This is a genomic window from Tenuifilum sp. 4138str, from assembly GCF_041102575.1.
GTDB lineage: Bacteria > Bacteroidota > Bacteroidia > Bacteroidales > Tenuifilaceae > Tenuifilum > Tenuifilum osseticum.
Genome location: NZ_JBGCUE010000009.1, coordinates 1 through 57,671 on the forward strand (window position 1 = coordinate 1; position 57,671 = coordinate 57,671).

The window sequence follows — 57,671 nt, forward strand, 5'->3', positions numbered from 1 at the left end:
CATGCACTCCTTTCCCCTTCCCATGTTTTTTTTATCCTCAAGAAAAAATTTAAACCCGACTTTTTAAGGGACGACTAACTAAGCGAAATTAAAACACCTTATTTTTATACTCTAAACCTTTTGTACAAGAACTCCCTGTTTACGGGTAATGAGCAATAGGAGAAAAACAATTGCCCCATTCACAATTAAAAGTTCAAACCCAAATTTGTAGCCATTAAACAGAAGGATAGAGTATTTATTCAGGAGATAGCAAGCCAATGGGGAGAAAACCGCAATATATGGTACAAGTTTATCGTTCACCTGAAAACGAGTAAACAGACCAAAGGCATACAGCCCAAGTAGAGGGCCGTAGGTATATCCGGCTATAGTAAAAATGGCATCAATCACTGAGCGGTCGTTGAATGCATTAAAAACAACGATAACAAGTACCATCAGTATTGATATAAAAACATGCACCCACTGCCTAACCCTTCGTAATCTATCCTCGTCCATACCTTTGGTATTCAGGACATCAATGGTAAACGATGTGGTTAAAGCGGTTAAGGCTGAGTCGGCGCTGGAGTATGCGGCAGCAATTAACCCCAGGAAGAACAAAACACCAACTATTTGTGGCAGGTATCCCTGAGTGGCCAGGGTAGGGAACAAATCGTCGGACAGTGCAGGAAGAGGTATGCCCTTCTGTACAGCGAAAGTGTGCAAAAGCACACCAAGCGATAAAAAAATTAGGTTTACTGGTAGAAATGCAAAACCATACCAGTACATGTTTTTGCGGGCATCCTTGAAGTTCCGACAGCTAAGGTTTTTCTGCATCATGTCCTGGTCAAGCCCTGTCATTACTATGGTTATAAATGCGCCACCAAGAAACTGTTTCCAGAAGTAGAATCGCTGGTTTGTATCGTCGAAAAACCAGACTCTGGAAAGCGGACTGCTGCTTACCGCCTTTACAATGCCTGAAAGGCTGAGATTTAAATCGCTTGAAATATAGTAAACACTAAGCGAAACGGCTGTTAACATTGCAATGGCTTGAAATGAATCGGTCCATAGCACCGTGCGCACACCGCCTTTGCGCGTGTAGAGCCAAATCAGTAAAACAGTAATAGACACTGTAACCCAAAAAGGAACGCCCAAAGCATTAAAGATTGAGAGCTGCAATACATTCGAAACAATGAATAACCTGAATGCAGAACCAATTACCCTTGAAACCAAGAAAAGGAATGCCCCGGTTTTATAGGAGTAAAAACCAAAGCGTGCATCCAAGTAGGTGTATATCGATTTAAGATTTAACCGGTAGTAGAGGGGTAAGAGCACGTTTGCCACAACAAAATACCCCAGCAGGTAGCCCAATACCATTTGCATGTATGAAAATTGGCTGGTTAAAACCCATCCCGGAACCGAAATGAAGGTAACACCCGATATGGAGGTTCCTATCATGGCAATGGATACCAAATACCAGGGCGATTTGCGGTTACCAATGAAAAAAGTATCGTTATTGGAATTGCGCGAAGTGAAATAGGAAATCACAAAGAGAGTTAAGAAATATCCAATGATTACAGCAATAATCAGGCTTGTTGACATACGGCAATAAATTTGAGCCAACAAGTGTATGAAAAAATCTACACATTACAAAAACTACTCAAGGCTGCAAACCTATTTGAGCGAAAATCGTTTAATGTATCATTGCAATAATCTACTCTTATTAACTAGATTTGCCAAACAAACGACATTAACATGCAAACCCATACATACCCATCAAAACTGCTGGAGAGAGCCGTTGAGGAATTGGCTAAGCTCCCCGGGATAGGGAATAGAACTGCGCTAAGGTTAGCCCTTCATTTACTTAGGCAGCCTCAAGCCGATGTTGAGCAATTCCTTACTGCTATTGGCGAAATGAAAACAAACATCCATTTCTGCTCAGTTTGTCACAATATTTCCGATACCGATATCTGTTCAATATGTTCATCGCCATCGCGCGATAAAACAACCATTTGTGTGGTTGAAACCATAAAGGATGTGATGAGCATTGAAAATACCATGCAGTACAAAGGTGTTTACCACGTGCTGGGGGGAGTAATAAACCCCATGGAGGGAATTGGCCCAAACGATTTAACCATTAACAGCTTGGTTGAAAGGCTGTCGACCAGCGAGGTAAATGAGGTGATAATGGCTTTAAGCGCCACAACCGAAGGCGATACCACCAACTTCTTCATCTACAAAAAGATTAAAAATTTCCCGGTAATGGTTACCACTCTTGCCCGAGGTGTGGCTTTTGGCAATGAGCTGGAGTATACCGACGAGGTCACCCTTGGCCGCGCCCTGCTTAACCGGGTAAGGTTTGACAATTCTTTCTCCGTGGAATAATTTTTGAACTTTAACAAAAAGATTGTATTTTTAAAACATCATTATTCTATACAAACATGTTCAAGTATTGCTTAACCCTTATAATAGCTGCAACAATTTCGCTTTTTGCTGTTGCCCAATCCAACATTAGCGATTATATTGCCAACGGCAATCAAAAAATTAAGGAAAAGGATTTCAAGGGCGCCCTTGCTGAATTTAAGAATGCGCTCAACGTATCACCTAACGACTCCCTAGCTTTAAATGGAATTATAAGAGCAAATACCCTGCTCGAGGATTACAAGGAGGCTCAACGATGGATTGCCATTGCGCTTGAGGCATACCCCAACAATCCCGACTTCCTGTTTCGTAGGGGAATAATTCAGAACTTAAATGGTTACCACGATAAGGCTATTGAGGACTTTGAAAGCGCCCTCGGCCAAAACCCTAACACTTCGCTCAAGGTTCAAATCTTACTGAATAAGGCTTCGGCCCATTTTAAGATTGAACAGCTTTCAGAATCGCTAGCCGATTACAACAAAGTAGTGGAACTGGATCCGCGCAATTTTAATGCCTACAACTTCCGAGGGCTTGTTAACTTCAGGCTTGGCTACTATATCGATGCCGTTACCGATTACACAACCGCTATCGACCTCGACCCAACATCTCCTCTACCCTACTACAACAGGGGCATGAGCCTGCTTAAGCTGAATGAAAACCAAAAAGCCTGCGCCGATTTTCGTAAGGCATGCCAAATGGGGTACATGAACTCGTGCAAGATGGTGGTGGCGGAATGCGGAGCCCGGTAGAAAAGTTAATAAATATATTGCTCAATAAAAATTAGTCCCTATTGGGGACTTTTTTATTTAACTCAAACATCATGAACTAAACAGAGCTGATTTTAGAGGAATGAGTCGGAATGAGTCGGAATAAACGGAATATGATGGAGTTAGAATTAGAAGAAGTTAGAGGAAGTTAAAGGAAGTTAGTGGAAGTTAGTGGAATAGTGAATAGTGAAAAGCAAAAGCAAAGTATCATGAATTAATAAATTCAACTAAGTTAATATAATGGACGCAGTAACATTTTTAGGGTCGGTATTACATCGATAAGCCAATAGAAACAAGTTATTTAATTTTTTTGTATGTAAACTGAACAATCTCGGTCTAAAAATTTTGAAATATCTAATTACATTTTTTAACTTAGCAGCAATATTTAGTAATAGATATTTTGCAATAACCTTGGTTTAATAACATATTATAAGAAAAATGCCATGATTAACGACCTAGATCAAATTCTATCGGCAAGCGCTAAAAGGATGAAGCGTTCGGTAATAAGGGAATTGCTAAAAATGACTCAACGCCCAGAACTTATCTCTTTTGCTGGAGGTCTTCCTTCGCCTGAGAGCTTTCCGGTTGAGCAGCTAAAACAGGTAGTAGTAGAGGTATTAGATACCGATAGCGCTCGCGCCCTTCAGTATAGCGAAACCGAAGGCGATAAAAGGCTTCGGGAGATTCTGGTTGAAAAGTATAGGAAAGAAGGGCTGAACATCAATATAAACAACCTGATAATCTCCACCGCATCGCAACAGGCGCTTGACCTTATTCCAAAAATATTTGTTAACCCTGGCGACAAGGTTATTTGTGGGTTACCCAGCTATTTAGGGGGGATTTCGGCATTTGCCACATACGGAGCCGATCTTGTAGGCATTGAGCTCGACGACCATGGAATGCGCCCCGATTTGCTTGAACAGAAAATGCAGGAATTGCAACGGAAAGGTCAAAAGCCCAAATTTATTTACGTTATACCCGACTTCCAGAACCCAACCGGAATCTGCATGCCTGAAAGGCGAAGACTAGAAATAATAGAGATTGCTAGAAAGTACAACGTTTTAATAGTTGAGGACAGCCCATACCGTGAGGTGCGTTTCAGCGGAACTCCACAGCGCACAATGTATGAGCTGGATAGTACTGGCCAAGTTATATTACTTGGCACAATGTCGAAAATATTTGTACCCGGATTCCGCCTGGGCTGGATTGTTGCTCATGAGGATGTTATTGACAAGCTCGTTATGGCCAAACAGAATACCGACCTTTGCACCTCGTCTTTTGTTCAAAAAATAGCCGCTAAATACTTTGACAAGGGATACTTTGAACCCAATTTGGCTAAAACCAATGCCATGTACAAGGAAAAGCGCGATGCCATGGTGGAGGCCTTTCATAGGTTTATGCCCAAAGGTGTGAAATGGACTGAACCCGAGGGAGGACTCTTCCTATTTGTTACCCTGCCTGAATATATTGATGCCGAAGACCTATTCAAAATTGCAATTGAGGAAAATGTAGCCTTTGTTCCAGGCACGGTATTTTACTGCAATGGTGAGGGCAAGAATACTCTTCGTATCAACTTCTCATTCATGTCGAAAGAGTTAAACATTGAAGGAAGCCGAAGGCTTGCCAATGCAATAAAAAGAATGATAAAAGAGTAATACCTATCATCTACACATCTTGTAGTATAGCCACTGAGTTTAAATTTGTTAAATATTGCTCAGTGGCACTTTTTTTTGAACTTTATACTGGAATTAAACCTCATTTACCTTGCTCTGTTGGTGCGCATTTTTTATCCGAAATCCTTCTCATCAGCAAGCTTTAAGTATTACTGCTAGGAATACCTGCATTTTTTCAACATTTTTGTATATTTCCACAAAATTAATCGGCGTTTTACTAATTCATGGAACTCTCGGTTGTAGTTGTAAACTATAATGTTCGGTATTTTTTAGAGCAATGCCTTGTAAGCGTATTTGCAGCAATTAAAGGGATTGAAGGCGAAGTATGGGTAGTTGATAATGCTTCAACCGATGGTTCGGTTGAAATGGTAAAACTTAAATTTCCCCAGGTAAAACTTATATCAAACCAAACAAACCTAGGCTTTTCCAAAGCCAACAACCAGGCCATAAAACTTGCAAAAGGGAGATATACCCTTCTACTAAACCCCGATACGGTTGTTCAGGAGGATACCTTCAGGGAGTGCATAAATTTTATGGATACCCATCCTGACGCCGGCGGGCTAACAGTTAAGATGATTGATGGAAAGGGGCGCTACCTACCCGAATCCAAGCGAGGGTTCCCATCGCCTTGGGCATCGTTCTGCAAAATTTTTGGGCTAACCTCACTTTTCCCTAAATCAAAACTTTTTGCACACTACTACCTTGGCCATTTGGATAAAAACGCAACCCATGAAATAGAAATAATGCCTGGCGCCTTCATGTTCCTCCGTTCGGAGGTTCTGAAACAGGTTGGACTGCTCGATGAGCAGTTCTTTATGTATGGTGAAGACATCGACCTTTCATACCGTATCCTACAACACGGATATAAAAACTATTACTACCCAAAATGTCAAATAATACATTACAAGGGCGAAAGCACAAAAAAGGGTAGTTTGAATTACGTTATAGTATTCTACAAAGCCATGATACTGTTTGCGCAGAAGCATTTCAGCAAACAGAAGCAAAATCACTTTGTGACTATGATAAAGCTAGCCGTCGCAATACGGGCAACGGCCTCAATAATAAAAAGGTTAATAATTAAAGTTTGGTTACCAGTTACCGATTTTGCCTTAATGTTTTTAGGAGCCTACCTACTTATACCTTGGTGGGAGCAATTTAGGCATGGTGTAACCAATATATACCCCCGTGATATTCTTTATGCGCTAATCGGTTTCTACCTTTTAACCTGGATAATGTCCCTATGGCTATATGGCGCATACGACAAACCTCAAAACTTAAAATCCGGAGCGAAAGGTATACTATATGGCACAATTGCCATACTGGTTGTTTACTCCATTCTTCCTCAAAACTTCCGTTTTTCACGTGCCATCATTCTAATCCTATCGGCATGGTCATCACTATCAATCACCCTAAACAGAATATTAGCATCGACATTCATTGAGGGTTTACTTAAATGGAATGCCCGGAAAAAAAGTGTTTGCTTTATTGGTACAGCTAGTGAGCTCAAGGGTTCAGAAGAACTTTTAATACAGGCTGGTTTTCACCGTAATAATATCACCCACCTGCTCCCTGAGGAGGTTTTAGATGAGCATCAAAGAGCAAAAAAAGAGATTATTGCCGATGCAATTAAATATAAAAATATCTCCGAGATAATTTTTGGAACAGAGGGCATCCCTATGACAAGTATTATTCACGCCATGATGTACCTTTCAGAATTTGATATCGATTTTAAGATTGCGCTACATGGTGGCGATTCAATTGTTGGCAGCAGTTCAGTGGAAGCCCAAGGTGAACTTTACACTCTTGAAGTAATACCACTGGCAAAACCAGTGGCAAGGCGCCAGAAAAGGATTTTCGACATTTTATCGTCGGCTCTGATAATCGTGCTTTTCCCTATTCTATGGATATTTCTTGTAAAACCCTTAATGGTTTTTAAGAGCGCACTGCAGGTTTTTAAGGGGGAAAAAACCTGGATTGGCTACAACCATCCTAACATTTCCAAACAAAATTCGGTTTTAAAACCATCGGTTTATTTGTATAGTAAATGGGGCAAAGGTTTAACTAGCACTGTAGGCCTCGATTTCTACTACGCTCAACATTTCAGTATCACTCTGGAAGTATCGGAGCTAATCAGGAATATTTTTAAAACCCAAGATTAGCATTAAAAACCATTTTGTCTGGATTTTCCTCAATTTTGGTCTGATGACTTTCAACCTTTTACACAATTAGGTGTTAATAGAGGTGAATAAGAAAATTCAAATAACATGGCAGAAGTAAAGATAGTACTCCCAGCAATGGGCGAAGGTGTTACCGAAGCAAAAATTACAAAATGGCTTGTTAAACCCGGCGATTTGGTTGAGGTTGACCAACCTCTAGTAGAAATAGCAACTGACAAGGTTGATTCCGAAGTTCCATCGACCAGCAAAGGTAAGGTAAAACAACTACTTTTTAACGAAGGTGACTCGCCTCAGGTTGGGCAAACTATTTGCATACTTGAAGTGGAAGGGGCTAATGCAGAAGAAAGCAGAACAAATATTGCTTCGGCTGAGCCTAAATCGGCACAAAAGGAAAAACCTATTGCTAAGCCTATTGAGATTACAGAAAAAGCAGAAGTTAAACAAGAAATAAAAACGTTGCGTTACCTTTCACCGTTGGTGCGTAGCATGGCTAAACAGGAAAATATTGCCCTTGAGGAATTGGAAAAAATAGAAGGCACCGGGTTAGATGGCCGAATAACCAAGGACGATCTCCTGAAGTACATAGAAAACCGTAGTAATCGAATTTCACAAATTGAGGCCGAGGCCAAGGAGCGGATTCAGACCGAAACACCCATTCAGTACACTTCGTCCACCGATACCAACAGTAGCGTTCTTGCGCATGAGGTAGTACCAATGGATCGTATGCGCAAGCTGATTGCTGAGCACATGGTTCGATCCAAACAAACCTCGGCACATGTGGCCTCGTTTATTGAGGTTGATGTTACCAATTTAGTTAACTGGCGCGAAACCAATAAGGATAAGTTCCAAAAAACATACGGTGATAAGCTTACACTAACCCACTTGTTTGCACAGGCAACCATTGCTGAAGTAAAACGTTACCCACTGCTTAACTCATCGGTTGAGGGAGATAATATCATTCTAAAGCGCGACGTTAACCTTGGCATTGCTACTGCTCTACCCAATGGCAATTTGATAGTTCCAGTAGTAAAGCGAGCAGAAACCCTCAACCTGATTGGTATTGCAAAAAGCATAAACGATCTTGCCCAGCGGGCACGCGACAACAAACTCAAACCCGATGAGATTGTAGGAGGGACTTTTACCATCACCAACCTTGGCTCGTTCGACACCCTAACAGGAACCCCAATTATTAACCAACCCCAGGTTGCCATCCTGGCAATTGGTGCTGTAAAGAAACGTCCCGTTGTTATTGAAACCCCATCGGGCGATATGATTGCCATACGTCAGATTTGCATCCTTTCACTATCATACGATCATCGGGTGATTGATGGAGCCCTCGCAGGGCAATTCCTTAAATCGTTACGCGATAGGCTTGAAAACTTTACCCCATCCGAAATATAGACTTTTATAAACGATTAAAATAAAAAAGGATGAGTTCCAGCTAAACTCATCCTTTTTATTGAGGCGCCGTAGACTTTTTTTATCAATCTATAACAACATTTTATCAAAATTAAAGAGAACCAACCATATAGCCATGGAAACAAAAAACATTATTAAACGTAACAAAACTAAGACGTTTAATCATTGCAGGAGCAAAAAATACTGTAATATTGTTACATATTTAACTTAATGGTTATATATTTGAAGAATAAAGTTTTATATTGCATTGATTAAAGCAGTAAAAACATTTTAGCTTACGAGTGTTTGACAGAATGAGGCAGGGAGTATTCTTGATTCTTTTGCTGCTAATTTCGTTTAGTAGTTCGAGTGCTCAAAGGAGCACATACTACCGTCGTATATTTGTTGATGCGGAGTACTACATGCTTTACGAGGAGTACCGCGACGCTCTCCCACTATACCAGGAACTTTACAAGGCTTACCCCAATAACTACAACCTAGCGTATCGCATTGGCCTGTGTTACCTGAATATTCCGAACGAAAAAGCCAAATCGTTACCCTACTTTGAAAAGGCAATAACTTCAATTTCAAACAACTACAAAGAGGGGTACTTTACTGAAACCAATGCGCCAAAAGATGCTTACCTCCACTATGGCCGGGCTCTGAGAATATTGGGTCAGTTCGACAAGGCGCAAAAAGCCTTTGAAATCTATAAGAACCTACTTAAAACAAATGAAATAACCGAACTTAGAATTGTAAGAAAAGAGCTCGAAGCACTTGATAATGCCCGTTACTTTACCTCAAATCCACTAAAGCATAGAATGAACCCCGTGGGTAGAAATATTACCACCCGTTTCCCTGAGGTCAACCCGGTTTCCGATAGTAGCGGTAACACGCTTGTATACACCTCGGTACAGCGGTTTTACAATGCTATTCTTATCAGCAACAGGGGCAACGAGTTTTGGAACAATCCGCTAAACCTCAACCCTCAACTCTACGCCGACGGTGATATTAGAACCGTGGGTATAACATCGAACGGTAATGTTCTTTTGCTCTCCCGAAACGATAACGACATATACAATCTGTACTACAGTACATACAACAAGGAAACCAACTCCTGGGCCCCAATCACAAAGTTCCCCAAGGAGATTAATACTTCCAAAAGCTGGCAGACCTTTGGGTCACTTTCCAGAAATGGCGATACTCTTTACTTCAGCAGTAACCGCGAAGGTGGCTTTGGCGGATTTGATATCTGGATGTCCATCAAAACATCGAATGGTTGGTCTTCGCCCATAAATCTTGGCAAAAATGTTAACACCCCATTCGATGAGATTGCTCCATTCCTAACCGAGGATGGGAAACGTCTATTTTTCAGCTCCAATGGGCATAGAACAATGGGTGGTTTTGACATCTTCTACTCCGATTACGAAAACAAAGCCTGGGGCATCCCAATAAACGTTGGCTATCCGCTCAACAGCACCGACGACGACACCTTTTTCTTCCCTATTAAAAATGGTAAAGAAGGCTATTACTCAAAGAATTCGGAAAGCAAGGGAGATGAAGACATTTACCATGTTGCCCTGGATATTAAATCGCCCCGCTAGCCAATGAAAGCATTTAGAATTTCGGTATCCCTTCTGCTGATAGCTTGGCTGCCTTTCTACTCCTCAGGCCAAACTAAAACCGAAATTGACGAAACCTATCGGGATGCAAACTCATACTTCTACTTTGAGGATTACGAGGAAGCGCTGGCACTCTACCAAAAAATTTACAAGTTCCAGCCCGACAACTACAACCTCAACTATAGAATAGGCTTTTGTTACCTTAACATCCCTGGCAGTAAACATAAATCTATTCAGTTCCTTGAAAAGGCTGTTCAAAACACTACTACAAGGTACAACGAGGAATCCATCACCGAGCAACGTGCTCCAATTGATGCAATATTTTACCTGGGTAACGCCTACCTAACAGTCAATAGAATTGACGACGCATTAAAAGCATACGAAAAATTTTATAGCTTAACAAAGGGCAAATCCGACTGGGACTTTGATTACTTAAACCATCAGATCTATGTTGCCAAAAACTCACTCAAAATTCAACGTAATCCGGTGGATTTTATAATGGCAAACCTGGGTGAGAAAATCAACGACAGATTTCCAAACTTCAACGCTGTTGTATCGGGCAATGGGAAAGTTCTTGCATTCACAACCAAGCTAAAGTTTTACAATGCCATTAATATTTCCCGTAAAAACGAAAAGAACCAGTGGGAAAAGCCGGTTAATATCACTTTAGATTTACAAACGGACATAAGCTGCTCAACCCTATGCCTCTCGTACGATGGAAACGAGCTATACTTGTTCAGAGACGATAATCATGATGGAAACATTTACGTCACCCGGTTTAATGGGAAGAAATGGTTACCAATTAAAAAGTTAAACCCCAATATCAACACCGAGGCATATGAAACCCACGCCTCGTTAAGTCCCGATGGTAAACAGCTATTTTTTACCAGCAATAGGAAAGGGGGATTTGGGGAACTTGACCTATGGGTTAGCACAAGAACATCAGGCGATGACTGGGGGCCAGCTCGCAATCTGGGCGCAACAATTAACTCTCCTTTTAACGAAAACACACCGTTTATCAGCACCGATGGCACTACGCTCTATTTTAGCTCCGAGGGTCATGAAAACATGGGAGGATACGACATTTTTGTTTCGCAGCTTTCAGGGAAAGGCGATTGGACAACCCCTATAAATCTGGGATACCCCTTAAATACTACTGACGATGACCTGTTCTATCACCCCATCGAAGATGGAGCAACAGCCCTTATAGCTCGCTTTGATGATAATTCATTTGGTGAAACCGATATTTTTGAGATAGAACTTTTTATTCCACGATTCAGAAAAAGCATTGTACCAAAAACAGTTGCACAAGAACGCACCACCGATAAAACTTTTGCTCGGCTAATAGTTGACACCCTTTCAACAAAAGGCATGGCATCCATTGATGCCAATGAAGCCATTACAAAGATTGATATTAGCGGCAACAACACATTAAAACTATTCCTCAACGGGAAAGCATACGGGGTAATCCCTTCAAGAATTGAGGAGTTGGCTGAAGCTAAAAGAGTATCAGAAACTGAGAATGCAGCTAAGGCTTACACCGAAGAAACAGACAATCAGACACCTAGTTCCATATTAAGTAATTCAGCTACGGATGCTAGCTTTAAGAATAATTTTGGCGATACTACTCCACGTTCCCAGTGGCCAACCGACACCCCTACCGTAAAACAAAAGGCATTTGAACTAAACAATGCAAGCATTAACGACGACAGCTATTTCTCTGAGATATTGCTTTTGCTAACCCCTAATGAGAAACAACAAGATATTCTTCCTGTTCTGAAAAGGAACTGGAAATTTAGCACCGAAAACCTAAACGAGACCATTATACATTTTGCATCATCGTTTAAAACTGACAAAGAGCTGAACACCATAATTTATAGTTTAACCGAACTATACGATAAAATCGGAAATCTAAGCAATACTCAATCAGGCAAAAAGGAACAAAAATTTGCCAAGAACAATCGAACTTTAATCATAAAGGCATATAACGAACTTATTAACAAAGCCTCAAAACAGCTTGGCAATGACCTAGCATTGGTTATGCTTAAAAACAAAGGGATTGGAAATCTGACACAGTTCATTGAATTATACAGCAAGCAAAACCCTGAAGGCTTCAATGCAAATAGAGAGGAACTTACACTCCTGTTGGCTCGTATGGCAATTAGCGAATATGTTGCATTGCCCAATGAGCAAAAAATATCGCTCTACAATAGCAGTACAGGAAAGACCAGTGTTGAACCTTCGTATATTTGGCTATGGGTATTGCTTACACTAATGGCAATAGGGGTGATTATTTATCTCGGAATAGAATATTATAAAAAGAAAACAAGCTAAAACGTTGGACAAGGAATGGCCTTCCAGCGCTTTTTAGGCGTTAACCTAAATTCATATATCATAGATATTTCATGTGAACCACCTGAGGCTAAACCAAGTCGGGATATTGTAAAATCGTAGCTATACCCCATGCTTACTTGCTCCCACTTGTAACCAACCATAAAAGCTAAGGCATCAACCCTTCGGCCAACGGAGTTTTTGGGTAATCCCCTCCACCAAACACCAAAACTAATGGGTTGTGAATAGAAGTATAATCCCAAATCGAGCTGGCGATAAATATCCTGAACCCGATAATTAAAGGCTACAGTAAAGGATTCCTCAATTCTACTGAGCAAAAAACCTTTTGTAATGTACCTATACCCCCCATGCACGGTTATCTTATGCGGCAGCCTAGAATTATCGTCGTAGAAAGTGGCCACGGGTTTAAGCATATGATCCCAGGTTACACCAAGCCACATATTATCAGAGTATGCTAGGATTGAAGAAGAAACATCAATATCCCATACAGCATCCTTACCGGGCTGCGTAACCGAGGTTGGTGGCATTGGTGTGGATGTAAGCTGATCGCTAAAAATCAGCTTGCTGAAATCAATGGAAATCTGCTGGAGGAAGAAAGCCAGACCGGGTCGTAGATGCCAATCGGGGAAAGGTTCAATATCGTATGAATAAAGCACACCCATCCTAGTATTTGCCAAGTTACCGTCGCCGGCCTGATCGCGCACAGCCATAACTCCAAAGCCACTTCGGAAAGCGGGAGAGTTGTGATCCCATGAAACGCTGAAGGTGTTGAATGTTCCCGGGACAAATGTCCACTGGTTACGATAGTTTGCAGCAACCCTATACCCAACTATTCCTCCGGTAAATGAAGGGGATAAGTACAAAGGATTTGCATAAAACTGGGTAAACTGCATATCCTGGGAGAAAACCGAAAATGCAGAAAAAAGCAGTAAAACAGAATACCAGTATTTTTTAAACCTGTTCATAATTCAACTTAATTACCTCAAAAGGGTAACATTCCCTTTCATGTCAAAAGGCTTTCCATTGGTAAACTTACCTATTGCTCGCCACATGTAAACTCCCTGTTGTGCAAGTTTACCATTAACATAACCGTCCCATCCAATATTCACATCGGTTGATGTAAATATCTGCTCTCCCCAGCGTGAGAATATCATTAGCTTATACTCAACCACTCCATAGTGATACGGGTGGAATACTTCATTCTTGTAATCGATAGCATCGTACAAACCGCCATTAGGCCCTGCAGGATTAGGTTTAAATGCGTTAGGGAATTTCAGGTACCCAACCCCTTCGACCCAAACAGCGGGGAACTTGGAAATTGAATCGACACAAACATCGTTGCCATAGTCCATGTACGCCCAGAGGGATATTCTGAATTCACCTAAACGGTCGTAAGTGTGAACGGGGTCGCGCTCTGTGGTTTGATACCCATCGCCAAAATCCCACTGACAGCGAGTAAACTGCGTAGAAAGGTTATAGGCATGAATGGTAGCATCAGGCAACATCACGCGTTGGGGGAAAATGGCAAAATCGGCTTCAGGGCTTTCGTAAACTCGGAAGATCTTATAGAAGAACCTTGGCCCTGCATCGTTGGTAACAGTTAACTTAACGGTGTAGTAACCTGGCTCAGTGTAAGTATGGCGTGGATTACGTTCGGTTGATGTTGATCCATCGCCAAACTCCCACAGGTAATTGTCGGCAAACTGTGAGGCATCAACAAGCTGCACCTCCATGGGAGCGCAAGCCGAGTCAACACTACTTGTAAAGAAAGCTACCGGTTCGGTTGGCAAGAGGTAAATCAGAACTGTATCGGCATCCCAGCATCCATGGGGTGCATCAACCCGCATGGTAATGCGGTATCTGAAGTTTTGCTCCTTAGGCCCCCACCTGGTGTATGTCTTGGTAAGAGGATCTTTGTTAGTACTAAATGTATTATCGCCAAAGGCCCAATTGTAACTCCAGCTACTTGCAGCAGGGCTACTCTGGTTATAAATGTTAAAGGTAGCATTAGGGAATACCTGAAGAGGTGGCTCGGCAGCAATATTTGCAATAGGTGTTGCGTAAACGGTTATTTGCTGTGTATCGCGGTCGAAACAGCCAAATTCCGAGGATGCATATAATACTACATTGAAAACTGAATCGGTCTCACCAAAGTTGAGGAAAGAATGCCTTGGAGTTGGGAACGATGAGGTAATACCATCGGCAAAATCCCACTCATAGAACCTGGCGTTAATAGTATTATTGGTAAAGTTCACCTCAAATGGACTACAAGCGGCATAGCCGGGATTTGCCACATACGAAGCAACTACCTCAGGAAAAACATAAATGGTTTGGAAAACACTATCGTCACAACCATACTCGGTTACTGTGCGCAGTTTTATTTGGTAGGGTTGAGTTTGATTGCTTAAGTTATGGAAAATATGCCGCATATTAGCCTGGCTGGTAGTGGTGGAATCGGCGCCATCACCAAAATCATATTCAAAGGTTAGGTTAGTACCCAATGAGTTATTTTCAATTTCAACATCGAAAGGAGGGCACGATATATACTCACCTGTAAGCTCCATGGCTGCGTAAGGTCTTGGATGCGCTACCACTTGATGGAAAACACTATCGGTACAGCCATGCTCGCTAACCGCAATCATCTTCACAGTAAATGTGCTATCTACAAACTTATCGGTATTGTAATAGGTTAAAGTGGGGTTCTCTAGCAATGAGTTTACACCGCTTCCCAAATCCCAGTAGTAGCTATTGTTTGTGCTGTAAGCAACTGTTTGATTTGTGAAGTTCACCGTATGCGGATGACAACCCGCTAGATTTCCTGAAAATTCAGGATAAATATGGGGGAATACCCTAACTGGCAACTTAAGGCTATCGATACACAACGTGTCGCCCGAGTAGCTGGTGCGAAGGGTTATTGTAGGTGAAAGGATTACTGGTGGCGAATTTGTGGGGTTGGTATAGGTAACTGCTCCGGGCTGATCGCTGTAGAAGTAAGGTCTTCCATCGCCAAAATCCCAGCGATACTTATACAATGGCGATGTTGATGAATTATTAAGGTTAATTGTCAACGGTGTACAGCCCTCAAATAAATTCCACTGGAAGTCGGCTTTAACCAGAGGGTAAACAGTGATTACAGTATCCTTAAAACTCTTACAGCCAAAGGCATTTGTTGAAGTCAACTTGGCTGTGAATTGTACCGACTGATCCTTATAGGTATGGCTATAGGTATGAGGGTTGGGAGTAGCATTCCCATATGTTGAGCCATCGCCAAACTCCCAAAGGTAATTTGCTAAACCCGATGAGTTATTTGTAAAGTTAACCGTTAAAGGATTACATCCTACCAGCTTATCCACATCGAATCGGGATACAACCCTTGGATAGATTGTTAGAGTCCTATATGTGCTATCGATACAACCCGTTACAGCATCGCGTGTTACCAACTTAATTGTGTCGGTAAGAATATCGTTAAGCGTGGAGTTATCGAACAGGTACTGGAAAGTATTTTTATTATTTGTGATGGTATCGCCATTGTAAACCGTGTACCAGTGGAATGTATTTCCGTTGAGCGAGGTATTTGTTAAATCGATATAAAAAGGAGTACATGGCGATTGCTGGGCAAACACAAACTGTGCCTCAACCTTGGGGTGGACCGTAATATCTCTGGTGATACTATCCCTACATCCAAGTGGGTTAATGGTTTTAAGCTTAACGGCGTAAACGCTATCAATACTACCACGGTTAGTAAAGGTGTGGCTTACATTTGGCGTACTAGCGCTTTGCCCGTTACCCAAATCCCACAGGTAAACCAAGCTACCACCGGTAGATGTGGATGTTAGGGTTACATCCAGATCAGAGCATCCGACAACGGTTGATGCATTGAATTGAGCATCCACAATAGGATAAACCTCAATACTGTGTGAATCAAAGGCAGGACAGCCCTCGTTATTCCTAGCCTCAAGGGTTACGGTATAGGTTGCAATATTGTTAGGATCAATGTTGGTAAAGGTACGGGTGAATGGGTTTCCATTGGCAAAGGTTTCTGAGGCTGGTAAGCCTGGAGCGCCACCGTAAGTCCAAATATAAGTCGATGCCCCAATGGCTGCAGGATTAAATGTTACATCAAAGGGGGTACAATTTTCAGCATACTCTAAAGTGAAATGCGACTCTACCCTATTGTACACCTCAATACTATGGAAAGCAGAATCGGTACAACCATACTCGCTTACAATCCTTAAACGGGTATTGTAAATGGCATTGTTATTGGGATCATTATTTATATAGATGTGGTTGGGGCTCTTGGTAGTTGACGAACCGCCATCGCCAAAAGTCCAGTAGTAATTTGTATTAACCAGAGGTGTTCCCACGCCTGTAAAAATGCTATTATTATTCAGCGTAACATTTAATGGGTTACATCCCCTATCAACCGTTGGGACAAATATTGCCGATACCTCAGGGTAAACCGAGATTGTGCTTGAGGTTGTCTTGCTGCAACCGTGGCTATTTACTACGGTTAAGCGTGTTGTAGGGTTTTGAACAACACCTGTTTGGTTTACAAACTGATGGGTAATTGTATTGGGCGCTGCAGGAAGTGTGGTTTGGTCAACCGTACCATTCCCATCCCAATCCCAACGGTACTCAGTAATACCGGGGTGCTTAGTATAAACATACCTGACATCAAGCGGAGAGCAACCAAAGCTGGTGTCAATTGCAAACTGCGCATCGATAAACGGGTAAACAGTGATATTAGTTGAAGCCTGTGCTGTACAACCGTAATCGGTAAAAACAGTGAGCGTTACAGGGTAAGTTACATCAGCTCCAGTGAGGTTTACAAAGGTATGGCTAGGTGATTTTAGCGTCGAAGAACTACCGTCGCCAAAGTTCCAGTTATAGATAGTAGCATTGGCCTTGGAGTTATCGGTAAAGTTAACGGTAAGTTCATTGCAGCCTGCTGTTACGCTTGGAGTAAAACCTGCAGTTACCGAGGGGTAAATTATCACATCGTGCGAATCCGTATCGGTACAACCTCCCTCATTGGTTACCGTTAACGTTATAGTGCGGGTTACTGAAGTTAACCCATTATTTACGTAAGGATGGGTGTGATCCAGGTTAGTACCACTTGGGGGTGTACCATCGCCATAGTCCCAGTTGTAAGTTACTATTCCTCCACGCGAGTTGTTATCGATACTAACCGTTACAGGCGAACACTGAGCAGCAGGCGTAACCGCAAAATCAGCATAAATCTGACTAAATATCCTGATGGTTGTTGTTGCCACATCCTGGCATCCAAATTGGTTGCGGGCGGTAAGCGTAACAACGTAATCCTTGAAGTTGTTTGTTTGGTTGTCGTAAACGTGGGTTGGATTAACCAACGCTGAAGCTGCACCATCGCCAAAATCCCAATTGTATGTATTAACCACATTCCCGGGATTAGTAGAACCCGGCGATGTGCTGTTGTTAAATATTACATTGCTCAAATTGCAATACTGCGCTTGCGGGGTAGTAAAGGCAGCATTAACCTCAGGGTAAACCCTTACGGTACGTGAAACTGTTTGGCTGCATCGGTTCCCTGTATTAAACACCTGCAGCTGAATTACATAATCAATATAGGTATTGGTAGTATTGGTGAGAACAAGGGTGGTATCGCGTCCGGTTTTCTTTGTCATGGGTACACCGTTAAGCGTCCAAACGTACCGGGCTGTATCGCCAACCGATAGGTTATCGATATTCACGGTTACTGGGGAACAACCTGAACTGATATTGGTGGTAAAATTGGCAGTAAAGAATGAGTAAATGGTAATGCTGGCAGTAGCCGTATCGCGGCACATGAAAGGTGATGTAGCAATCATTCGCATGCTATACGTAGTATCGCGGGGAACGGTGTTTGTGAAAGTATGAACAACCGTGCCGGTTGGGTTATTGGTAACCTGGTTCATTCCATCGCCAAACTCCCACAGATAGGTATCGGCAGTATTGCTCGATGAACTATTTGTAAAGGTAACGGTTTGGGGATTACAACCCTGAACCGTATTAGGTGTAAAATTAGCATTTATGCTAGGGTACACCGTGATGTACTTCTCGTAAACCTCGGAGCAATAGTCGGCATTCTTAGCTAGGAGAACAACCTTGTAAGTAATAGCGGAGTCGGTATTGTTTTGAAACGTATGGGAGAAAGTGAACGGACTTGGTGGGTCAGGGTCGGATGTTCCAGGATCGGTATCGTACTTAAGGTATGCTGATCCATCGCCAAAATCGTATCGCCAGTATGTAACACCTGTCGATTTGTCCTCAAAGTTCACAGTAAGGGGAGCACAACCCTCCACCTTATCGGTAATAAACGATGCGCTAAGTGGAGTTGAAACGAGCACGTCGATAAACGCGCTGTCGGTCATATCGCATGCACCGGAGACAACAACCTTATACTTTGTATTCACCAGAGGTGTTGCCCAGGGTAGCTGTGAAGTGGGATCACTAAGGGTGCTATCGGGAGTCCAAACGTAATCGGTCCCGCCGTAAGCGTATAGCTGAACAGGGTTCCCATAACAGGTTTTAAGTACCTCGGAGTTAGTACCGGCTACTACAGCCTCTACATCCAACTCGTTGTAATCGGAAAAATACCCGTAGAAGCAACCCGAACTACTCCCACCATTAACAATACCCAGGTGGAATATATCCATGGTATTCTCCATGAAATGGCTGCCAACAGGTATTTGCGCAGTAGTAAAAGGCCCATAACGAGCAACGCTCCAGTCAGAACTGGGAATTGGAATAAAACTGGCAGGAGGAAAAAGGTCGTTCCGCACTACCCCATCGAACTCAAAGCCAGTCTCCGCCCCTTTGCGCACCATCATTATTATGTAAAAATTCTCAGTTGAGGTACGTGCAAAGGCCACCTGGGTACTGCCGGTACAGATATCGATTGGGGGTAGTATTGCACCTCCCTGTTCACAACCAAAGCCACCAACGTGCCAAACGTAAACTGGCTTATCGGTTACTACCCTATAATATGTTTCAGTTGTAGGTATCTGATAGTAAAGCTGCTGTTGGGCATTTACTGTTGTGGAAGCAACAACACCTCCTGCGGTATTATAAACTGTAACATTTGTTCCGTTTTGAGTTCCCAAAATATATATATGATCATGGTTATTAAGGAACGTTCTAATTATAGCATACTCCTTGCCTGCAATCGAGGTGGGAACCATTTGGTCGCCAGCTAAATCGTAGCAACCACCGGAAGTATGATAAAATGAATCGTCCTTAATGGTAACGGCAATGGGTTTTGTTGAAGTAATTCGCGTACCCCTTAATCTAGCTGCAGTTGATCTGTCTTTATTAAACGGAAAAAGGGAAAAGGTTTCGCCCCTATTCAATGTTTTAACTACGGTTCCCCCTGCAGGAACACCAGTCATTGGGTTACCATAGGATGCCTGAATGCCCGCTGGTAACTGGAATGTAACCACGGTATTATCTTCAGTGGCCACAACATCAATTGCACTAGGAGTATCAACTGTTACCCCATTATTTACACCATGAGTTTGAAAAGGCGCGTAAAAATCTGTACCTAAGGCATTTCGCCCTTTAAGTGCCCAAATATCTTTATTATTTTGCCTTGAAACCTCCCAGTAGGAAGTAATGGGATTTGTTGAGGTAATTAAAATTCCAAATTTATTAATACCTGAAGCATTTAACGGCTTATTCTCCAAACGATTTACGTCAACATATGAACCTAAAGCGTATGAAGTATTAATTGGTATAGCATTACAATCCGGCACACCTAGATTGACCCTTCTTACAACCCAACAAGACAAATCCTCCTGGTGAAAACTACCTGCCGGCATGTTGATTACGATATCCTGAAACCCGGTTGGATTCGTTATAGGATCGTACTGATTGGCAGGCATGCTTATTGTTATTGTAGCCGGAAGAAGACCTGTAGAGAATTTGAAATACGCATTAGCACCACCTGGGTGGAAATGGTTAATGGTTACCTCAGGCACAACAAACCAGAACTCGGTATCGGTCTGGGCATTAAGCCTATTGGCGGTACCACTAAGTATTGCAACTAAAAATGCAAGAAATAAACTATATACAGCAAAACGGTTTCGCATTTTTAGGATTGATTGCCATTAATCGACAAATATATTATTTTTGTTTACATTTTACGACTGTTTGTCATTAAATGTTCTAACTTCGTCAAATTAAGCTGATGTTAACAAGTAAACCTATTTGTCAGCTAATTTGTTAATAGGATTAACAAACCATTTATTAAATATAACGTAAAAATTATTTAATGGTTTACAATCTTTGACTATCTTACATAACCATACCACAAAAAGCTGGAATATGAAGGTTAAAGGCTACATTATAGGCATTATGCTATTTGTAATGCAAATAGCCAATGCCAGTGCGCAGGTGTACCTGAGCGAAGGTTTTGAAAACGGAACAAAACCCACTGGCTGGACCGAGGAGTACGTATCGGGTACCGAACCCTGGCGATACCGCAATGGAGGTCATAGCCCTAACGACAATAACTGGACCATTCCCCCTGACCAGGAAGATATAACACGAAACCCACCAAGCGCCCATAGCGGTACATACAATGCCATTTTCTTCAAGCAAAGCACCAATCAGGAGCGAACTAAGCTAATAACAAAACCAATAAATCTGGAAGGGACAATCCAACCCGAACTTAGCTTCTGGCTTTGCCAGGTTCCCTGGACATTTTCAGGCAACACAAATTGGGATTACCTAAGGGTATACTATAAAAGAAATATCACTGACAATTGGACGCTGCTGCAAGAATTTCTAGACCCTATAAGCGATTGGACCCAGTTCAAGGTAAACCTGCCCAACCCAAGCAGCACATACTACATAGCCTTTGAGGGGCAAACCAACTGGGGTTTTGGAACCTGTATTGACGATGTGATAGTTGAAGAGAAAGGGCTTCAACCCCGTTATGTCAGCGAATTAACTATTGTTCATCCCGATTTCACCTTTATTCCCAGCGGAAGCAGAAATGAACCAATACTCCGTCTTGGGTTTAAGGTCTTTGGCAACTCCGGCAACGCTACGCTCAATACCATTTTATTGAAATCTAAAAATAGCAGCGATAATGACCTTGAAGCCTCAGGGGTAAAACTTTACTTTACACAAACAGCCTTATTCGACACATTAACACCTCTTTCTACTGGCAAATCGTTTGTGAATGGAACAGCAACCTTTAATAGTTTAAACTACAACCTGCCCAATGGACAATCGTACGTATGGGTAACTTACAACATTAAACAAAATGCAACCCATGGCAATATTGCCGATGCCATGCTCGATGCTCTAAGCATACAGGTAAGCGATTCCCTATACCCAAAGCAGAGCGAAGACCCTACGGGAAATAGACTGATTTACGAAACAATTTATCGCGAGAGTTTTGAAGGCACTCATAATTGGACATTGAGCGGAGAATTCCAGGTTGGTCAGCCCCAGGGACTGGGTGGCTTTTTAGGAAACCCCGATCCCACATCAGCCTTTTCAGGGACCAAAGTACTTGGGACCGACCTAACCGGTTTAGGATCGGCCTTAGGTGATTACGAGAATTTTGTTACTGAAGCTGGAGCGTACAAAGCTATTTCTCCAACCATTGACGCGCTGTTCTACAAGGATTTAAGGATTTCGTACCGACGTTACCTAAACATTGAGGTTTGGGATAGAGCTACGGTTGATGTCAGCAAGGATAATGGAGGCTCATGGAGTAATATATGGTTTAACAACAACTACTTTACCGATAATCTTTGGCAAAAAACATCGCACACAGTGCCATCGGATGTATCGCGTTCCAACAGGCTGAAATTCATGTACAAGTTGGGGCCTACCGACAATTACAGCACATACTCAGGCTGGAACGTTGATGATTTCATAGTCACAGGCGACTATATCACCAAGGATGTAGGGGTAGTGGAATGGGTTTACCCCCTTTCGGGTTGCGGCCACTCTGCCACCGATAGTGTTACCGTTAAAGTTGCCAACCTTGGCGCCGAACCATCGCCAGCATCAATCCCAGTTCAGTACTCCTTTAACAATGGAGCCACCTGGGTAACCAACTACCTCAACCAGGTAATTGCCCCCGGCGACACTGTTGAATTCACCTTTAGCACCAAGGTTAACCTCTCTACGCCCGGAATAAAGCAGGTTAGAGCACGAACACGCCTTACCGGCGATGAGGACGCATCGAACGATGGTATATCGGGGCAAGTCTATATTGTTCCAACATACACCCTTCCCTACACGGAAACCTTTGAGAGCAACGATGGCTACTGGCGAAAGTTTGGGAATCAAATTTGGGAATGGGGTATACTAACAAAACCCACCATGAGCGGAGGCTCAAAGGCTTGGGCTACAAGCATAAGTCAAAACTATGGTTCATTGCTTACCGGGGCTACCGACACCTTATTCTACGACGATTTTGAAACAGTTACGGGGTGGACATTTACAGGAGAATTTGAGCGCAATCAGATAATCATGCAATGGGATACCATTCCAACATATACCTATAGCGGACAATACTGCATTGGAACGGACTTAAGCAGACAAGGAGCCAATAAAGGCATGTATGAACCCAATGTTACATGGTTTGCCCAATCGCCAATTATTGATATATCGAGCTACAGTAATCTAACACTTTATGCCTGGCGTTGGCATAAACTTGCAGCGGGCGATACAGCAATGGTTCAAGCCAGTAGCAATGGCACTTCATGGGAAACCCTATTTACAACTGGCGGTACAGCAGTTATGCATGAATACTGGGATGTTGATACCATACCAATCCCCGATAGTCTTGCGAACTTTGGAACTTTATACGTCCGTTTCGTATTGAAATCTAATGGTGATGCTAACGTGGCCGAGGGTATTAACTTTGATGATGTATGGATTACCGGAACGGAATTTAACTCGGAAACAGCATGGCTACAAAGCCCCTGCTTCGATTTCAGCAGTGTAACCAACCCCATAATCGACCTAAGCATTTTTAACCGCACTGAGCCCGAGGTAGATGGAACTACCCTATACTACTCCACCGACAATGGAGAAACCTGGCAACATGTTGACAATAGTGCTACGCACGACGATTACTTTAACTGGTATACCGATAGCCTTGTTAGCGCACTTGGTGTTGATGGATGGAATGGACTGGGAACTTCATGGGAACGTACGCGCCACCAACTACCTGCAGTTTTGGCGGGCCAAAGCAATGTGATTTTCCGCTTAGGATTCAAAGCCGATAAAGCCAACAACGATTATGGAGGCACAGCAATTGATAACTTTAAGTTATACGAAGCCCCATTTGACGTTGGAGTAGAAAGCATTTTAAGCCCTTCAACCGCATGCGACCTAAGCCAAAACCAGCCCATACAGGTAAGGTTACGCAACTATGGGATTAGAAATATGCAAACGGGCGATACCGTTGTGGTTAAGGTGAATATTGACCACACCATGGTTCCTGACACACAGACCGATACCATGATGCTAAGCACCCCACTGAACGCAGGCAGCTTTATCGATTACACCTTTAGCCGGGGCTTTAACATGAACATTAGCGGAAGTTATACTGTTGAAGCGCTAACTCAAATAGAAAACGATCCCGTTTTCTATTCATCGTCACCCAATGATACTGCTACAACAATAATTACGGTTCAGAAACCCTATGTGGAACTTGGTAACGATATTTGGACACTTCAACCCGACACAGTCGTTCTAGATGCCACCAATCCCGACCCATTAGTCACTTACAAATGGTATAAAGACCCTGATTACACAACTGTAATTGAAACAAATCCGACCTATTCCGTCATCGACGCAAATGGAGGCAAATTTGTTGCTGAATTAACAAACAATGTTCCTTGTTCAGCAACCGACACTATAACCGTTCACCGTTTAATCCGAGATGTAGGAATCTCTTCGTTTGAAAGCCCTGTAAGTTCCTGCGAACTATCGGACAAAACCCCAATTAAGGCTTTTGTGAAAAACTATGGAACTGACACCCTAACAATTGGAGACACTATAAGAATAAGCTATATTTTTAACGGCAATCCACGGGTTGACTCGGTTTGGGTTTCCGATAGAGCAATACTCCCGGGTGACTCTACAATCTTCTCCTTTGCTGATAGCCTCGATATGCAAGCAGTTGGCTCTTACATCCTTAAAGCCTGGGCTAACGTTTGGCTCGATAACGATGCAAATAATGATACCATAAACTCAACCATAGACGTTTGGGGATATCCAACCTTTAGCCTAAGGGACACCATGGGACTCATAAAAGACACCGTTAAGGTTACTAACATTGAATACACTTTAAATGCGGGAATATGGAATAGTTACTACTGGCATAACGATGGTTCTACAAACCAATTCTTTAATCAAACCCAAACTGGTTGGGCTATAGTTACTGTTAACGATGAACACAGTTGCCCTGCCACCGACTCTCTTTTTGTTGACCTACGATTCTCTGACATTACCGTTGATACTGTTTTAGTTCCTCAAACCGCTTGTGAAATATCAGGTACTGTATTCCCCAAAATAATTATTAGAAATGCAGGAACCGACACCATTACAACTGGCACCGACATCAACCTTAGCTATAAACTTAACGACGTTCTACAGGATTCTCCTACCCTTACTCTTGATTCCGAATGGTATCCCAACGAAACCAAAGAAATTATCTTTGGCAACGGGGTTGATATGACGGCAGTTGGAACCTATAACTTTGAGTTTGTTGCCAAAACTGCAAGCGATAACAAACCCGAGAACGATACTTTAAGACAAACCGTTTACATTTATGGCTACCCAAGTCTTGAATTGGGCGATTCAGTATTTACCCGTAACAACAGTTACCTTTTAGATGCCGGAGCAGGACGCGATAGCTACCTGTGGAACACTGCTGAAACAACCCAAACCATTACGGTTTCCCAAACAGGTAAATATAAGGTTACTGTTACTGAGAATGGTTTTTGCTCAACCACCGACTCGGTTTACGTAACCTTCCTAAAGCACGATTACTCAATTACCCAGGTGGTCAACCCAACCACATCGTGCAGCACCCCTGAAAAGCAAACCGTTAGCATTAAGTACACCAACATGGGTAATGACACATTAAAGGCAGGGCAGCAGGTAAGGTTTGGTTACCAGATAAACGAAAGCTACTTTGCCGAGGAAACATACACCCTTTTATCGGACTTACACCCGGGTCAATTTTTGCTCTATAACTTCACTGAAAAGATTGACCTATCAGAACCTCTTACCCGCGACATGATTGCTTATGGAATCTATACTGGCGACACTAACACAGGTAACGATACACTGTTGACCTCGTTTACAATAAATGAATCGCCCGTAGTTAATTTGGGCCCCGATAGGGTTGACCGCACCGGAAGCGTAACCCTCGACGGCGGTGAAGGGACAGGCTACACCTACCTGTGGCAGGATAACTCAACCGATAGGTACTACTTTGCTGAGAATACTGGAACCTACTGGGTGGAAACAACTGCACCAAACGGATGCTCCGATAGGGATACCGTTAACATTACCATCCTCCGCCCCGATTATAGAGTAACAACTATTATCGCACCCAGTACATCGTGTACCTTAAGCGCAACCGAGCAAGTTCAGGTTGAGGTTGAAAATGCTGGAACTGATACTCTTCAGGTTGGACAAAACCTATTTGTTTCGTACGAGGTGGATAACATCCTACAGCAAACCGAAGCAATAACCATGACCACAAAGTTTAAGCCGGGCGACAAGTTAACCCATACCTTTACCAAAACTTTCAACTTTAGCACACCTAGCTCATATACCATTAAAGCCTACACCACTTCAAACGATGACGTAAACCCATTTAACAATTCTTCCTCAAAGACCATCGATGTATGGGGGCTTCCCAATGTAAACCTTGGGATTGACACTGCCATCTGCCAGGGTACAACCCACACACTTGATGCAGGTGCAGGGTTTTCATCGTACCTGTGGAGCACCAGTGCCACCACCCAGACAATAGATGTTTCAACTGCCGGATTATACTGGTCAGAGGTTACCGACTCACACGGATGTATTAACCGCGACACGATTAATATAGGCATAAACCCTTTGCCAACTGTTACCCACGATCCTCTGGATGCAGTATGCTTCGACGAACCCGAATTTGCCCTTTCAGGGGGCAACCCATCAGGAGGTATTTACAGTGGCCCCGGAACCAATACTACTACCTTTAATGCATCGAACGCTGGCGCCGGCACCCATACCTTAACCTACACCTATACCGATGCAAATGGTTGCAGCAATAGCACTAATGTTGACATTACAGTTCATCCGCTCCCCGTAGTTGATTTAGGGTCTAACCGCTCAACAACCGAGCCTTTAACCCTTGATGCAGGAAGCGGATTTGTTACTTACCTGTGGCAAGATAACTCCACCAACCAAACATTTACCGTTACCGAAACAGGGCTTTTCTCGGTTACCGTTACCGACAATAATGGCTGCCATGGCTACGATGAGGTTTATATAACTTACCTGGAAACCCTTGACATAATTGTATCGAGCCTGCTTTCACCAGCTGATAAGTGCTACGACAACAAAACCGATTCCGTTAAGGTAGAACTCCTAAACCGCGGGACAAAAACCTTCACAACGGGTGAGACGATTGATGTCAACTACTACATTGGCACCTCAACACCCGTTAAAGAGCAGTATACATTCACATCGAACCTACCGCAAAATGGCACCGTGCAGTTTAAATTTAGCACACCAATAGCCCTTAGCACTGGTGAATTTAACTTCACCTGCTTCACAACCATAGCAGGCGACAATGGCGATTCAACCGAGTTCACTGTTAATGTTTGGGAGTTGCCAAACTTTGACTTTGGCTCCGACACAATTAAACATTCACTTCCATACGAGTTAGAGTCAGGTATAGGTGGTGTAACCTACCTTTGGAACACCGGTGCAACCAGCCCCACCATAACCATCTCAAACGGACAGTGGGGCAAGTACTGGTTAAGGGTAACTGATACCCATGGATGTATTGCTTCCGATACTGTTGTTGTTTGGTGGCCGGTGAGCGTTGAAACAATTACCGACACCCCTTATAGAGTCTCCATATATCCCAATCCTGCAAACGATGAACTTTACATTCAGGTTGATGGCGATAGAACCAGCAATTACAAGATTGAATTCATCGCACCATCAAGCTTAACGGTTGAACAGGTTGAAATTATTCAATCCAGTAGCTTTACCCAAAGGTTTAATGTAAATAGGCTGCAAGCGGGAATGTACTTTATCCGAATTTCCAATAGCCAGGGCGATACATTAATCAAAAAGGTTATCATAGGAAGAAAGTAAAAAGTCCCTTAACCCCCTAATAGAGCCGAAGTTAACTCCGGCTCTATTTTTTTACCCTAGATTTTTCCCAAAACGCCAAAAACAAAACGCCCCCTTAAACACAGTACACAAAGCCATAAAACTAGCTATCTTTGAACAAATCAATTTTGGTAACGTTATATTAAAAAATCTACATTTATGGATAAAATAAGCATTCAGGCCGATTGGCTAGACGGCATGGCCTTTGAAACTGAAGTTAATGGCCACAAACTCATTATTGATGCCGACGAAAAGGTAGGAGGTACAAACCGTGGGCCACGGCCTAAACCCCTCATGCTGGTTGCCCTTGCCGGGTGCACAGGAATGGATGTGGTTTCGATACTCAAAAAGATGCGCGAGGATGTAAAAAAGTTCCGCGTTAGCGTTGAAGCCCTCCAAACCGATGATCACCCAAAACATTACGTTGAAATGAAGGTTATATACGAGTTCTGGGGCAACAACCTCAACCCTGAGAATGTTAACAAGGCTGTTAAACTTAGCGACGAGAAGTACTGCGGTGTTAGCGCAGCGTACAGAAAAGGCATGAAACTAACGCACGAGGTGATTATACACAACGAATAGCCAAAATGGAAATCACGAAAGATATTAGCATTGAAGAGCTGGTTGAACAGGTTCCAGAGGCTGTATCGTTTCTTAGAGAGAAAGGTATTGTATGCATCATTTGTGGTGAGCCTGTTTGGGGAACCCTGTACGAAATTGCCTCGCAAAAGGGCTTTTCCGATTTGGAAATCGAGGAGTTGGTTGAAGGGATAGCAAGGTTAAAGGATAAAGGATAAAGGATAAAGGTTCAAGGTTTAAGGTTTAAGGTTTAAAGCAAATTGTGATTGGATTTGTGGGTTTAGCTGATTGTTAATCAGCGTAAACCATCTCAATCTTTGCTATCTGTGTTCTATTGAATTTTCTATCAACTATCAACCAACAACCAACAACTAAATAGGTATCACAGAGTTACACAGTGTTACACGGCGTTTCACAGAATGGCATTCACGAACAACGAACAACGTTTCACGAACAACGCTATTTGTCATTCCGAGCTAGTCGAGGAATCTCTATTTATTTAAAATTTAAGATTTAAAATTTAAGATTTAAGAACTCACTAGTTAACACACGTCTTTCGACACGCACATTATTCGCCCTAAAAGGGCAAATCACATTAGCCCAGGGTTTTAACCCTGGGTATTGTTGTATAAAAAATTTTAGGCGATGCACGCAATACTTATTCCAAAGAGAAACACTGAATAGTTGCATCGCAACAGAAGAACATTCCAAAGAGCAAAAAGTAAATAAGAGAATGAAGACGCAGAGAGATGCTTCGGCAAGCTCAGCATGACAATATTTTCACGAAAAACGAACAACGTTTCACGAACAACGAGTAACATTCCCAGCCCCGTAGGGGCGAAATATTTGTAACCCAATGACCACTCCCATATGCATAGCGATGCACGCAATACTTTTTCCAAAGGGCATGGGTGATGCGTTGCATCGCAACAGATAAGCAATGCAAAGAGCCATTTTCACGTTCTTTTATGTCTTGACACATTAAAGAACCAAAGAAAATCCAGAGTAAAAATTTGCATTTGTTAAATACATTTTCGATATTGCACGTGTAAATGTGAAATTAAAATGATTCGATACTCCAAAGCCAATAATAATTCCAATTTCAACAATAACCTGTTGAAACGGGAAGGTTTTGGCGTTTGGTGAGCAAGATACAATACTAGTTCAAGGCCTTCCTAAAAAAACAGGAAGGCCTTTTTTGTTTAACACATTCCATATGCTGCAAAGAGTAAATAATAACAACAATAATCGTCCGCCACCCCCCGGGAATGGTTATGCTTTACCCTGCCCTTCCCGGTAATTCCGCGAAGGGCATTCTTTTTTCAAACTTCAAACTATCAACACTAACCAAAATAATATAACCATGGAATCAAAAGTTTTTGAAACACTTACAGGCGACATTTGCCGTTCGGTTGAAACCGAGGACGCTATCACCCTAATCAAGGAGACCTTTCCAAAGCTGCTGGCAAAAAAACTAAACCTGAGGCGGGTAACCGCACCGCTTATAGTTGAGGCTGGTCTTGGCATTAACGACGATTTAAACGGAATTGAAAAGCCCGTAAGTTTTACCGCCAATTCCATTGGCAAACGAATTGAAATTGTTCAATCTCTTGCGAAATGGAAGCGATTAACACTTGCCCGTTTGGAATTACCCAGTGGTAGCGGAATATATACCGATATGAATGCACTAAGGCCCGATGAAACCCCCGATGCAATTCACTCAGTTTACGTTGACCAGTGGGACTGGGAAAAACGTATCGATACTTCGGAAAGAGGCGTGGAATACTTCCGTAAAACAGTTAATGCTATTTATGAAGCCATCTGCGAAATGGAAATGGTGGTTGCCACTCACGTCGATGGGATTACTCCCGAACTACCCAAGAGCATTCATTTTGTTCATTCGGCAGAATTGGAGGCAATGTACCCAACTCTATCGTCGCGTGAGAGAGAGAATGTTATATGCAAACAGTTTGGAGCAGTTTGCATCGAAGGGATTGGATACCCGTTGTCCGATGGTAAACCATCGGATGGAAGAGCCCCCGATTACGATGATTGGTCAACACTCCGCCCCGATGGATACAGAGGTCTAAATGGCGATATTCTTGTTTGGCACAAGCCACTAGGAATAGCCCTTGAACTCTCTTCGATGGGAATTAGGGTGGACAGTGCAGCCCTAAAGTTACAGCTGCAGATGCAAGGCTTAGAGCATCGAAGTAAATTGCACTACCATAGCTTGCTACTAAACGGTAAACTTCCACAAAGCATTGGGGGAGGCATAGGGCAATCGCGACTCTGCATGTTCTTACTCCGCAAGGTACATATTGCACAGGTGCAAGCATCGGTTTGGCCGGAGGGGCAAGGATTATGACGAAGGATAAAGGATAAAGGATAAAGGATAAAGGATAAAGGGTAAAGCGTGAACCGTTAAACGTGAGCCGTTAAATGGGATTGAACAATAAGCGAAACCCCCTGTTATCAAGAAGGATAATGGATAAAATTTAGAAGAGGTTAATACAAAAGGTTCTTTTTACGAATAACGAATCACGAACAACGCTACTTGTCATTCCGAGTCATATCCTAAAAAATAACACACATGATTTTGTTATAAAAAACAGGCATTGCTGGTTTCAATTATTCCTAATACACTCCTACCCAAATTAACGCGCGCTGAATGATTGCGTGCGTTTTTTTTACATAACCGAAATGTATCTTTCAAATTATTACCGTTTTACGAGTCAAACTTACATTTTAAACCTTTTTATTGTAAAATATCTAAAAATATGAAGCGATTAAAACAGATTTGCTTTAACTTTGTCATATCACAATATGTCCAATTCATTAAACTGTTGGAATCATGCAAAATTTAGACTGGAAGAATCTTCCGTTTGGTTACGTTAAAACCAAGTATAACGTTCGATGCTATTACAAGGATGGCAAATGGAGCAGCCTTGAGGTATCGGATTCAGAATATATTAACATTCACATGGCCGCTACGGCCCTGCATTACGGCCAAGAGGCCTTTGAGGGCATGAAGGCTTACCGTGGCAAAGATGGGAAAATTCGTCTTTTCAGATGGGATGAGAACGCCCAGCGGCTTCAACACTCAGCTGAAGGGATTTTAATGGCACCTGTGCCCAAAGAACTTTTTTACGAAGCCGTGGTTAAAGCCGTAAAGCTGAACGAGGAGTTTGTACCGCCATTCGGAACTGGGGCATCGCTTTACATTAGGCCTTTGCTATTTGGCTCTGGTGCCGAGGTTGGCGTTCGGCCTGCTAAGGAGTACATGTTTGTTGTGTTTGTTACTCCTGTAGGACCATACTTTAAGGAAGGCTTCAACCCTGTTAAAATTGCCATTGTTCGCGATAGCGACCGAGCAGCCCCACTTGGTACTGGTACCTTTAAGGTAGGTGGAAATTACGCAGCCAGTCTTCGGGGGGTAGAGAAAGCCCGCAAAGCAGGATACAGTTCACCAATGTATCTTGATGCAAAGGAGAAGAAGTATATTGATGAAATAGGTGCTGCCAATTTCTTTGGTATCAAGAACAACACCTACATCACCCCAAAATCAACATCAATACTAGGCTCCATTACTAACAAGAGCATTATTCAGCTTGCCGAGGATATGGGCTTGAAGGTTGAACGCCGCCCTGTTCCTGTTGAGGAACTTGAAACTTTTGAAGAGGTTGGAGCATGCGGAACCGCTGCAATCATTTCACCAATTGGGGAGATCAAGGATTTGGAAACAGGGAAGGTTTACACATTCTGCAAGGATGGTAAGCCCGGCCAAATCTCAACCAAACTTTACGAAACCCTTGTTGGAATTCAATACGGCGAGCTTGAAGATAAGCATGGATGGGTAACCGTGATTGAGTAAGATAGATAAGGATAAAGGATAAAGGATAAAGGGTAAAAGGATGTCTTTTGTGTGACAATAGAAACATTAAAACCTAGATAACTTATTTTAAGCAAAACCGGATTAATAGTTCATCTCTGAACTTTTCCGGTTTTGTTTTTTTGGGGGAATAATAACGCCGTTAAAAAGCAAAATCTTAAACAGTCAGTCAGCTAAGTAAGATTTTTTTATCTTTACAAATAACAAAATCCATAGGCTAACCAATAAACGTAAACCATTTAAAACTATGAAATTTTTAAAAAAAATTATTGCATTTGCACTTATTGCCATTGCGTTACAGTCATTTGCTCAAACCCAAACAATCAGGCAATTTACCTTGCCCAACGGATTAACCGTTATACTTGATGAACAACACGACCAACCCGAAGTGTTTGGCCTGATTGCAGTGAAAACTGGCGGCAAGAACGACCCCGCCGATGCTACCGGCATGGCCCACTACCAGGAACATATGCTTTTTAAGGGGACAACCACGCTGGGAACCATTGACTGGGAAAAGGAGAAACCACATATCGACAGGATATTTCAGCTTTACGATTCGCTTGGCAAAACCAAAGATCCCGAAAAAAGAGCATTAATTCAGAAAGCGATAAACGAAGAGTCCGTTGAGGCAAACAAATTCGCCATACCCAACGAGATGAATAACCTGCTGAATGAAATGGGTTCAACCCTAATTAATGCCGGAACAGGTCCTGATTACACCCTATACTACAACAAATTTCCGGCAAGCCAGGTGGAACGTTGGCTCGACCTATACGCCCATCGGTTCACTGAACCCGTATTTAGAGGTTTTCAGGCAGAACTCGAAGTAGTTTATGAGGAGAAAAACCTTTACAACGACCAGTTCCAGACCCGTTTACTTGAGGAATTCCAGAAATATTTTTTCAAAAATCACCCTTATGGACAACAATCCCTGATAGGAAGCATTGAGGACTTAAAGAATCCTTCGCTTACCAAAATGTATGAGTTTTTCAAAACATACTATGTGCCCAACAACATGGCCCTAATCCTATCGGGCGATTTTAATTCCGAAGTAGTTATTCCAGCCATTGAAGAAAAGTTTGGCAAATGGCAGCCCCGTGAGCTGCCTGAACCCCGAAAATGGGATGAGGCTCCCTTTAACGGACGCGAATTCCACGAGGCAAAACTTAGCCCTATAAAGCTTGCAATACTTGGATATCGCACTCCTAACGCCACCGATCCCCGTAAGCCCTTGCTCGATGTTACTACCCGATTACTTAACAACAGCTACTCTACCGGTTTGCTGGACAAGTTAACGCTCGATGGAAAATTGCTTGCAGCACAAGCCATGATGATGCCATACTACGACCACGGAGCAATAATCTTTATTGTTGTTCCCAAGGTGGTTGGCCAAAAACTTGAAGATGCCGAAAAATTGGTTCTCTCTGAAATTGAAAAGCTTAAAAAAGGGGAATTTGATGAGAGCCTGCTGGAAGCAATAAAGCTTGAAATTTACCGTAACACTAACACAAAACTCGAAAACATTCAGAACAGAGCATTAACCCTCAGCGAAGCCTTCACCCAAGGTAAAAGTATTGATGAGGCACTCACCTACCCCGAAAAGGTAAAATCGATAACCAAAGCCGATATTGTAGCTATTGCAAACGAGGTTTTTGGCCCTAACTACCTTGCCTTTTACTCCAAAATGGGCTTCCCCAAAAAGGAAAAGATAGCCAAGCCCGACTTCAAGCCCCTACTCTCAAATACAAAAGCCCGAAGCGCTTATGCCCAGCATTTCGACTCGCTCTCTATTCGCACCCCTAACTTTAAATTCATTGATTTTGATAAAGATTTGAAAGTGGTTGAACTTGCCGGTGGGCATAGGCTCCAATGCGTTGAAAACCCTAAGAACGATATTTTCTCTTTGAATATTGAGTTTAAAGTAGGTAAAGCTTCACTGCCATTGCTTGGATTTGCTGCACAGGGTATGGCTTTAGCCGGAGCAGGCGAATACGATGTAAACGCACTGAAAACTGAATTTGCCAAGTTAGGCTCATCGTATAGCATCTGGGCTAATGAAAATAAAACTACTATAACCATTAATGGTATTGAAAGCAACCTGGAACCCACACTCAAACTTGTTGGCTTACTGCTTAGCGATCCCAAACTTGAACAATCAAAAATTAAAACAATTGTAGCCAACGAGAAGGCAACGCGTAAGATGGAACGCTCCGAACCCGACAACGTGGCCGAAGCACTGGTTGAATATGGGTTATATGGCGATGAATCCTACTACACCAAACGGTTATCCATGAGCAGTGTAAAAAAACTTAAGGCCCAAGAGCTGGTTGATGCTTTTAAGCAAGCAACTGGCTATACTGCCACCATAAACTATTGCGGAAATACCAGTGCCGATAAAATTTCCGATATAATAAGCAGCTACTTACCACTCTCCTCAAGCCCTATGGTTGACAAAACACCCCTCGATAAACCTGCTAAACAGTACACCGAAAACACTATCCTTTTTGTTAATAAACCAAAAGCACGCCAAAGCAAGATGTTTGTATTTATTAATGGCAAACCCTTTGAAATTGGTGATGCTGCATACATCGATGCCTTTAACGACTACTTTGGCGGAGGTTTTTCCGGCTTAATGCTTCAGGAAATACGCGAATACCGCTCACTGGCATACGCTACAGGGGGCTCGTTCCGCTACCCGCTAGAAAAGGGTAAACCGGTTAACTTTATTGGTTATGTTGGAACCCAGTCCGATAAAACGCTTATTGCCATGGAAACCCTCGATACTCTTATCAGGCAAATGCCCGCAAAACCTGAACGTATTGAGATGATTAAAAGTCATCTGGAGCTATCGGCACAAACCAACCGGCCAAACTTCCGTAATATTGCATCAACTGTTGATGTGTGGAAAAAAAGAGGCTTTCCGGTTGATCCACTAATTATTAAACTACCAATTTACCGGGGTTTAACATGGGAAAATATTGATGAATTCTACAAGGATCGCATGAAAAACAACCCTGTTGTTTACATGATTGTTGGCGATGAAAAGAATATCGACATGAAGAGCCTTGCCAAATACGGCAAACTAGTAAAAATCAAAGAAAAAACACTTTTCAGCAAGTAGTTCCTATTACGGTATTACAATAAAGGCAGTCCCTAATTGACTGCCTTTATTTTTTTCACTAAATTTCGATTGCCAAAAACAAAATACCATGAAAATCAAAATCATATTAATAATAGCTGTTGCAGCGACACTTGTATCGTGCCAAAGGCAAGGCTCGTCAGATATTGACAGCACTGCATACCTGGAAGAAATTACCATAAAACAGCTGCAGGACGGTTATCGCGAAAAGCGCTTTACCGTGGAGAAGGTTGTAAACGACTACCTGAAACGCATTGAACTCCTTGATAAAGAAGGCCCTTGCCTGAACTCGGTTATAGCCATCAACCCCGATGCGATAAAAATAGCCAAGGAGTTAGATGAGGAATTAGCACAAGGCAAGGTTCGTGGGCCACTTCATGGAATACCTGTAATCCTAAAAGATAACATTGATACACGTGACTCAATGCCAACCACTGCCGGTGCAACGGTTTTAAGGAACTCCTTCGTTGGACGCGATAGTTGGATTGCTGCAAAGCTTCGCGAGGCCGGTGCAGTAATAATAGCCAAAGCAAACCTGAGCGAATGGGCTAACTTTAGGGCGAGTCGTTCGTCGAGCGGATGGAGCGGAGTTGGCGGGCAAACCCGAAACCCATACGAACTTGACAGAAACCCCTGTGGGTCGAGTTCGGGGTCGGGCGTGGCCGTATCGGCTAACCTTTGTGCATTTGCCATTGGCACTGAAACCGATGGTTCAATCATGTGCCCGTCGAACAACAACGGGATTGTGGGCCTAAAGCCCACAGTTGGGCTTATTAGCCGCAGCGGTATAATTCCCATCTCGTTCACCCAGGACACACCAGGCCCCATGTGTCGTTCGGTTTCCGATGTGGCCTACTGCCTTGGAGCAATGGTTGGCCCCGATCCAAACGACCCAAAAACACTTGACCCTAACGCCAGGTTTTATAACGACTACACCCAGTTCCTCCGACTTGACGGGCTAATGGGAAAACGTATTGGATTTATTACCAATGCATCGGGTTTTCACCATAAGGTTGACACGCTCATGAGCAAGGCCATAAGCGATTTGCGCCGTTTTGGAGCCGAGGTGTTTGAGGTTAGCCTGCCCATACCTCAAGAAGTAAACAGTGCAGAATTTCAGGTGTTGCTCTATGAATTTAAGGATGGTCTTAACCGCTACTTTGCCAGTTTAGGCGAAAAAGCACCAGTTAAGAGCTTAGAGGAGTTAATTTCTTTTAACCGTACCGACACTATTGAACTACGCCACTTTAACCAACATCTACTTGAACTTGCTCAAGGCAAAGGTGACCTAAACTCGCCTGAATATATAAAGGCACTTGAAACCATGCAAAAAGGGATAAGGCAGAATGGAATTGACAAAGTGATGGACGAAAACAAACTTGACCTACTCATAATTCCAACAGGTTCGCCTGCATGGAAAACCGATTTGATTTTAGGTGATAATTACATAGGTGGTAACACTTCGTATGCAGCCATGGCTGGTTACCCAAGCATTACCGTTCCAATGGGAAATATCGATGGTTTGCCTGTCGGTATCTCGTTCATTGGGCGCGCCTGGTGTGAGTCAACACTTATTGAAGCAGCATACTCCTACGAGCAGGGGACAAAGCACAGAATAAAACCTAAATTAATGAAGTGAGTGAAAAGATTCTTGCATTAAACCCCGCTTAATTGACCAAAGGTAACGATACCACCACTGTTGTTCCCTTTTTAACCTCAGAAAAGAATGTAATGCTCCCTTTGTGTTCATTTACAATTTTATAGGCAATTGAAAGACCTAAACCAGTTCCCTGTTGAGGGCTTTTAGTTGTAAAGAATGGTTCGGTTATTCTGGGTAAAATATCCTTTTCAATGCCACAGCCATTGTCTTGAATGGAAATAACAGCGTGTTGGTTTTTGAGCTCTGTTACCACAATAATCTCACCTTGATTCTCTATTGCCTGAATAGCGTTCAGTAGTATATTGGTAAATACCTGGTGCAGCTTTCCAATATTACCTTTAATTCTTATATCGCTATCAGCATACTTTTTTTGGATTTGAATTCTATCCTTATACTGGTTTTGTAGAATAAGCAAGCAATTATCAACAATAGCATGGATATTACAGTCGTCATTAAGTTCCTTACTATCCTTGCTGAATTGATTTAACCCCCGAACAATTGCGGTAACCCTATCAATTCCCAGTTTCATGCTACCTAACAAAGGCGATACTTTTTCCAGGTAATCCGGAAGCTCAATTGTGAAAAAGTTGTTAAGTCCAAGATAAGCCCCCATGATAAAGTTAAGCGGATTATTAATCTCATGGGCCACACCAGCTGTTAGAACACCCAGAGAGGCCATTTTTTCAGCTTCAAATAGTTTCATCTGAACCGTCTTGAGATTGTGGAGCGCATCCTCAAGTTCCGACTTTTGTTTTGAAATAAGCTCGTTTTTCTTATTAAGTTCTTCATTTATTGATTTAAGTTCCTCGTTGGCTGCCTTTAGTTCACAGGTACGCTCAACAACAAGTTTCTCGAGGTTGTTCTTGTAGTTCAAAATATTGCTGTGTAACCGGGCATTCTGAATTGCAATTGCCAATTGGTTGGCTACCGTTTGGGCAAGCGCAACTTCATGGTTGGTAAATTTTCTTGAACGCTTACAAGTTCCTAGGATTAGTACTCCAATTGCCTCGTTCTGCTGTACAAAGGGTAAATACAACAAGCTCCTCAGGTTGCGAAGTTTTACAACCATTGACTCAGCAGGCGATAAATCAGCGGTTAAGGTGTCGTCAAGAGCTATAGGTTTCAATCCATTAATAGCTCTTTTAACATGAGGGTGATCTTCAAGCCAAGCCTTTCTGAGCGCTTCGGGCATATCGGGGTTGAGGGGTGGCGTTGTGGCACCCAACCAAAGTTCCTGTTCATTCTCCAGAATGTAAATAGCGGCACTTTCAATCTGGAGCAACCTCGAAATTCCATCACTTATTGTTTGGAGTACACTATCGTAGTCGAAGGAGCTAATAATACTATGTCCAATCTCAATTATTGTATTCAGCTCATTCAGTACTCTTTTCTTTTTATATTTATCGGGGGTTACCATAGCCACTTAAAACACGTTTTAACTCTAGCCCAAACCAGATTGCTACAATAAATTTACAAGAAATTGTTTTTAAAGTCAAGTGGTAAAAATGAAAATTTACACCGGGAAGGAGAAAATTACAGGTAAACCGAAACTTAGCATTCTTTTTTTTATCAACCTATATGATTTTTAAGAAAAATCATGTAGGTTTGTATGATAGTGAAGCAAGTATTTATACTTGTGCCCTAACATTAATATGTTGGCTATGCAAAAATATCTACTCGCACTAGTTGCTGTTTTGGCGTTTAGTTTTGTACATGGGCAGCAAGCCGGGGGTAAAAAGCGGCAACCTAAAGGGCCATACCCCAACGACTGGGTTTTGGTGGAAAAGGGTGGCTCATTTGGATTTATTTCCAGCACCGGCAAGGAGATTATTAAGCCACAATACACACGTATTCATCCTTTCGATGAGTTTCAGCGGGGGTGGGCAATGGTTGAAAAGGATGGATTTTTTGGATTTATCTCGGCCGAGGGCAAAGAGATTATCAAACCCCAGTACACAAAAATTTACCCCTTTGGTGACTTTAACCGCGGATGGGCAATGGTGGAGGTGAACGGTAAGTTTGGATTCATATCGGTTGAGGGTCGTGAAATCATCAAGCCAATTTATAGTAAAATTTACCCTATCGGCGAGTTCTACAAAAACCTAGCCATGGTTGAGAAAGATGGATTAATTGGCTTTATATCGCTCGATGGAAGGGAAGTTCTAAAACCCCAGTATCAGAAAGTGCATCCGTTTGGCGAATACCAAAAGGATTGGGCATTGGTTGAAAAGGATGGTTTTCTTGGCTTTATCAATGGCGAAGGGAGAGAAATTGTTAAACCACAATACTCAAAAATCAGTCAGTTTAACGAGTACCAAAAGGGTTGGGCGTTAGTACAGCGCGACAACTACATGGGATTTATTAACTCCGAGGGCAAGGAAATAGTTAAACCACAGTACACCCAGATCATGCCTTTTGACCAGGTGCAAAGGGGTTGGGCTCTTGTGGAACGCGATGGCCTTTGGGGTTTTATTTCGAGCGAAGGCCGGGAAGTGGTAAAACCAAAGTACGAAAAGATTAGTCTTAACGATTCCACTGCCTTCCAAAAGACAAGGCCATAATGGAATACTTTGATTCTTGCCGGGTTTACTCAAAGAACTTGTTCAAACAAACCACAATCTAGAAAAAACATGGGTAGATTCCGAATTGAAGCCAAATGGGCATTAATATTTTCGCTAATGACCTTGGCTTGGATGGTGCTTGAAAAGGTATCGGGGTTACACGGGAAATATATTGATTACCAGTATTACCTCACAAATCTTTTTGCTATCCCAGCTATAGCTGTAATGGTTCTGGCATTAAAGGATAAAAAACAAAATTTCTTTCATGGCAACATGAGCTACCTGAATGGCTTAATTACTGGTATTGTGCTCTCCCTATTCATTGCGATTTTAAGCCCCTTAACCCAGTGGATAATATCGTATGTGATTTCACCCGAGTATTTCCCAAATGTTATAAAACGTTCTGTGGAATTGGGTTACTACAAGTCTGTTGCTGAAGCTGAAGCCTTTTTCAACTACAAAAATTTTGCTATTCAGAGTGCTATTGGTGCATTGGTAATGGGAATTTTAACCACTGCTATTGCTATGATATTTATTAGGACAAAGGGTTCGAATAAGTAACCTTATCGCATTCCTGCTGTCAACCTACTATTAATAGTTTTTCACATTTAATCAATTCAAAATTTAATATAAGTTTTACCGCCATAAACTTCATAATCAAATTTTTTTATATATTTGTTGCCATCGAATGCCATTCTTTTTAGATAAAGAAGGGTTTGAATTATAGAGAAGAGCGGAGAGAACAGGCTCAATGAAGCTCTAGCAACCTGCCCCCCAAAAGGCAAGGTGCTAAAACCTGACCCGAGAGGGTAATTATAACTCTAAACTCTGATGTTATGCAAAGTAAACATCTCAACAGTATTGAATTATGCGCAATCAGTTCTTTTGCGCTAAACAATTTACTTTTTAGGCTTTCCCACTCTCTTTCAATGCGAATGCGCCCCTGCGCGCAATAGCTAATTCATAAAACCTATTGGTTTTAGCCTGCATGCCGTTTGCGGCGGGCTAAACAATTGCCTACGCATAGGCAAAAATCTCACACTTTACCAATTCCAATAAAAATATTGAGACAATGAACAATACATATCATTTTGACACCCTGCAGGTTCATGCAGGGCAAGGGGTGGATACAAACACGCTTTCGCGGGCTGTACCCATATACCAAACCACATCGTACCTTTTCCGGAATTCAGAGCATGGGGCAAACCTTTTTGCCTTAAAGGAGTTTGGGCATATTTACACACGGTTAAGCAATCCTACAAACGATGTACTTGAGCAACGGCTTGCTGCACTAGAGGGAGGCAAAGCGGCTGTGGTGGTATCGTCGGGGCATGCTGCGCAGTTTATAGCGCTTACCAACATTATGGAGTCAGGCGATAATTTCGTGAGCTCTCCCTACCTGTATGGCGGAAGCCATAACCAGTTTAAGGTCACCCTTAAACGCCTGGGCATTGAGGCAAGACTTGCAAAAAGCCTTAAACCGGAAGATTTTGAATGCTTGATTGACAGTAAAACCAAAGCCGTTTACGTAGAAACCATTGGAAACCCAAGCTTTAACATCCCCGATTTTAAGGCACTTGCAACCCTGGCAAACCAACACCAAATCCCACTAATTGTTGATAACACCTTTGCAGGTGCTGGTTACCTATGCAGACCCATTGAATGGGGGGCTAACATTGTTGTGGAATCAATAACCAAATGGGCAGGAGGACACGGAACCAGCATGGGTGGTGTCATAGTTGATGCCGGCAACTTTAACTGGGGAAACGGAAAATTTCCACAGTTTTCGGAGCCATCGGAGGGTTACCATGGGTTAGTATTCTGGACTGCATTTGGCGAGGATAGCCCTCATGGGAACATTGCATTTGCCATTAGGGCAAGGGTTGAAGGGTTACGCGATTTTGGCCCAGCCATCAGCCCTTTCAATGCTTTTCAAATATTACAAGGAATTGAAACTTTATCGCTGCGCATGGAAAGGCATTGCAGCAATGCCCTTGCACTTGCCAAGTGGCTCAAAACAAACAGGTATGTTGAAAGGGTTTGCTACCCCGGACTACCCGATGACCCAAACCACATTCAAGCAAAAAAATATCTTATAAATGGCTTTGGGGGAGTATTGACATTTACACTCAAGGGTAACCTGGAGCAAACCCAAACGTTTGTCGATAGCCTTAAGCTTGTTAGCCATCTTGCTAATGTTGGCGATGCCAAAACGTTGATTATCCAACCCGCTGCTACAACTCACCAACAACTTAGCGAAGAGGAACGCCTTGCAGCGGGCGTTTTGCCAAACCATCTTAGGGTTTCGGTTGGCATTGAGCACATCAACGATATTATTGCCGACTTTGAACAGGCCTTTCAAAAAATCTTTAGCTAACTCAAAGCAATTTAATACATTGTGGCAGAAATCTTTTAAAAAAAAACCGACATGAAAGTAACGGAAGGCAACCTGGAACTTAAAACACTCCAACTTGAATGTGGCGAAGTGCTATACGATGTAAACATTCGTTACCATATACTAGGCGATATTCAAAAAAATCCCGAGAGAGTTATTTGGATTTGCCACGCCTTTACGGCCAACAGTAATCCGGCCGACTGGTGGCCCGAGATGGTTGGACAAGGTAGGTTGTTCGACCCTGAAAAATACACTGTGGTATGCGCCAACATCATTGGCTCATGCTATGGTTCAACCGGGCCTATGAGCGTTAACCCTAAAACAGGCAAACCTTACCTCAGGAGCTTTCCGTTAGTTACCATCCGCGATGTTGTTACTGCGCACCAAATACTTAAGGAGCACCTTGGTATTGACAAAATATGGGTATTAACCGGCGGTTCAATTGGAGGATTCCAGGCCATGGAATGGGAATGTATGTATCCCGGCACAACCGAGAATCTCATACTGATTGCCACTGCTGCCGAGGCTTCGCCTTGGGTTAAAGCATTCAGCCAATCGCAACGGCTTGCAATACTTGCCGATGGAACCTTTGACGATGCTAATCCAAACGGAGGTAAAGCAGGGCTTAAAGCAGCGCGTAGCATTGCGCTGCTTAGCTACCGCGGACGCAGCAGCTACAACCTTACCCAACAGGATACTGACCCAAATCAGTTATCGGACTTTAAAGCCTGCACATACCAGGACTACCAGGGCGATAAACTGGTTAAGCGGTTCGACGCCTACTCCTATTTCGCCCTGAGCCTAATGCTCGATAGCCATAACATGGGCAGAGGTAGAGTAAACAATGAAGCGGCTTTAAACTCAATAAAAGCACGAACACTGGTTGTGGGTATCGATAGCGATATACTTTTCCCGGTTGAGGAGCAACATTTCATTGCAGACCACATCCCAAGCGCGGTTTACCGCGAAATTCACTCCCAGTTCTGCCACGATGGATTTCTGATTGAGTACCAACAGCTAACATCGATTATCAGCGAATTCATCAACCTTTAAAAAATCAACAGAAATGGAAACTTTAACATTCACAAATACACGTAAAAACTCAAAGTTAAACGGAGTAAACCAACAGGTTATTGGTCTTTTCGGACTTGGCAATGTGGGCAATGCGCTTTACCACGTAATTGCTGAAATTACAAAGAGCAAAGCATACATAAAGCGCATCTGTGTTAAGCAACGCCATAAAAACAGGGAGGTTCCACACGAATTAATTACCTACAATGCTGCGGATATAATTAACGATGAGGAAATTAACCTGATTGTTGAACTTATCGATAACGCCAATGAAGCATACCACATAGTAAAATCGGCGTTGCTTAGCGGCAAGAGTGTGGTTTCAGGTAACAAAACCATGCTGGCACACCATCTTCCGGAACTAATAGCCATACAGCATGAAACGGGATCGGCTTTGCTTTACGATGCTTCAGCATGTGGGAGTATACCTGTAATTCGGAACCTTGAAGAATACTACGACAACGACCTTTTAGAATCGATTCGTGGCATCCATAATGGCTCAACAAACTATATCCTCTCCAACGTATTCAGCCAAGGGGTAGATTATCATTGGGCGCTAAAACAAGCACAGGAACTGGGCTTTGCCGAAAGCAACCCCGATTTTGATGTGCTAGGATTCGATGCACTCTATAAGCTGATAATACTTGCCGTGCATGGATTTGGTACATACGTTCACCCTAGCGATGCCTTCTGCTATGGCATAAACAATCTTAAGGCTTACGACATACAGTTTGCCCGTGAAAAGGGGAAAAAGTTCAAACTGGTTGCTCAGCTCCAAAAGCTAAATGCCGACTACTTTACGCTTTTTGTTATCCCAACACTGGTAGAACCCTCGGACTATATCTATAATGTTGAGAATGAGTTTAACGGGGTGGTTGTTGAGGGACAATACTACGACCGGCAATTCATGTTTGGTAAAGGTGCGGGCGGATACCCAACCGGTTCGGCTGTGCTGAGCGATATTACAGCTCGCTTCCATAACTACCGCTACGAGTATAAAAAGCAAAAATACTTTACGCCACCAGCCTATTCAACAGACGTTGAGCTGGAGCTCTATATCCGATACCACAACCTAACTGATGTCAGTATTTTTGGGGAACGCAAGGTTACAGAACAACATTTCGCCACCGATTTCCGATGGGAAATAGCATGGGTAAAGCTCAATGAGCTTATCAGAGTAAAGGAGTTGCTTCCAAAGTTAAACCTGTTTCTTGCTTTTACCGGTAATTTTAGGTTTAGCCCTATTGACAAGGCACTATCAAGCAAGGTAACTTGTGCTGATGATTACCAACCTATTGTTGATGCATTCTGAACATCGATTTTATGGAAATACAACAGTTTTGAGGGAGTTACTGAAAAGCAGGATACTGGTGCTGGATGGTGCCATGGGCACCATGATTCAAAGGTACAGACTAAAGGAGGAGGATTTTAGAGGCGATATTCTCAAGAGTCACCCGGTAAACCTTAAGGGCGACAACGACCTGCTTAACCTTACCCGCCCCGATGTGATAGGGCAGATACACCGTGCCTACCTTGAGGCCGGAGCCGACATAATTGAAACCAACACCTTTAACTCCACACGCATTTCGCAATCGGACTACGGGTTGGAGCAAATGGTTTACGAGTTAAACCTAGCCGGAGCCAGGCTTGCCCGTTCCATTGCCGATGAGTTCAGTAATGCCAATTCACAAAAACCGCGATTTGTAGCCGGTTCCATAGGGCCAACCAACCGTACTGCCAGCATGTCGCCCGATGTGGAGCGTCCTGGCTACCGTGCAGTAACCTTTGACCAGCTTGTAAGCGCATACACAGAGCAAGCTGAAGCGCTTATTGATGGTGGGGTTGATATTCTGCTAATTGAAACCATATTCGATACCCTTAACGCCAAAGCTGCGCTGTTAGCCATTTCAGAGATACTTGAACGCAGAGGTATAGATATCCCTGTTATGGTGTCGGCAACCATAGCCGATAACGGGGGACGGTTGCTTACCGGGCAAACCCTTGAGGCATTTGTCTGCTCTGTATCGCACTTCCCGCTACTGAGCATTGGCTTGAACTGCGCCTTTGGCGCAGAACAGATGTATCCGTTTGTCGAGGAGCTTTCGGCTATTACTCCATTTTTTGTTAGCGCACACCCCAATGCAGGGCTACCAAATCAGTTTGGGGAATACGACCAATCGGCGCAGGAAATGGCTGAAATTGTTGAGCAAATGCTAGCCAATGGGCTGGTAAACATTGTAGGAGGATGTTGCGGAACCACACCCAAGCACATTGAACTTGTTGCCAACCTGGCCCAACGCTATAAACCCAGGATTATACCAGAAATTCCACGCCATACTCGACTTAGCGGTTTGGAATTGCTTGAGATAAGACCCGAAAGCAATTTCATCAACATTGGTGAGCGAACCAATGTGGCAGGGTCAAAAAAGTTTGCCCGCTTAATAGCCGAAGGTAAGTATGCCGAGGCCCTTTCGGTTGCCCGCGAACAGGTTGAGGGTGGCGCCCAGGCTATTGACATTTGCATGGACGACGCCCTAATTGATGCTCCAAGAGCGATGACTGAATTCCTAAACCTGATAGCATCGGAACCCGACGTTGCCCGTATTCCTGTAATGATTGATTCATCGCGTTTCGATGTAATTGAGGCGGGGCTAAAATGCACTCAGGGCAAAAGCTTAGTAAACTCAATAAGTTTGAAAGAGGGTGAAACGGAGTTTGCCCGTAGGGCAAAAGCTATTAAACGGTATGGCGCCGCAGTGGTTGTAATGCTTTTCGACGAAAGCGGGCAGGCTGTTACTACCGAGCACCGCTGCCGTGTTGCCGAACGTAGCTACCGAATTTTAACCGAAAAGGTTGGCTTTTCGCCTGAGGATATCATTATCGACCCAAATATTCTTGCCATTGGAACAGGCATGGTTGAACATTCAACACAAGCCGTTAGCTTTATTGAAACCATAAAATGGATAAAACAGAACCTACCCTACGCCAAGGTTAGCGGTGGCGTTAGTAACCTTTCATTCTCGTTCAGGGGCAACAACCTGGTAAGGGAGGCCATTCACTCGGTATTCCTTTACCACGCCATTCAGGCAGGTATGGATATGGGTATTGTAAACCCATCGTTGCTGATGGTTTACACCGATATTGAACCAAATTTACTTAAACTCACTGAGGACTTAGTGCTAAATCGCCGGCGCGACGCAACCGAAAGGCTTTTGGCCTATGCCAGTAAGCTTGAAGAAACCGACCTGCAGCATCACAAAACCGACGACTGGCGTTTACTACCCGTTGAGCAAAGGCTTAAGCACTCACTTATCAAGGGAACCGATGAGTTTATTCGGGTTGATGTGGAGGAAGCCTACAACAAGCTGAAATCGCCTATCAGTGTAATTGAGGGGCCATTGATGGATGGAATGCGCGAGGTGGGCAATCTTTTTGGTACAGGCCGAATGTTTCTGCCCCAGGTTGTTAAAAGTGCGCGCGTAATGAAACAGGCTGTAAAGGTTTTGGAACCCTACCTCGAAGCGCAAGCAATGGATTCAAAAAGGACAGAACAAAAGAAAATAGTACTGGCAACCGTAAAAGGCGATGTTCACGATATTGGTAAGAATATTGTTGGTGTGGTTCTCGCCTGCAACGGTTACAGCATCATCGATTTGGGGGTAATGGTACCAGCCGAGAGAATTGTGGATGAAGTAAAAGCAAGTAAAGCCGATATTGTTGGCCTTAGCGGCCTTATCACCCCCTCGCTCGACGAGATGGTACATGTGATAAAGGAACTAAAACGAAACGGCATTAACATCCCGGTTCTCATTGGTGGTGCTACCACATCGGAACTACATACTGCCCTTAAAATCGCACCTGAATACTCGGGAGCAGTTGTCCATGTTAGGGATGCCTCACAGGCAAGCGGCATTGTTGCCAGTTTGCTAAGCACTGACAAGTCCGCAAGTACCATAAATGCCTACCAAAAGCGTTACCACCAACTACGCGAAAACTATTCAGGGAGTAAAACTGTTTTAGTTCCAATTGAGCAAGCTCGCAGGAATAGCCTTAAGCTGAACTGGGATAGTTACAAACCAGTTAAGCCGAAACAAACAGGTATCAATACCTTAAGCAATATCGATGTAAATGAGCTAATTCCATATATCGATTGGACATTCTTTTTCAGAGCATGGGGTTTAAAGGGCCGTTACCCCGATATACTTACCGATCCTGTTCATGGCAGCGAAGCACAAAAACTTAAAGCGGAAGCCGAGGCCATGCTCAAGCAAATCAGTGAACAGAAACTATTAACCCCCGAAGGGGTTTACGGAATATTCCCAGCCGCTTCCAGTGCCGACGATGTTATTGTGTACACCGACGAAACCCGAGCATCGCCCCTAACCCATTTGCCGTTCCTGCGAAACCAGGAGCAAAAGTCCGAGGGTGAGCCAAATATGTGCCTTTCCGACTTTATTGCGCCCGCAAATTCAGGCATTAACGATTGGATAGGATGTTTTGCGGTTACTACTGGCTCAACCACATCAACACTAATTGAAGAGTACAGGAAAAATGGAAACGACTTTGCCGCCATTATGATTCAAATTTTGGCCGACAGGCTTGCCGAAGCTTTTGCAGAATGGCTACACCTAAAGATCCGAAAGGAATTCTGGGGCTACTCACCCAACGAGTCGCTAACCGTGGAACAGCTGCTGCAGGAAAAATATGTAGGCATACGGCCTGCTCCGGGTTACCCGGCTTGCCCCGATCATCGTGGTAAGCAATGGATTTTTCAACTTCTCAATATTCCAAGGAATGCTTCCATAAGCCTTACTGAGAATATGGCCATGAACCCATTAGCCTCAGTGGCAGGCTTCTACTTTGCCAGTAGTGCAAGCAAGTATTTCAGCGTTGGTAAAATTGACAACGACCAGCTGGCGGACTATGCCAAACGAATTGGTGTTAGTACAACCGAAGCGGCCCGGTTGTTTCCAACCTTTTTAGCAAACCAATAAAATTTACTGAGATGAAGGTAATCGATATACTTAATAATTCAAAGTCAACACTTTTTTCCTTTGAACTTTTACCACCGCTCAAGGGGCATAACATTGAAACCATTTTTGCCACAATCGACAAGCTTTTGCCCTACAACCCGGCATATATCAATATAACCTACCACCGCGAGGAGGTGGTTTACATGCCCAACGAAAATGGGATACAGGTTCCGGTAAAGGTTAGGCGGCGCCCCGGCACCATTGGACTTGCCGCTGCAATACAGCAGAGGTACGCTATTGACGTTGTGCCCCATATTATCTGCGGCGGATTTGACGCCCACGAGACAGAGGATGCCCTTATTGACCTCGATTTTTTGGGAATACACAACATACTCGCAGTGCGTGGCGATGCCGATAAGATTACGGGCAGGTTTGAACCCAGGGCAGGAGGACACAGGTATGCCATTGACCTGGTGAAACAGGTTACTGACCTGAACCGTGGCGTTTACCTTGAAAAGCTGATGGAAAAACCCAAACCAACTAACTTTTGCATAGGAGTAGCTGGGTACCCTGAAAAACACCCTGAATCGCCAAACTGCGAGTCGGATATTCACTACCTAAAGAAAAAGGTTGAAGCCGGTGCAAGCTACATAGTTACCCAAATGTTTTTCGACAACAAGCTTTACTTCAACTTTGTTGATAAATGCCGTAAGGCCGGAATAGCTGTCCCCATCGTTCCCGGATTGAAGCCCATCAGCATAAAGGAGCATCTTAGCATTCTTCCCAGGGTGTTCGATGTTCAAATACCTCAAGCGCTGGTTCTTGAACTTGAAAAGTGTAAGACAAACAACCAGGCAGCGCAGCTTGGAATGGAATGGGCAATTGAACAATCAAGGGAACTAAAGAGTTCGGGTGTAAAAGCCATCCATTTCTACACAATGGGTAAGGCCGACAATATTGCACAAATTGCAAAAGCCGTATTTTAGCCATTGTTAGCATTACTTCCACTTATTATCATGAGCAGAGCGCAGGAAAATTTTCATTACTTGCTTAATGATATTTTCAGCCTTCTATCCCCAAAACTTCTAGCTAGGAATGCTTGTCATGTTGAGCTAAGCGAGAAACCTGAAAAAAAGCGGTACAGAGGGATCCTTCGCTCCCCGCCAAGGCGGGACAGGTTGCTCAGGATGACAAACGAGTGATTTTTACCAACTAAACTAACTGTGAATCAGCACCCCTTAAAAAGTTTTTGGATTACCGCCGTAAAAGTCGTATCTTACGAAAAAATCTACTACGCCTATGGCTCAGAAAAAAGTGGGCGAAAAGAGGTTTGAAGGTAGCTTTGAATACGATGGCGAACTTAAGTATAGGCTGATATTTGAAAAATCGCCTATTGGTTTATTTCAGTATAACACCGATGCTGTTATCACCGAATGCAACGACCGTTTTGTTGAGATACTCAAATCAAAGCGCGAGTTGCTGGTTGGTTTGAACATGCATAAAATTAACGATAAATCGGTATTGCCGGCCATACTCGATGCACTTGATGGAAAAAACGGATACTACGAAGGGCCATACACAACCACAACCAGCAACGCTCAGGTTTACGTTTTACTGAAAGCAGTGCCATTAACCAACCCTAAAACCGGACAGGTTGTGGGAGCAATGGGAATTGTAGAGGATATTTCCGATCTTTACCGAACACAGGAGGAGCTAACCATCAAGGAGGAACGTTTCAGAATCCTATCATCGCTCACTTCCGATTCGGCTTCAATACTCACCATTCAACCCGACGGCTCATTTAAACGTGAGTGGCTTAGCTCCGCACTAATGGTTCAACTAGGCTATAAGCCCGAGGATGTTGATTCATTTGAAAAATGGGCAACCATTGTCCACCCCGACGACATTGATGTTTTCAAGAGAGCCATTGGAACTATCACCCAGAAAGGCGAGAAAGTTACTTTAGAGTTTAGAATAAAGGCTAAAAATGGCAAAGTACACTGGATTGAGAATACTGTTTACCCTGAATTCAATAGCAGCGGAAAACCTTTCCGACTGATTAGCGCAATAAAGGACATTACCGCTAAAAAGGAACAGGAGCAGGAACTTCAGCAACAGCGCAACCTATTAAAATCAATAGTTGACAATGCCCCGCTTGGCATTTGGGTTGTTAACCCCGACGGCTCCTACCCAATAATAAATCCATGGTTTAGCCAAAACATAGGCTATGGCACATCGCAATTCTCTATGACCGAAGAGGAGGTTGCCCAATGCCGCCGTAGCGATTTGCAAGCGCTAAACTCCGATGGGCCAATTGAAACAACCGAGGAGGTTACTTTTACCGATGGCAAAAAGCACATTCTTCAAATATTCAAGCAAAAGCTAACGTCAACAACAGGTGAAACCATTGGGGTTTTGGGTATTGCAAACGACATTAGCGAACGTACCCAGTACGAGAAGGCGCTTGTTGAGGCATTGGAAAAGGCTGAGGAGAGCGACAGGCTAAAAACAGCATTTCTGGCTAACATGAGCCACGAAATTCGCACTCCGCTAAACGGTGTTATTGGCTTTGCCAAGTTTCTCCGTAACTTCCCTGATACCACGCCTCAGGAGCGCGAGAAATTCCTGGGAATAATTAGCACCAGTGCCGATCATCTCCTTACCCTAATCAACGATATTATTGATATCTCAAAGATTGATGTTGGGCAGCTAACCATTAACCCCGAAGCGGTTAACATTAACGAGCTGCTTAACGAGATATACACTTTCTTCTACAACGCAAACCCCGACCTACCCAAGCGTGAAATAGCTTTTAACTACACCACATCGCTGCCCGACTCCAAGGCAATGGTTAATGCCGACCGCATGCGATTACGTCAGGTGCTTACAAACCTTATAAACAACGCCCTTAAGTTCACCGATAAGGGTAAAGTGGAATTTGGCTACAACATAAATAGCGAAACCAATGAGTTTGAGTTCTTTGTAAGCGATACCGGAATAGGTATTGCCAAGGACAAGCAGGAAATTATTTTCCAGCGTTTCCGTCAGGCCTATACTGATATAACCAAGCAGTACGGTGGCACGGGCTTAGGGCTGGCTATCTGCAAATCGTTGGTTGAGCTTATGGGTGGCAGAATATGGGTTGAATCGGAAACGGGTAAGGGCTCCATTTTCCGTTTCACCTTACCTATTAATGCTCCTACAACCCCAAATAGGGGAAAGGTTTACGGGTACGAACTCCAGGAACTGAAAAATCTACTCAAAGGTAAATCCATTCTTATTGCCGAGGACGACCCCAACTGCATGTACTACCTAAAAACAGTTCTCAAGGACTTTGACATTAACATACTTGAGGCTGATAATGGCCTACTGGCAACTGAGATCCAGTATCAGCATCCCGAGATAGCCGCCATACTTATGGACATCAAAATGCCGGTGATGAATGGCTACGATGCCATTAAAAGGATACGCTCCACCAACGCCCATGTGCCAATTATTGTGCAAACTGCGCACGCCTTCAGCAATGAGAGGGCAATAAGCATAGCCTTAGGCTGCAACCAGTTTATAACCAAACCCATTGACCCAAACTCGCTCTACCAAAGCCTCTACTCGGTATTGAAGGAAAGCCGTAGGGAATAAATTCGTAAATTACTTTTCAATGTCGTTTAGTTAACAAACATAAACATGCTTGTCATCCTGAGCGGCCTGTCCCGCCCTTGCGGGGAGCGAAGGATATCTAATCGGCCCCATGAGATGTTTCGCTTAGCTCAACATGACAATAGATCCATGAACAACTAATAACGCATCCCGCCCCGTAGGGGCGTAATATTTGTAACACCATGATTATTCCCACATGTAATGCGATGCACGCTATAGTATTCCAAAGAGTAAGGAAGAAACGTTGCATCGCAAATTAAAAGTATTGCAAAGATCGGTTTACATGTTCTTTCTTGTCTTGATACAAGAAAGAACCAAAGAAAATCAAGGCTGAAAAGCCCGACCCGATGGGTACCCCGTGGGTGGAACTGCCACGCGATACAATTCGCCACGCCTGCAGCGTGGCTCATATGGTATCGCTTACTAAGCCCACCGCCATGTTCCACCCCCGACCCATTGTCGGGTCTGGCTTTTATGCCTCTGCTTGCTTCTTCCGCTCCATTCCCCCCTTAAGGAAAATGGTTGGGTGAGGTTGTTTTCCACATTCAACCTAGATGACCCCTCTAAATCTCCCCTGAGAGGGGAGACTTTAGCCCTGCAATAAGGTCTCCTAAATGCTTCTCCCCTCTCCTATCAGGAGAGGGGAGGGGGTGAGGTCAATTTCCTTTAGCCCTGCAATAAGGTCTCCTAAATGCTTCTCCCCTCTCCTATCAGGAGAGGGGAGGGGGTGAGGTCAATTTCACGAACAACGAACAACGAGCAACTTACACGAATAACCTCATTTGTCATCCTGAGTGTAGCGAAGGATCTCTAATCGACCCATTGAGATGTTTCGCTTGCGCGCAACATGACAAATAACCTTAACTAAACAACATTGAATTATTTTTTATATTATAGCTGTAATCCGATAGCTTTATGGGAATGGCTATATACATTCCAACCGTATTCCAAACCGCAAAAAGCAAACAGCCTAAACCTGACCATGATAAATGAATTTTCTATTTGACGATTTAAAGGTATTTTATTAAATTTACCTAGCAATAAGTTGCTTGTACCCTGTTTTCATTAAAACTAGTTTTTAACCTTTTTTAGAAACAAATACGCAAAAAATATCTAAAATACTATGATTAACAAAGAAGAAAGATTAGAACTATATTATAGTCTAATAAAAGGGTTAGATGAATTATCTGAAGTTGACAAAAGGTTAATAAAAAATTCTTTAAGAATCCGAATTGAATTGTCTGATGAATCTGACAGGGGTTGCGTGTTGCTTGGCTCTTCTTATATAGAAAATCAACTAAAGATTTTATTAGAAAAGATTTTAATAGGTACAAAAAAACATAAAAAGGATTTGTTTTCAGGTTATGGGCCACTTTCAACATTTTCAAGTAAAATAAAACTGTCATATTCTTTAGGAATAATATCCGAGAACCTTTATAAAGAACTCGAAATCATAAAATCAATACGCAATTTATTCGCTCACTATCCTGACAAGATTTCGTTTGACAACGTCGAGATAATAAAACTTTGTAATAAACTTAAACTTAGTTATAAAATTAAAAAAGAGGAAAGTGCTAAACGATTATTTCTGAGTTCAACTTCACAAGTTCTTGGACTTCTTGATATAGAATATATAAAAGCAAAACAGTTTAATGAGAAAAAAGACGAACTTGATAATCATTTTTTAGAAGATAAAATATTAGAAATTAAAAGTTTTTTTTAATTTTAAAGACAATATGTCGACTTTAAAATAATTAAAAAAGACTTTTTATCGGCGGATAACGCCGCTGGCGGTTAACTCCCCAGCGTAAGCAACTGCTGAACGGTTAGGTGGCATTATGATGAACTATCGTACACAAAAAAGGTAAATATGAAACTAATAACATTAATTCTTTTTATTGGAATAATGACAGCTTCTTTTGGACAATCTAAACCTGACCAAAAATTGCTTAGTAAAGATTATCTATGGGGAAAATCACCCTCTGAATTAAGAATAATGAGGAATGAGATATTTGCTCGATATGGATATATTTTTAAATCAGAAGATTTAAGAGACTATTTTACATCAAAGAAATGGTATAAGCCGACATCAGATAATGTTAATGGATTATTAACTGAAATAGACAAAAAAAACATTGAACTAATTGCAGAATTTGAAAAAAATGAAGCAAATGAATTTACAAGTGTCGTATATGATAGTGCGATTGCAAAATCTATGAAGGTTATTCATTCTAATTCATCACCTACATTTATAAGACAGATTGAAGTTACTTATCCAAGTTATAATTGGAAAAAAACAGTAGAACGTATTTCATATGGGGCTGATAAAGAGCCAACTATAATCACTATTGAATATGTAAATGATTCTCCATATAATTCTAGTCAACTACCATATTGGGAAATGACAAAATATGTAGATGATATAAAAATAGAATATAATTATTTACATGTTATTGATTACGGCACTGTTGACGACTACAATGAATTTTATCCATTCTTTAGCGACGAACCGATATTATGCTTCGATGGAAACAATTGCTTTAGATTTAAAATACCAAATTCTAAGATTCCCGACTTTTGGATAGGTTATTCATATTCAAAAGGAAAGAATGAAAAAATAGGAGCAAAAATCTATTTGTCTGATATAAATGGAATAATTAATGAACTTTCGATTATTTCTAAATCAGGTAAAACTGGGTATTTAGAAGATGATCATTTTAAAATTATAACAAAAAGCCCAAGGGATAAAATTGATAATTCTAGATGGAATACCTATGAACTTTGGTCTAGCGAGAAGGCAACTAACCGAACAGAAATAAATGATTTTAAAATAGAAATAGATGGTGTATTCAAAATTGAAATACCAATAATTAATGGATACTTATTTGGAAAATCAGATAGAATTCAAACAATGACAGTTGAATAACGCCACCTAACAAGCTATAGCCAATGGCGAGGAATGTAGGTATTCAAAGCTTTGAAATCCCATTAAGGTTTATAACGGTGGACACCCCCTGTTCAGCCGAGGCTGTAAAAAGCAATAAACGGACCGCGTTCGGCGGCGGTTGCACCGCCGTCGCGCTATTAGCAACAGGCTGCGCCTGAGTTTTTTATAATTCCCCCCGCTCGCGCGGATTTACAATCCGTGCGGTTGCAGTTCGGCAAAGCCAATCCGTGCGGTTATTTTAATGGTGTTTTCAATGAAGCACAGCTCGAATAAGTAATAAAGTGTAAGAAGTATTTGTCACGGACTACAAGTCCGTGCTAGCAATAAGATTAATATAAATCTACATAAAGCAAGTCCAAACCTTACAGTTTAATATCTTTTCACCGCTCGCGGTTCACTTCACGCTTTTTTTTTGCTATCTTTGCAGCTGACTTTTGGGGGTGCCCTTAGGGCTGAGATCATACCCTTTGAACCTGATCCGGGTAATGCCGGCGAAGGGAAAAAGAGTTTGTCAACATCTCACAATTTCCCCCTTTATAGTTATTCAGGATTTTCGGCTTAAATGCCCGAACCTGGTTTATGTTTAACTATTTAAAGGGATAAAAAAACATGAAGAAAATTGCATTTGTGCTCTGTGCACTTCTGCTTGCAGGTTTTACCATGCAAGCAAATCCAACCGAGAATCTCGGATTTACCATTTACGGACAGATTACCGACACCTACGGTACTCCGTTGGTGGGTGCTACCGTTAAGATGGAAAACACCTTTTTGGGTACCTACAGCGGTTTCAATGGTTACTATCGGCTTACACAGGTGCGGCAAGGTAGTTACACCCTTGTTGCCTCGTACCTGGGGTACGAAACCGTTCAGGTTGAGGTTAAGGTTAATGGCGATATGGAGTTGAATCTTGAGCTAAAGCAATCGTCACAGTACCTCGATGCAGTTGTAGTATCGTCAACCCGCGCATCGAGCCGCATGCCCATTGCACAAACCACACTCAACCGCCAGGAGCTTAAGCAGGCCAACACCGGAGGCGACACGCCCTACCTGCTGGAAATGTTACCATCGGTGGTAGTATCATCGGAAAGCGGCATTGGAATTGGCAACACAGCCTTCCGCATTCGCGGAACCGATCCAACCCGCATTAATGTAACCATTAACGGGGTTCCGCTCAACGATGCTGAATCGCAGGGGGTTTACTGGGTGGATTTACCCGATTTTGCAGCATCGGTCGATAATGTACAGGTGCAGCGCGGGGTTGGAACATCAACCAACGGTGCCGCTGCCTTTGGCGCTACCGTAAACTTCCAAACCACAACCCTTACCCCTGAGCCTTACGCAGCCGTTGACCTACTTGGCGGGTCGTACAATACCTGGAAAACTTCGGCACGGATTGCTACCGGCCTGATGAAGAACGGGTTCAGCATGGAAGGGCGGTTCTCGCAGTTACACTCCGACGGGTATATCGAACGAGCCAACTCGGATCACAGGTCGATGTTTGTTACTGCAGCCTGGAATGGCGAGCGCAGCCTTATTCGCACAAATATTATTCATGGCGAGGAGCATACCGGAATTACATGGGAAGGCACACCCGACTACATGATGAGCACCAACCGCCGCTACAATCCCGCAGGCGAGTATGTTGATGATCAAGGGGTAACCCGCTACTACGCCGATCAGAAAGATAATTACTGGCAAACCCACTACCACCTTATGGGTACCCACTCATTCACAAACAACCTAACCGCAAATATCACCCTTCACCTAACCGATGGCAGAGGTTACTACGAGGAGTATAAACCCGATCGTAAGCTCTCAAAATACGGATTGCCAAACTTTTCAATTCGCGATACCATCATTAAACGTACCGACTTTATTCAGCAGAAATGGATGGACAACATCTTTTACGGGGGTATAGCCACAATGCTTTACCGCTCAGGGATATTTGAGTATACATTCGGCGGAGGCTGGAACCGTTACGATGGCGACCATTTTGGAAAAGTTCTTTGGAGTAAAATGAATATCGGCTTACCCAATAAATATGAGTGGTATAGGAACAATGGCGAAAAAACCGACTGGAATATATTCTCAAAGGCTATTTGGCAGGTATCCGATGCCATTTCGGTTTTTGCCGACATTCAGTACAGGGGTATTAGCTATAAGCTAAAGGGGATTGACTCCGATGTAATTGCATTGAACCAGGAACATAGCTGGAATTTCCTGAATCCCAAGGTAGGGGCAACCTATAGCTTTAGCTCAGGGCACGAGGCTTACATCTCGTATGCAATTGCTCACCGCGAGCCCGCCCGAAGCGACCTAAAGGATGCCCAAAAGGGCTCAACCGATTTTACTCCTAAACCCGAAAGGCTAAACGACTGGGAAATAGGCTACCGCATGCGCTTACAAAACATTTCGGTTGATTTCAACTACTACTACATGCTTTACAAGGATCAGCTTGTACTTACTGGCGAGCTCACCGATGTTGGTTATGCCGTAATGGCTAATGTACCCAATAGTTACCGTACCGGTATTGAGTTTACCCTTTCCGCTAAACCAGCAAGCTGGTTTAAAATTGACGGAAACACAACCCTGAGCAAGAACATCATCAAGGACTATACAAACTTTGCTAACCTTACCGATAATCCAACCGATTGGAACGACCTGCAATCGCCTGTAGCCGAACCTCTAGGCAACACAACTATATCGTTCTCGCCTTCGCTGGTAGCATTCACACGCATTACAATTTTACCTGTAGAGAATTTTCAGTTTTCGTGGATAAGCAAGTATGTTAGCAGGCAGTATATCGATAACACCGAGAACAGAAACCGCAGCCTTGATCCTTACTGGGTTAACAACTTTATTACAGAGTATAGCTACAAGACAAAATCGAATAAATCGATTTTTGCTCAGATTTCGGTGAACAACTTTTTCAATATCAAGTACTCCGCCAACGCCTGGGTTTACCGCACACTATTCCAGAGCGGCGATCCTGAGTATGTAAGCATTGGTTACTACCCCCAA

30 protein-coding genes and 2 riboswitches (1 of these 32 running past the window's edge) are annotated in these 57,671 nt (G+C 42.9%); of the genes, 26 read left to right on the top strand and 4 right to left on the bottom strand.

The features are described 5' to 3' along the window. Nucleotides 1–111 precede the first annotated feature (111 nt). Nucleotides 112–1,575 carry a sodium:solute symporter gene (locus AB6811_RS09315; RefSeq protein ID WP_369490182.1) on the bottom strand — a complete coding sequence of 488 codons (1,464 nt, stop codon included), beginning with the start codon at nt 1,573–1,575 and terminating at the stop codon, nt 112–114. Nucleotides 1,576–1,728: 153 nt separating this feature from the next. Between AB6811_RS09315 and recR the strand changes: the two genes are divergently transcribed. From recR to AB6811_RS09350, 7 genes are all read left to right on the top strand, one after another. Continuing rightward, entirely contained in the window at nt 1,729–2,358 is a 630-nt protein-coding gene (gene recR / locus AB6811_RS09320; protein ID WP_369490183.1) for a recombination mediator RecR, read from the top strand. Nucleotides 2,359–2,414: 56 nt separating this feature from the next. Next, a complete protein-coding gene (locus AB6811_RS09325; protein WP_369490184.1) occupies nt 2,415–3,143 on the top strand; it encodes a tetratricopeptide repeat protein in 729 nt (242 codons plus the stop codon). A gap of 461 nt (nt 3,144–3,604) precedes the next feature. Continuing rightward, on the top strand, nt 3,605–4,816 hold the full coding sequence (locus tag AB6811_RS09330; protein ID WP_369490185.1) for an aminotransferase-like domain-containing protein: 1,212 nt from the start codon (nt 3,605–3,607) through the stop codon (nt 4,814–4,816). A 242-nt stretch (nt 4,817–5,058) separates the two neighbouring features. Beyond that, nucleotides 5,059–6,993 (top strand): glycosyltransferase family 2 protein, encoded by a 1,935-nt coding sequence (locus AB6811_RS09335; RefSeq protein ID WP_369490186.1) that lies wholly within the window; start codon nt 5,059–5,061, stop codon nt 6,991–6,993. Between the two features lie 105 nt (nt 6,994–7,098). After that, nucleotides 7,099–8,412 carry a dihydrolipoamide acetyltransferase family protein gene (locus tag AB6811_RS09340; RefSeq protein WP_369490187.1) on the top strand — a complete coding sequence of 438 codons (1,314 nt, stop codon included), beginning with the start codon at nt 7,099–7,101 and terminating at the stop codon, nt 8,410–8,412. A 311-nt stretch (nt 8,413–8,723) separates the two neighbouring features. After that, nucleotides 8,724–10,013 carry a hypothetical protein gene (locus AB6811_RS09345; protein ID WP_369490188.1) on the top strand — a complete coding sequence of 430 codons (1,290 nt, stop codon included), beginning with the start codon at nt 8,724–8,726 and terminating at the stop codon, nt 10,011–10,013. A 3-nt stretch (nt 10,014–10,016) separates the two neighbouring features. After that, nucleotides 10,017–12,365 (top strand): hypothetical protein, encoded by a 2,349-nt coding sequence (locus AB6811_RS09350; protein WP_369490189.1) that lies wholly within the window; start codon nt 10,017–10,019, stop codon nt 12,363–12,365. On the opposite strand, the gene AB6811_RS09355 is transcribed toward AB6811_RS09350, so the two are convergent. Beyond that, nucleotides 12,362–13,348: a PorP/SprF family type IX secretion system membrane protein gene (locus AB6811_RS09355; RefSeq protein WP_369490190.1), complete on the bottom strand. Its 987-nt coding sequence runs from the start codon at nt 13,346–13,348 to the stop codon at nt 12,362–12,364. The genes AB6811_RS09350 and AB6811_RS09355 overlap by 4 nt on opposite strands. A gap of 12 nt (nt 13,349–13,360) precedes the next feature. Further along, entirely contained in the window at nt 13,361–20,488 is a 7,128-nt protein-coding gene (locus AB6811_RS09360; protein ID WP_369490191.1) for a PKD domain-containing protein, read from the bottom strand. Nucleotides 20,489–20,723: 235 nt separating this feature from the next. On the opposite strand from AB6811_RS09360, the gene AB6811_RS09365 reads away from it, so the two are divergent. The 7 genes from AB6811_RS09365 to AB6811_RS09395 all read left to right on the top strand — a co-directional run bounded on the left by AB6811_RS09365 (nt 20,724) and on the right by AB6811_RS09395 (nt 37,025). Next, nucleotides 20,724–27,758, top strand: a complete 7,035-nt coding sequence (locus AB6811_RS09365; protein ID WP_369490192.1) for a T9SS type A sorting domain-containing protein — start codon at nt 20,724–20,726, stop codon at nt 27,756–27,758. A gap of 177 nt (nt 27,759–27,935) precedes the next feature. Beyond that, nucleotides 27,936–28,358 carry an OsmC family protein gene (locus tag AB6811_RS09370; RefSeq protein WP_369490193.1) on the top strand — a complete coding sequence of 141 codons (423 nt, stop codon included), beginning with the start codon at nt 27,936–27,938 and terminating at the stop codon, nt 28,356–28,358. Nucleotides 28,359–28,363: 5 nt separating this feature from the next. Then, complete coding sequence (locus AB6811_RS09375; RefSeq protein ID WP_369490194.1) at nt 28,364–28,573, top strand: hypothetical protein; 210 nt, start codon at nt 28,364–28,366, stop codon at nt 28,571–28,573. Between the two features lie 1,145 nt (nt 28,574–29,718). After that, nucleotides 29,719–30,723 (top strand): aspartate--ammonia ligase, encoded by a 1,005-nt coding sequence (gene asnA / locus AB6811_RS09380; RefSeq protein ID WP_369490195.1) that lies wholly within the window; start codon nt 29,719–29,721, stop codon nt 30,721–30,723. Between the two features lie 486 nt (nt 30,724–31,209). Continuing rightward, a complete protein-coding gene (locus AB6811_RS09385; RefSeq protein ID WP_369490196.1) occupies nt 31,210–32,229 on the top strand; it encodes a branched-chain amino acid aminotransferase in 1,020 nt (339 codons plus the stop codon). A gap of 265 nt (nt 32,230–32,494) precedes the next feature. After that, nucleotides 32,495–35,368, top strand: a complete 2,874-nt coding sequence (locus AB6811_RS09390; RefSeq protein ID WP_369490197.1) for a M16 family metallopeptidase — start codon at nt 32,495–32,497, stop codon at nt 35,366–35,368. A gap of 88 nt (nt 35,369–35,456) precedes the next feature. Beyond that, the gene (locus AB6811_RS09395; protein WP_369490198.1) at nt 35,457–37,025 is read left to right on the top strand and encodes an amidase; all 1,569 of its coding nucleotides are present in this window, start codon (nt 35,457–35,459) and stop codon (nt 37,023–37,025) included. A 28-nt stretch (nt 37,026–37,053) separates the two neighbouring features. Here the strand turns inward: AB6811_RS09395 and AB6811_RS09400 are convergent, their stop codons facing one another. Continuing rightward, a complete protein-coding gene (locus tag AB6811_RS09400; RefSeq protein ID WP_369490199.1) occupies nt 37,054–38,463 on the bottom strand; it encodes an ATP-binding protein in 1,410 nt (469 codons plus the stop codon). Nucleotides 38,464–38,707: 244 nt separating this feature from the next. Here AB6811_RS09400 and AB6811_RS09405 point away from each other — a divergent pair, with 244 nt between their 5' ends. From AB6811_RS09405 to AB6811_RS09460, 12 genes are all read left to right on the top strand, one after another. Beyond that, on the top strand, nt 38,708–39,607 hold the full coding sequence (locus tag AB6811_RS09405) for a WG repeat-containing protein (RefSeq protein ID WP_369490200.1): 900 nt from the start codon (nt 38,708–38,710) through the stop codon (nt 39,605–39,607). 69 nt (nt 39,608–39,676) lie between these two features. Further along, nucleotides 39,677–40,168 (top strand): DUF4199 domain-containing protein, encoded by a 492-nt coding sequence (locus AB6811_RS09410; protein ID WP_369490201.1) that lies wholly within the window; start codon nt 39,677–39,679, stop codon nt 40,166–40,168. 157 nt (nt 40,169–40,325) lie between these two features. Next, nucleotides 40,326–40,429: riboswitch (SAM riboswitch) on the top strand. Nucleotides 40,430–40,679: 250 nt separating this feature from the next. Beyond that, nucleotides 40,680–41,984 carry an O-acetylhomoserine aminocarboxypropyltransferase/cysteine synthase family protein gene (locus tag AB6811_RS09415; protein ID WP_369490202.1) on the top strand — a complete coding sequence of 435 codons (1,305 nt, stop codon included), beginning with the start codon at nt 40,680–40,682 and terminating at the stop codon, nt 41,982–41,984. Between the two features lie 51 nt (nt 41,985–42,035). After that, complete coding sequence (locus AB6811_RS09420; protein ID WP_369490203.1) at nt 42,036–43,055, top strand: homoserine O-acetyltransferase family protein; 1,020 nt, start codon at nt 42,036–42,038, stop codon at nt 43,053–43,055. A 13-nt stretch (nt 43,056–43,068) separates the two neighbouring features. Then, nucleotides 43,069–44,385, top strand: a complete 1,317-nt coding sequence (locus tag AB6811_RS09425) for a homoserine dehydrogenase (RefSeq protein WP_369490204.1) — start codon at nt 43,069–43,071, stop codon at nt 44,383–44,385. A 28-nt stretch (nt 44,386–44,413) separates the two neighbouring features. Further along, the gene (metH, locus tag AB6811_RS09430; protein ID WP_369490205.1) at nt 44,414–48,067 is read left to right on the top strand and encodes a methionine synthase; all 3,654 of its coding nucleotides are present in this window, start codon (nt 44,414–44,416) and stop codon (nt 48,065–48,067) included. Between the two features lie 11 nt (nt 48,068–48,078). Continuing rightward, a complete protein-coding gene (gene metF / locus AB6811_RS09435) occupies nt 48,079–49,032 on the top strand; it encodes a methylenetetrahydrofolate reductase [NAD(P)H] (protein ID WP_369490206.1) in 954 nt (317 codons plus the stop codon). A gap of 313 nt (nt 49,033–49,345) precedes the next feature. Next, nucleotides 49,346–51,685, top strand: coding sequence for a PAS domain S-box protein (locus tag AB6811_RS09440; RefSeq protein ID WP_369490207.1), 2,340 nt, complete (start codon nt 49,346–49,348; stop codon nt 51,683–51,685). A 365-nt stretch (nt 51,686–52,050) separates the two neighbouring features. After that, nucleotides 52,051–52,233 carry a hypothetical protein gene (locus AB6811_RS09445; RefSeq protein WP_369490208.1) on the top strand — a complete coding sequence of 61 codons (183 nt, stop codon included), beginning with the start codon at nt 52,051–52,053 and terminating at the stop codon, nt 52,231–52,233. Between the two features lie 593 nt (nt 52,234–52,826). Next, nucleotides 52,827–53,426 (top strand): MltR family transcriptional regulator, encoded by a 600-nt coding sequence (locus tag AB6811_RS09450; RefSeq protein WP_369490209.1) that lies wholly within the window; start codon nt 52,827–52,829, stop codon nt 53,424–53,426. Between the two features lie 147 nt (nt 53,427–53,573). Next, nucleotides 53,574–54,629, top strand: coding sequence for a YARHG domain-containing protein (locus AB6811_RS09455; protein WP_369490210.1), 1,056 nt, complete (start codon nt 53,574–53,576; stop codon nt 54,627–54,629). 447 nt (nt 54,630–55,076) lie between these two features. Next, nucleotides 55,077–55,167, top strand: a riboswitch (TPP riboswitch). Nucleotides 55,168–55,259: 92 nt separating this feature from the next. Then, nucleotides 55,260–57,671, top strand: partial view of a TonB-dependent receptor gene (locus AB6811_RS09460; protein ID WP_369490211.1) — the 5' portion only. It continues 42 nt past the right edge of the window; 2,412 of the gene's 2,454 nt are visible here — the first part of the coding sequence; its start codon is at nt 55,260–55,262; its stop codon lies off the right edge, out of view.

Coding starts and splice junctions, on each gene's coding strand:
- AB6811_RS09315 (WP_369490182.1), bottom strand. CDS start 1,575: ATGTCAACAAGCCTGATTATTGCTGTAATCATTGGATATTTCTTAACT.
- recR (WP_369490183.1), top strand. CDS start 1,729: ATGCAAACCCATACATACCCATCAAAACTGCTGGAGAGAGCCGTTGAG.
- AB6811_RS09325 (WP_369490184.1), top strand. CDS start 2,415: ATGTTCAAGTATTGCTTAACCCTTATAATAGCTGCAACAATTTCGCTT.
- AB6811_RS09330 (WP_369490185.1), top strand. CDS start 3,605: ATGATTAACGACCTAGATCAAATTCTATCGGCAAGCGCTAAAAGGATG.
- AB6811_RS09335 (WP_369490186.1), top strand. CDS start 5,059: ATGGAACTCTCGGTTGTAGTTGTAAACTATAATGTTCGGTATTTTTTA.
- AB6811_RS09340 (WP_369490187.1), top strand. CDS start 7,099: ATGGCAGAAGTAAAGATAGTACTCCCAGCAATGGGCGAAGGTGTTACC.
- AB6811_RS09345 (WP_369490188.1), top strand. CDS start 8,724: ATGAGGCAGGGAGTATTCTTGATTCTTTTGCTGCTAATTTCGTTTAGT.
- AB6811_RS09350 (WP_369490189.1), top strand. CDS start 10,017: ATGAAAGCATTTAGAATTTCGGTATCCCTTCTGCTGATAGCTTGGCTG.
- AB6811_RS09355 (WP_369490190.1), bottom strand. CDS start 13,348: ATGAACAGGTTTAAAAAATACTGGTATTCTGTTTTACTGCTTTTTTCT.
- AB6811_RS09360 (WP_369490191.1), bottom strand. CDS start 20,488: ATGCGAAACCGTTTTGCTGTATATAGTTTATTTCTTGCATTTTTAGTT.
- AB6811_RS09365 (WP_369490192.1), top strand. CDS start 20,724: ATGAAGGTTAAAGGCTACATTATAGGCATTATGCTATTTGTAATGCAA.
- AB6811_RS09370 (WP_369490193.1), top strand. CDS start 27,936: ATGGATAAAATAAGCATTCAGGCCGATTGGCTAGACGGCATGGCCTTT.
- AB6811_RS09375 (WP_369490194.1), top strand. CDS start 28,364: ATGGAAATCACGAAAGATATTAGCATTGAAGAGCTGGTTGAACAGGTT.
- asnA (WP_369490195.1), top strand. CDS start 29,719: ATGGAATCAAAAGTTTTTGAAACACTTACAGGCGACATTTGCCGTTCG.
- AB6811_RS09385 (WP_369490196.1), top strand. CDS start 31,210: ATGCAAAATTTAGACTGGAAGAATCTTCCGTTTGGTTACGTTAAAACC.
- AB6811_RS09390 (WP_369490197.1), top strand. CDS start 32,495: ATGAAATTTTTAAAAAAAATTATTGCATTTGCACTTATTGCCATTGCG.
- AB6811_RS09395 (WP_369490198.1), top strand. CDS start 35,457: ATGAAAATCAAAATCATATTAATAATAGCTGTTGCAGCGACACTTGTA.
- AB6811_RS09400 (WP_369490199.1), bottom strand. CDS start 38,463: ATGGTAACCCCCGATAAATATAAAAAGAAAAGAGTACTGAATGAGCTG.
- AB6811_RS09405 (WP_369490200.1), top strand. CDS start 38,708: ATGCAAAAATATCTACTCGCACTAGTTGCTGTTTTGGCGTTTAGTTTT.
- AB6811_RS09410 (WP_369490201.1), top strand. CDS start 39,677: ATGGGTAGATTCCGAATTGAAGCCAAATGGGCATTAATATTTTCGCTA.
- AB6811_RS09415 (WP_369490202.1), top strand. CDS start 40,680: ATGAACAATACATATCATTTTGACACCCTGCAGGTTCATGCAGGGCAA.
- AB6811_RS09420 (WP_369490203.1), top strand. CDS start 42,036: ATGAAAGTAACGGAAGGCAACCTGGAACTTAAAACACTCCAACTTGAA.
- AB6811_RS09425 (WP_369490204.1), top strand. CDS start 43,069: ATGGAAACTTTAACATTCACAAATACACGTAAAAACTCAAAGTTAAAC.
- metF (WP_369490206.1), top strand. CDS start 48,079: ATGAAGGTAATCGATATACTTAATAATTCAAAGTCAACACTTTTTTCC.
- AB6811_RS09440 (WP_369490207.1), top strand. CDS start 49,346: ATGGCTCAGAAAAAAGTGGGCGAAAAGAGGTTTGAAGGTAGCTTTGAA.
- AB6811_RS09445 (WP_369490208.1), top strand. CDS start 52,051: ATGGGTACCCCGTGGGTGGAACTGCCACGCGATACAATTCGCCACGCC.
- AB6811_RS09450 (WP_369490209.1), top strand. CDS start 52,827: ATGATTAACAAAGAAGAAAGATTAGAACTATATTATAGTCTAATAAAA.
- AB6811_RS09455 (WP_369490210.1), top strand. CDS start 53,574: ATGAAACTAATAACATTAATTCTTTTTATTGGAATAATGACAGCTTCT.